Origin of the sequence: Kiloniella sp., assembly GCF_048270245.1 — a bacterium.
Taxonomy (GTDB): domain Bacteria; phylum Pseudomonadota; class Alphaproteobacteria; order Kiloniellales; family Kiloniellaceae; genus Kiloniella.
The window spans coordinates 345,636-402,415 of record NZ_JBLWTH010000004.1; the positions used below are offsets into that span (position 1 = coordinate 345,636).

Below are 56,780 nucleotides of genomic sequence, written 5' to 3' on the forward strand. Positions count from 1 at the left end.
AGACAATTCTGACATCTTTTGAAGGTCAAGGACTGCCCGGCTATTATCTGAAGCCAATCATTGCTGCTGTTATCGTCTTTGTTGTTGCCCTCATCGTTGCCCGGTTCCTCAATTCCGACTATGGACTAGCCATGCGTTCAACCGGTGCAAATCAGAAAATGGCCCGTGCCCAAGGAATTGATACCAACAAAACAACTTATATCGGTATGGCACTTTCAAATGCCCTTGTTGGTCTTGCCGGGGCTTTGTTTGCCCAAATGAACGGCTTTGCAGATATCACAATTGGTACTGGTACTATTGTGATCGGCCTTGCAGCCCTTATCGCAGGTGAAGCAATCTTTTCGACACGCGGCATGTTGATGGCCGTTCTTGCCTGTATCTTCGGATCAATTGTCTATCGCATCGCCATTGGTCTCGCCCTTAACGCGGATAGTATTGGGTTGGAACCTTCCGACCTCAACTTGGTTACCGCCTTATTGGTAACAATTGCCTTGATTTTACCCGGGGCTAAAAACCCCCTTAAAAAACTGATGAAGCGGGGGCACTAAAATGATCAATGTTCAAGATCTCCGCATCACTTTTGGCAAAGACACGCCAAACGAAAACAAAGCACTCCAAGGCGTAAATCTGTCCGTTGCCGAGGGCGAGTTTGTGACTGTCATCGGGTCAAACGGTGCTGGAAAATCCACATTTATGAACTGTTTGACCGGTGAGTTAATCGCCGACAGTGGTGCCATTACAATTGACGGAAAAGACGTCAGCCGATGGAAAGCAGCGCGACGGAGTAGTTTGGTCTCGCGGGTTTTCCAAGACCCTCTTGCGGGAACCTGTGAAGCTTTAACCATCGAAGAGAATCTTTCTCTTGCCCATTCAAGGGGGCAAAAACGCGGCTTTGGTCTGGCGATAAATAATACCAAGCGTGAACTTTTCAAAGAACGTTTGTCTCGCCTACGGTTAGGTTTGGAAGATCGTCTAGCAGACAAGATGGGACTTCTCAGCGGTGGTCAGCGACAAGCCGTCAGCCTAATCATGGCAGCATTGCAACCAACAAAATGCCTGCTTCTTGATGAGCACACGGCCGCACTTGACCCCAGAATGCAAGCTTTTGTGCTAGAACTCACTAATGATATTGTCAAAGAAACTGGCATCACGACCTTGATGATTACCCACTCTATGGGACAGGCTCTTCAGTTTGGGACAAGAACAGTAATGCTTCATGAAGGACAAGTTGTCTTGGATGTTTCTGGCGAAGAACGTAGTTCCATGACGATCCACGATCTCGTTGACATGTTTGGCAGGGTTAGAGGCGAGGAACTCGATAGTGACAGCTTGTTGCTTGGGTAACGTCTCGTCTCTAATTAAGTGACGGATAGTACACATCCAAGAGAAACAGGCGAGTAAAACTGGCTCATTAACACAGGAGAGTCTCGCGTAAGAACATGAAACATCTTCCCCTTACTTCTCTCCCCTTTTATAGCCTTGTAAGCGCTCTACTGACATGCCTTTTTTTATCATCCGCAACAGCAACCAACGCTGGTGAGCGTGAAGACTGCTTTCATCACAATAAGGTTTGTTATCTGACAGTTGAGGATAATAAACTTGCCCAGATTAGTGCCCAAAACAACTATGCTTTTCCTATGCGCATATCGCTACAAATGACGGGACACAATGTAATACCTGCAAAAAAAACAGAGAACGTGCGACTTGACCCAAATGAAATTAAAAGCATTCTCACAATAAAGGCAGAAAGCCATGGTGAGTGGCGTTACAGCTGGACATCACAGCTCCATCCCGACACAGGCAGCGCCAAACACGATGACACTGTGCTCTACCAGCTCCCTTTTCCAAAAGCCAAATCCTACCCCATCTCTCAGGGACCGAATGGAGCATTTTCTCACACTGGGCCAAATAGCTTTGCCATTGATTGGGCAATGCCTGTGGGATCAGAAATTTTGGCGGCACGCGAGGGGATTGTCATTTCACTCAGGGAAGATTCATCCCGTGGTGGCGCTTCGAATAAATATAAAAGCGAAGAAAATTATATCTGGATCCAACATCCCGATAGAACAATAGGTCAGTATCTGCACCTTAAGAAAGACGGTGTTGTTGTCCAAATAGGTGATAAGGTCAATAAAGGTCAGCTTATCGCCTATTCAGGAAACACAGGCTATTCCACGGCACCTCATCTGCATTTCCACGTTTCTACATCGCAGACACATGGCGCAGCCTTTCAAAGCCATCCCATTACCTTCATTACGGACGAGCCTTAGAACCCTATCCGTCAAAATGACCTGTCATACATCCCCGAGACGATTTAGTTCCAATTGTCATTAGCCGATTTATTCTTCAAGTAAAACCCGAATATTGCAGGTGTCATCAACCAAAATCCTGACGCAGGTATCAACAATATTCCCAACGCCGTCATACATACCAAAGAAATGAGGATAACCTCTTGAAAAGGCGGCATCACTGTTTTCTTCTCGTCACGATCAATCATATACCCAACAAGAAAAAGCGGAATTCCAAAGAAAAAGAACCAAACTGTGTTTCCTATCTCAGCGTTCGCAACGCCGGTATCAAAGAAACCCCTTGTGAAAATAAAGGCCACATGGGCTGGAAACATAATAAAGGTAAAAACAAGATGGGTTATGGATACGCCCATAATCCATCGACCAACCCATCGCAGCTCAATAATGTACGAAAATAATCTCACATAGCGTGACCTTTCCTCAAACAGATCTTTATGCCCCCTCATCGTCATCGGTATCTTTACACTCCGATCCATTTATTTCCGGTTTTTACTGTTGCGCCTAGTTTACTCAACAACAAAATCATTCCGCGATAGGTTCGGTCAAAGTACAAAAGGTTACGATTAATTTCTTTCATAAAAGGGGTAATTTTCCGGGTATCGGCCATCTTAATTTCTGGCCATTCCCAGTTGGTAAAGTCAAATTTTTCTTCCAGATATGGTTCAATCATCCATTTTTGAATAACATCTAGTTGAGGTTGCAAGATCGAACGAAATTCATCATTACTCATATCATCCTTACTGAGTTCCAGATCTTCATAGAAATGTCTTAGTCTTTCATAATCTGGCTCAACAGTATGATGATGAATAAGAAATTTGTAATAGTTAGATATGAACTTTGTGAATCCATTATCCATTTTTCGAACACAGCCAAAGTCCAGTAATCCCAACTGACCATTTTCCATAAAAAGAAAATTACCCGGATGTGGATCTGCGTGCACAAAACCTAGTTCAAAAAAACTGTCGAAGAAAAAATCAAATAAGAGCTGACCATACGCATTTTTCTCGTCTTGTGAAGGATTGGTTGCCAACCATTCATCCAAATGAAATCCTGTTAACAGTTCCGTTGTCAAAATACGTTCAGAACTATAATCATCATAAGTTTCCGGAACGACGATCTTCTCGTTCTTTATTCTTTTTTTAAACCACTTCAGGCTTTCGGCCTCTTGAAAATAATCAACTTCCCGATGCAACTGAATAGTGATTTCATCGAGAACAGTGTCGATAATGTTTTTATCTGGCATCAAATCAGTAGAGGCAGAAAAAACTGTCAGCAACCCACCGAGCATTTTCACATCGCTTTTAATCGATGCCGCAATTCCAGGGTACTGAACCTTAACGGCAACATCCTCTCCCGATCCAAGCTTTGCTTTGTGAACCTGTCCCAGACTTGCTGCAGCAAACGCCGACGAGTTAAAATCATCAAAAATTTTGCCTGGACTTTTACCAAATTGATCCCGAAATACCTTGTCAACCAAAGCCCGGTTTAAGGGCGTTGCTTTATAGCAAGCTTTTGATAACTCCCGTCGAATACCTTCGGGAAGAATATCCGCTTCCATGCTGAGAATTTGTGAGGCCTTTAACGCTGTTCCTTTAAGTTGGTTCAAAGCCTTGAAAAGCGTTTTCCCGATATCTTCTTCGTGTTTGATACGAGCATCTTCATCCTGTTCCGGAGAGGAATGTCCCACGGTAAATTTTTTCTTACCCACATGCCCCAGATGTCGTAAGCCAACCTTGGTTGCGGTTAATCCAATTGTTGCCGAACGATGCAGCTTTCTGGTTGCAATTGATCCCTTACCCCCCATGTTTCCAGCCTCCTTTGCCCGCGCCTTTATTGGCCATAGCGCCCAAGCCTTTCATTAGGCTCGAAAAACCCTGACCATTTTCTAGAAACCGCATCATCTGGCTTTTGATCATAAAGCTAACCAGATCAACACCCTTACCAAGCACGCCACTTTTTAATACTGTGGCAAAGAAATTTGTCGAAACCTCTACAAATTGAGTTGTCTGGGTGAATTCTTCACTTTCATCCTGTAGCCAATAGAGAACTATTCCCAATAAAGCATCAACCATCAGATGCGCTACGGCACTTTCAAAAGGAACATCCGGGATCTCACCATTTTCCACCGAATGTTCAAGAATTTGAATGATTTCTTTTTTCAGGGCTTTGCTTGCCGGGAACTCCCGCTGCATTAAAAAAGCCGGAGACTCTCGTAAAATCTCGATACTTTCGGCAACAAACTCACGATTTTCGATAAGGATATCTAGATAATTATAGATAAAAAATTGAAGTTTCTCTTCGAGAGTAAATTCAGGAAAATCGTCGGCTTCATCGACGAGCAGTATCACGCTATTCAAAGCAGACTCATGATAAGCCAGCAAAAATTTATCTTTGCTAGGGAAATACTTATAGATTGTTGAATCCCCCATTTTAGCTGCCTTGGAAATCTGCTTCATAGAAACATTGTGAAAGCCATGCTCGGAAAACAGATCCACCGCAACAGCAATCAACTTCGCTTTATTTGCTTCTTTTTGCTTGTTAGATATTTTCATATTGAGAATAACTTTCCATTAAACCCTTAATAAGTAAATTTAATGTATAGTATTTCTCAAAATCAACAACTAAATTAATGAAATCAACTCGCTTAAATTCCAGGCGTCAAATAATTATCTAAATGATATCAGATAGATAATTTAATACTGCCCAATTGACGCACCTCGAGACTCCTTGCCCCCAAACAAACAGAGCCTGTTCCCCATAGGATAAAATTGCTAAACTTACGATACAGGGCACAAAAAAAAAGCAACCACCCATAAAATAGGCAAAAACTGTGCACGCTTTTATAGAGATACAATTAGGAGGTTAAGTTTGGATTTTTTAATGATCCCAAGCCACGAAGAAATTTCCCACTGGATGGAACAGATCACCAGCTGGTTGGGACAAAATCTTTTGAGTTGGCCGGTCATTTTCCAACTTGGCTTCCTTCTTATCCTTCTTCCGCTTAGTCGCTACACGGGCAACAAATTACGCCCCATGGCGAGTGAGTGGAAGCAATTTGCCAAAACCCCACAAGCTTTAAGACTTATCCTGACCAACCTACTTCCCATGATCCCATGGGTGGTGTTCCTGTTAATGCTATGGGTCACGCTTGGCGCTTTGATCCAGCTTGAAATGCCTCTTCGAACAAGGTTTCTGATCAATACTGTTGCAAGCTTAACCTTGGCATGGGTCATCATCAACCTAACAACAAGTCTCATCAAAACACGTATCGTCGCACGGTTGGTCTCTCTTTTCATTTGGTCTGTCGCCGCCCTAAACATCTTAGGACTTCTCGGACTTGCAGAAGAGATACTAGATGCAGCCGCACTAGATGTTGGCGGATTAAGGATATCAGTCCTTATGGTGCTAAAAGGGGTTATTTCGCTCGCGGTATTACTTTGGGCCGCGATTGCCTTTAGCTCACTATTGGAACGTCGCGTAAAAGCCGTACCAGAATTAACACCTTCCGTTCAGGTCCTTCTTGGCAAATTATTAAAAGTCACCTTTATTGGTCTCGCCGTAATTGTTGGGCTTAAAACTGTCGGCATCGACCTCTCCGCTTTCGCACTTTTCGGTGGTGCGCTTGGTGTTGGCATCGGTTTTGGCCTTCAAAAGGTTATTTCCAACCTGGTATCCGGTATCATCTTGTTAATGGATAGATCCATTAAACCGGGCGATGTTATCGCCGTAAATGATACCTATGGCTGGGTTAAATCTTTCGGTGCTCGCTATGCCTCTGTTATTACCCGGGATGGTATTGAACACCTTATCCCAAATGAAGAGTTCATCACACAACGGGTTGAAAACTGGTCTTATACGAACAGCTGGGTCAGAGTACGTGTACCAATTGGTGTTTCCTATAACTCAGATCTTCACAAGGCCATTAATCTTTGTATAGAAGCCGCGAAAGAGAACAAACGCATTCTGGACAACCCCAAGGCAAACTGTCTTGTACGTAACTTTGGCGACAACTCTGTAAACCTAGAAGTACGGGTTTGGATTACCGATCCACAGAACGGAGTTGGCAATATAACGAGCGAATTGTTATTAGCTATCTGGGATAAATTCAAAGAAGAGAATGTCGAATTTCCCTTCCCCCAACGTGACCTTCATATCAAAGCACCAATCCAGATTGAAACCCTTTCAAATCAAACAGATTATGGGCAAGGTCAACCAGAAAACAAACCTTCTTGATTATAGAGAATCAACAACATTCAAAAAGTCCAACGGCTTATCAATAAGGTAGTGAACACCAGCGTCTTTTAATTCACTGACAGTTCCATAACCATAAGTAACACCAACCGATATCATCTTATTATTCAGCGCCCCCACAGCATCATGTTTCCTATCTCCAACCATGAGAGAACTTGACGGACGGCTTCCCGTTTTTGAAAGTGCGTACTCAAGTAAATCAGTTTTATTCGAACGCGTGCCATTCAATTCAGAGCCCAAAACCCGCTCGAAAAAGCTTTCAAGATTAAAGTGCTCAATTATTTTAGTGGCATAGATTTCCGGCTTACTTGTCGCGACAAAAAGGGGAAAACCTTTCTCTTTAAGGCTCTTAAGAAGAAGAACGATTTCTGGATAAATCTCATTCTCATAAAGACCTGTTTCTGCAAACCTCTCTCGATAGAGAGCAATAGCCTCCTCACTCAAAGATCTACCGCCAAGCAGCTGATCAAATGATTCTTTCAAAGGTGGCCCGATGCACCATTCCAGATCATCAGGCGACGGACTTTCCATACCAAGTTGTTCCAAAGCATATTGAATAGACTTCGTAATACCTTCTTTTGGATCGGTAAGGGTTCCATCCAAATCAAAGAAAATTGCCACCATTTTGACCTCTGGGCTGTAAAACAGGAACAAGAGCACTTTATTTACTCACTCGACAGTGGCAAGCTTGTAATCAAATAAGACTGACAGAGAAAGCCTGACGCCACCATGCCACAAACATTGGACCCTCGCCTCCATCCGCTGAGAAAAGATCTAGCTGCTGAATATCTGCGCGACAAAGTTGAGGCCTCCGCATACAGCAAAGGCTACGCGGCACAGGTATCAAGGGGTATCGTTCCCCTCAGACGGCATCCAGCAGATGAGGCTGGACAAGACACCGAGTTGCTTTTCGGCGAGAAAGTCACCGTCTATGAAGAAAAAAACGGCTGGGTGTGGGTGCAAAATGCCAAAGACAGCTATGTCGGCTACATACGGGCTGACACCCTGTCACGAGAAGTAAGACAAACAACACACAGGGTAAAAGCCCTTCGTACTTATGTATATCCCCAGCCTGCCATGAAAATCCCGCCGATAGACATGCTTTCAATGGAATCAACGGTTCTCCCCCTAAAAGAAGAAGGACGCTACACCCAAATTCAAGGCGGCGGATGGGTCTTTACCGATCATATTTGTTCACTTGAAACTAAAGCCCTAAGTCATGTAGATGTCGCATACCAATTTTTGGGTACCCCCTATTTTTGGGGCGGAAAATCTTCTGTTGGCATCGACTGCTCTGGTTTGGTTCAGGTATCGCTAAGCGCCAGTGGTATCAACACACACAGGGATACCTATGTCCAAGAAACAAATGCAGGTTTTCCAGTAAACTCCGAACAATGCGCTGAAGGTGACCTTATCTATTGGCCGGGGCATGTTGCTATTGCATTAGATAAAGAGAACGTTATTCATGCTACCGCGAATTCTATGGACGTTCTGATAGAGCCAATTTCCCACATCACAGAACGCGTAAAAATGGAAACGGGTGGGACAGGTATAACCGCTATTAAGCGAATATCGACAACATGATCTATATTAAGCGCGATGAAAGCCGCTTAATATATGACCTTGATATATGACAAGGTACAGTCTTTTGGCCTTCACTATAGGTTAGAAACTTAAATTGACTTGCAATTAACGACCTATGCGCCAAAGTGTAGGATGATTTTCAGGAATAAAAACAGAGCACCTGAAAGCTCAGGAGATATAATTGATGATTAATTCGTCAAACATACAAAAGGGCCTCGTCTCGTCCGCGGCTTCTGCGGCCAATACGCAAGGCAACATTCAGGATGGTCTCCCCGGGCAGGATAGCCACCCCGGAATGATAGACCCTTTTGGCCGTATGGTTGATTACCTGCGGATATCGGTCACCGACAGATGTGACTTTCGCTGTGTTTATTGCATGTCTGAAGACATGAACTTTTTACCAAAAAAAGAACTGTTGACGATTGAAGAGCTGGAAAGAGTTTCTGGTGCCTTCATCAACCTAGGCGTCAAAAAGCTTCGATTTACGGGTGGTGAGCCACTGGTTCGCAAAAACATTATGAAGCTGTTTAATGGCCTGACACCTTACCTGGAATCAGGACAGCTCAAGGAAATGACTCTGACAACAAACGGAAGTCAGTTGGAAAAGTACTCGCAACAGCTTGCAGATGCGGGAATGCGACGTATTAATGTTTCCCTCGACACACTCAATAAAGATAAGTTTGCCGCGATCACACGATGGGGAAAGCTTGATCAGGTCCTAGAAGGTTTACAGGCGGCCAAAAAAGCCGGGCTAAAAGTCAAGATTAATACCGTTGCTCTTCGCGGTGTAAATGATGACGAACTACACACCCTTGTATCTTGGTGCGGTGACGAAGGCTTTGATATTACCTTTATCGAAGTGATGCCGATGGGCGACATTGGTAACGAAAACCGTGTTGACCAGTATCTGCCCCTAACTGAAGTGCGATCCATTTTGGGGGAGCATTGGACCCTGAATGAGAGTGATCACAAAACAGGCGGCCCAGCGCGGTATGTTGAGGTCAAAGAGACTGGCGGAAAGATCGGTTTCATTACCCCCATGACCCATAATTTCTGCGAAAGCTGTAATCGAGTTAGAATGACCTGTACCGGAACCTTGTATCTCTGCCTCGGGCAAGATGATGCCATGGATTTGCGGGACCCCTTGCGCAGCAGTGATGAAAACGGGCCGCTAGAACAGGCAATATTTGAAGCCATTGCCCGAAAGCCCAAAGGTCATGATTTTATCATCGACCGGGAAGCCGACCCATCTGTTGCTCGACACATGAGTGTTACAGGCGGCTAAAGAGATAAAGGGAGGCTCCCGATCAAGCTCCCTTTATCCTTTCCACAGCCCTGTTAAGCTGATGGTATTTTTTCACCATCAGCGGGAAAAGATAATACCACCCCACACCAAGAAACTGTGCGACAAGCAGCATAACAATACCCGCTTGATATCCTTCGACAGCATAACCACCAGAGGCTTGCACAGGCCATAATTCGATTACCGCACCAACGGCCCATTGCCCGACAAAAGCAACTACAAACACAAAAGAGTTCAATGCCGTATTAACACGGCCAGCCAGATGACTTGGGAAAAACTGAGACAATCCCGGATAAATTAAATATCCCCCCGTTCCCAGAAAACCAAAAGCCATCCAAACAATGCTAACCATCAGGAAGGAATCTATTTCCAGTAGCAAAAGAGCCTGTGGGATCATACAAAGAAACATGCCATAAAACCCAATTGTTATCGGGCTGATCTTATGTCGACGCAACCAGTCGGTCACAATGCCACCAACAAGAAAACCAGTAAAAACGGCAACAGCAATCAACGTTAACCCCCACGCAACGACACCTCGATCAAATCCGGCGACATCACGTAACCAAGGGCCAGACCATAATGCCTGCAAAGAAAAGAAGGCCGCCTGAGACATCACAGTAAAAGGTGTGATTCGCCAGAAGAACGAACTTTTAAAAACAAGGCCATAATCCTTGATCTGCTTTGTAATACTTTCACTTGCGGGAACCTCACCTCGTCGAGGAATCACAAGGTAAATCAGCACGGAAATGACCAAAGACATCACCGCAAGGACAACAAAAACGCCACGCCAGCCCATAAGTTCGGAAAGAAACTCAACTGGCGCCGTTCCCGCAATGGCCCCCAAACCACCAGCAGCAAGGTGACAGCCGTTAATTAAAGCTAGACGTTCTTTGGGAACCCAGCTGACATAGGCTTTAAACGCCGCCATCATGCAAGCGGATACGCCAAAACCTATCAAAGCCCGGCCCAAAACAAGAAGCGGGAAAGTTTCTGCCCAGGAAAATAATAACGCACCCGCAGCTGTCAACAGCAGAAAAGCACTTTCCACTTTTCGCGGTCCATAGCGATCAAGCAAAACCCCCAAAGGGAGCTGTGTAAGAGCAAAGGCGATGAAGAAGGCGCTTGTCAATAACCCCAGATCAGCTGCTGACAAATTCAATTCAGCAACAAGATCAGGGGCAATAACAGCATTCACAACGCGTAATAAAAACGAAAGAAAATAACCAATCGCAAAGGGAAGAAAAATACGGGCAATCATAAATTAATTGTTACTCACCGAAATTATAAAAAAGCCAAGTTTCACTGAAGAATTACTTGGTGTGTAAAGTTCCGACCATTGGTAACCGTTATCTGGGTAAACCCCATCAAGGCTGCGAGATCAAAAAAGGTAAAGACATCTTCGACACCCAGCTCCTGAAAAACGGGTAAAGTTCGAACACCCGCAGTCATATTGGCAAAGATAGCACGTGCGCGATAAATCGTATCCAATCGGCCATCTTCCAACCCAACAATAATGAGCTTTTCCGCATCATTACCCTTTGCAAAAATTGCCGCTGTCGGGGCAAATTCCCGTTGCATGTTCTGCTGTGTAATAGAAGTGACAAAAGCGATGCGGGTTTTACGGTTCGCTGTTGCAATCTGCTTGGCCCTGGCTTTGTAAACTTCCCGGTAAACCGGATCTGGATAATAGTAACCCGCGTGTCTGTCTGCAGCCTGAACGGTCGCGCCTAAGACTGCGCAATAACCAACGATGGTCAGAATTGCGAAAAAGAATGAACGGATCAAAATAACTCCCCTTTGAAATATTTTATTTATCAATCAGTATCAGACATTTTGACAGCGCTGCAAGTGGCTGTCAGTCTATTGTTATTATTTATGAAATACACATCTGTAATGTTTGTGATGTTTTACGGAAAAGGTTGGCTGCCATGAGGCAAAAACGATGAGCCGAAAACGTGTTGCATTTGTTGCCTCTGAAACAGAAAGAGCAACGAATGCATTGGAATGCCTAGAAAACAAATACAAAGCTGTTTCACCTGACGAAGCGGATGTGATCGTCGCGCTTGGTGGAGACGGGTTCATGTTGGAAACATTACACCAATTTATAGGGCTGGACATTCCTATATACGGCATGAACAGGGGCACAATTGGTTTTCTTCTCAATAAGTATAACGAAGATCAGCTTGATCAACGTATTGAAAGAGCCGTGAAGGTTACATTGCATCCCTTGCGTATGTCCGTTGAGACAGTGAGCGGTCAAAAATTTGAAGCCCTGGCCATCAATGAGGTTTCTCTTCATCGAGATAGTCGACAAGCCGCAAGTATAGGCATAGACATCGATGGTATCGAACGCATGCAGGAATTGGTATGCGATGGCGTCATCCTATCAACGCCAGCGGGCAGCACAGCTTATAATCTGTCTGCTCATGGGCCTATCGTTCCTATCGGGGCGTCACTGCTTGCTATGACACCCATTAGCGCCTTTAGACCAAGACGTTGGAGAGGCGCCCTTCTTCCAGCTTCGGCAGAAGTTACGTTCAGAACCTTGGACACAGAAAAGCGCCCCATTTCTGCAACGGCTGACTTCACCGAAATTAAACACGTCAAACGAGTCAGTGTTCGTCAGGACAATAGCGTCGATATGAATCTTCTTTTTGACGAAGAGCACAATCTGGAAGAACGCATTATCCGCGAACAATTTCTTCCCTAAGCTGCCAGCCTCCCCTTTTTAGGCGTTTGGTCTGTCTTTGAATTCACACAAAGCCAAAAACTTCAAAAGCCCGTCAACGGCTGTCGGCGAGCAGTTAACGGACTTTATAAAGTTCCAAAAGGAAAGTGCGCTATCTTCTAGAAAGAAGAACCCGATAGCGCGGTCGGGGCAGGGTAATTTTTAGCTAACCCAGAAAGGCTTTGATGCTTCACGGAATGCAGCCTGAGCCGTAATTCCCATATCCTGTAACAGATGGGCATCGGCATCACGAAGGCTGGCACGTTCATTTAAACGTTCTTGCCATGTAACCAACTTCTGGATGACGCTTGCAATTGGGGCCTTCAAAAAAGATACATCCTGCTTGCTCTTTTGCAACAGACCAAAAGTATAGGTTTTGTGCATTGTTACATTTGCCATAACAGTTCTCCTTATCCGAAATAATATGCCTCAACGGGCAATTGTTCTCTGTGTTCTTTGATACAGCTAAAATATGACCGTTTGATTTCAATCTCAAACGATGATATTTCATATATCGGATTAGATTTTATAATGTGAATTCATGCTTAGACCTCTCCCACCTCTAAATGCCTTGCGCGCGTTCGAAGCAGCAGCCAGACAACTCTCCTTTACCAAAGCCGCACAAGAGCTTTTTGTGACGCAAGCAGCTGTCAGCCACCAGATCAAATCACTCGAAGACCATTTGGGGATTCAACTTTTCCGCCGAATGAACCGCCGCCTAATCCTTACGGATGAGGCGCAGATTCTGTTACCCGCTGTCAGTGAAGCTTTCGACATTATTAAATCAACTACGCAGAAACTTTATGATGGTGGGGATCGCGGAACCCTTAAAGTCTCTGTCATGCCATCCTTTGCAGCAAAATGGCTATTACCACGACTGCCAAAATTTCGCCGAAAGCACCCTGAAATCGACATTCTTGTTTCGGCAACCATTACAAAAAGTAATTTCTCTCGCGATGATGTGGATTTAGCAATCCGATTTGGCGCAGGGCAATATCCCGGTTGCCGCGTTGATAAAATGATGGAAGACGAGAGTCTTGTTGTTTGTAGCCCCCACCTTCTCAAAGGATCCCTACCTTTACGCACACCCCATGACCTGAAGTATCACACGCTACTTCATGACGATGTGGGCGAAGAACCTTTTGCCGTTAACTGGCGGCGATGGTTGCATATTGCCGGTGTTACAGATATCGACCCAGACAAGGGTCCCGGGTACAATGATTCCAGCTTAATCTTACAAGCAGCAATAGAAGGACAAGGTATCGCGTTGGGCCGCACATCCCTTACTTATGACGACCTAAAAGCAGGCCGATTGGTTTGCCCCTTTGGCCCCAGAACCCCCTCAACATACCAATACTACGTTGTCACACCGCAAAGCACGTCTGAGATCACCAAAATCAAGGCTTTCCGTGAATGGCTTCTTGAAGAAGCCACGGCTGATGACTTTGTTCCCAATGTACAGATCGACCTGGATAGAGCGAAAGAAAGAGGCGAAATTGGCACTGATCATGTCACCCCCAATAAAAATGAAAAAAGCTGATCGTACTTCTAATTTGTGTTTCAGAATCATATCTTTGCTCATTTGAGTGAAGTCATACTCCATTTCAGAAAAAATCAAAAAAAATTTTAAAACCTAAAAACGAATCATTGACACAAAGCCGCTTTCGGGCGAGAGATTTCCCCACAGAGTGTCCTAGACAACACGTGCGGACGTGGTGGAATTGGTAGACACGACGGACTTAAAAAATTGAGTGCCTTTGGGGAAACCCAGAGAGTAGAACTGCTCAAATTCGGGGAAAGCTTAGATCGCAAGATAATGCCAATCCCGAGCCAAGCCCAAGACTTGAAAAAGATTTGGGAAGGTGTAGAGACTAGACGGGCAGCACCTACGACAAGGATCAGTGAGTTAGGCCTTGTTATGGTGAAGGGATAGTCCAGACCACAAACGCGCGGTGTTTACACCAAAGGCGTGGCAGCGAAAGCTGTAGATGGTATGAAAATCCGTTGGCTTCGGCCGTGCGGGTTCAAGTCCCGCCGTCCGCACCACTCTTCTTTTTGAGAAGAGACCGTTGCTAGAACATAATTTTGCTCTCCTTTGAAATTTTGCTTTGTTTCGTTTTTCAAAGAGAGCTTTATTAAAAACAAATCTCCAGAACACCAGAATGCCCGAGCTTCAAGATGCATGACAACACCTTACCACTTTTCTTCTTTGGCTCGTTGATGGATCAAGATGTCCTTGAAATTGTTTTGGGCAAAAAGATTGATGTTCAAAACCTCAAGCAAGGCGTACTCCTCGGATATCAATGCGAAAAAGAAGCAAAAGAAAGCTATCCTGTACTCATCCCAAGCCCAGGAAAGCAGGCAACCGTGCTGATCGCAGAGTCTCTATCGACAACAGATATCGACCGTATTCTTTTTTATGAGACAGGCGAATATGACCTTGTTCGCTTCAATCTGTTAGTCGACAAAGAAGAAAGTACAGCCCTGGGCTTTGCAACAGGCGACGGCATCACATCATCGGGGGAGCGTTGGCATCTGAATGTCTGGCAAAAGAAAGACAAAGCAGCGTTTTTACCCCTAGCTGAACGCTTTATGGAAGCATACGGAACAATGACGCTACCTGAAGCTCTCATTTTTTGGGATCAACTCGTTGTGGAATTCGACCAAGACAAAATGGCCCCTAGCTCTTCGATAGCAAGCTAACAAAAAAGCTCTTCGCAATACGAAGAGCTTTTATAATCACGGTCCATCGTTAACGGTTAACTATGCAACACCCGCATGTCATCGCTATTAAGAAAACCGGACAACCGTTCTGCTATTTTTTCAGGTGAATTTCTAAATTTTAATCCAACTTGAAGCCCGTGACGCCACATTACTTCACCGCCAAAATGAACAGACCCCGGCAGAATAAGCGTAACTTCACTATTCAACGGAACAGTATCTGCGAGTTGTACTTTGACGCCAGTAACTGACACATCCACAACCTCACAGCTCGTAGATAGCTCAGGACCAAACTTTAAGCTCCCGCTCAACGCGGCCCCAATACGCGCCTTACCGCGACGCTCTTCTACACTTGCCTTTAATGCATCTTGCATTTCTATCGATCCCCCGTCGACTTCATTGCATTTCCATAAAATCCCATATAATTCAAAATGAACCAAGTATGGAAAAATTACAAGAGAATAAACAAGCCAAAGGCAAATAGCTCAATAATATTGATGCATTTAAAGTAATATTTAAGGTTAATATGCTTAAGTATAATTCTGGGCAAGACCCTTTTATTCTTCTTTATAACTGCCGAGAAAACCACTTATGCTCAATACTACAAAAAAGTCGCCATCACTTCGGCATGTCACGTATAGTTGTTAAGAACAACATCAACGTCTTTTTCACATTGCGTCAATAAATCTTCATTTGTTGATCGCATCACAATGCGCACCCCCGTACCTCCTCGCCCCATAAATGGATAGCTACCGACATCAACATCAGGGTATTTTTTCTGAATATCACCAAGGTCTTTGGCAATTTCCCCCTCCTTTGCATGAGACGTCAAAGTCCTTGAGATCATGGGTTTGCCCCCCGTCAGCCCCGGTGATAATTTTGAAAACATGGATTGCATGATCTTCGGAACACCAGCGAGAACAAAAACATTTTCAATCTGGTATCCCGGCGCAACAGAGATATCATTTTCAATGAGGCTGGCCCCTTGAGGTACATGTGCCATACGCAGGCGTGCTTCAGTTAACTGATCTTCGCCATAAAAAGCTAGCATAGCTTTATGTGCATCGGGATGTAGGATCAAAGGAACATCAAAAGCATCTGCAACACACTGCGAAGTTATGTCATCATGCGTAGGACCAATGCCGCCTGTCGTAAAAACATAATCAAAAGTACTTCGCACTTCATTTACCGTGTGCATTATACGCTCTGGAATATCAGGGACAATTCTGGCCTCTTCCATTCTGATCCCGATTTCGTTCAGCTTTTCACCAAGAAAAGCAAGATTAGAATCCTGAGTTCTTCCCGAAAGAATCTCATTCCCGATGATGACCAGACATGCCGTGTATATGCGTTCCATTGTATTGCTTAAGCTCTCTTCGTTATAATCAACAAGTTATTGGATCAAAGTTCCCCTCGGATTACATATTTTAAAACCTTCACAACTTCTTCGGGCGTTCTGGTCACAGCAAGCGCCGCAGCATCAACTTCTTTCAAAGCATGTTGGTGGTCCGGTCCGTGCATAGTGATCAACGGCTTTCCCAGTGCAGATGCGTATCCCGCATCAAAAGCTGCGTTCCATTGTTTATATTTCTCGCCAAAGCAAACAACAACGACATCGGATTTTTCTATGAGCGTACGGGTGCGAATTGCGTTTACTTTTGCACCTTTATGATCATGCCAGAATTTATCATCTTCTGCCCCAAGGATAGCGACACCGCAATCATCAGAAGATGCGTGATCAGTCACAGGCGCAGAGATTTCCACAGGCAAGTTTAACTCTTGTACCTGTTGCTCAATCTCTTCACGCCAATTTGTATGAATTTCACCTGATAAATATATCTTCCAGCTCATAACAGTTTTAATCCTTACAACAAATAAAAAGGGAAATAATTAAGAGATAAAATTGTACCCAGAAAACCAGCACAAAACCCTTTGTAGGCTACAAAGAATGCACCATAGGAACAACAACCTTCTCTGAATTACGATAAATTTAACATTGTCCAGTCACCTAAATCTCGACTATAAGCGGAATAACCGAAGGACTATCAATGAACTGGCAACCAGCTACAGCAATAAGGAAAATAGTAAAGCTTGTGCTTTTACTACAGTTCCTTGCTGTCTCATTGATTCCACAAGGGATGATGACCCGTTTTGCCGACGATACTCTTACCCTAGTTATCTGCACCCCCGAAGGCATCAAAGAAATATCTGTTCCTCCGGATGGCGAAGAAAAAGTAGAGAGTGGATCTAGCTGCGTATTTTCCCTACATGCTGATCAACATTTCGCCACACTCACGAAATTCGTAGAAGTCGCTGTTTTATCAAAAGCATCTACGAACAAAATCTCTGATAGCCATCTAACGGAACTCGCAAGGCACTTAGCCTATGGGTCACGGGCTCCCCCAAAATTCTCCTGAGTTAAAATCATCTGTTGGCTAGGGAAGATTACTGGCAAGGGATGTCCAACAAGACGCCCGCCACAAGTCTTTACTTATTATTAGCCCTACGCTCAGCACTAAAAACCATTATCTCGTACAATGAGAATACTCAGGAGTTTGTCATGTCAAATATGACAGCAGATACCCCATCCATGAACGATCATGAAACAGACGTTTCATCCACAACACTATCTCAAAAATTTTATCGAGCCGCTTGGCGTTGGCATTTTTATGCGGGCCTGTATGTTATCCCATTTCTTCTGGTACTTGCCGTAACTGGTTTGATCATGGTGTATTTCAATTCCATTGAAACCCGTTTCGGTGAAAAGCTTTATGTAACACCACGAGCGGAAATGGTGCTTCCCACAGAGCAGCAAAAAGCCGTAGCCCATGCCTATCCCGGCAGCGCTATCACACAATATATCCCGCCCTCGGCCGCTGATCGGACCAGTCTTTTCACTGTTAACGTTGACGGTGTGAAAAATCTTGTCTCAGTTGATCCTTACACCGCAAAAATTGTTGGATCGGTTGAGAAAGATTCCACATGGTTTTATTTCGCCAGTGACATTCATGGTAGCCTGCTTATTGGCGACCTAGGTGATCGCCTGCTCGAAATTGCGGCAGGCTTAACCATCTTGCTTATTACAACTGGGCTGTATCTCTGGTGGCCGCGAGACGGCAAAGGGTTAAAACGTGCTTTGATACCAAACCTCTCTGGAAGTGGTCGAAGCTTCTGGAAAGAACTTCACGTTTCTATTGGCTTCTATATTTCCGTGATTTTGGTCTTCTTTCTCATTTCAGGCTTATCCTGGACCGGTATCTGGGGCGGTAAATTTGTACAAGCCTGGAGTACCTTCCCCGCGGAAAAATGGGATAACGTTCCCCTCTCCGATGAAGTCCATGGCATGATGAATGACGGCGCAATCAAAGAAGTTCCCTGGGGGATTGAACTAACAAAAATGCCCCTGTCCGGTTCTGATACAGGTACTATTGGGATTCCGGAAGGTTATGCAATTAACCTGAATTCCATGGTCGTTCTCGCCCGCGGCATTGGTTTTGACAAACAGTTCCGTATCAACCTCCCCGGGTCATCAACAGGTGTTTACACAATTACCGCGGACTCTTGGGACGGAGACACAGAGACCCCAACCAATGACAGGACAGTGCATGTTGATCAATACACTGGTAAAGTTTTGGCCGAAGTCGGATACGAAGATTATTCTCTGATGGCGAAATCAATGGCCGTTGGGACTGCCTTACATCAAGGAGATATGGGCTGGTGGAATACAATTCTCAACGCCCTTACTTGCCTAGCTGTAATCTTTCTATGTATCAGCGGTATTATCATGTGGTGGATACGTCGCCCCAAAGGTGCTGGAAGGCTCGTTGCTCCTCCCCTTCCTCAAAACCTACCACTCTGGAAAGGTGCCGTGTTTATCATGCTCCTTCTCTCACTGGCTTTTCCTTTGGTGGGGCTTACGCTTCTCGGAGTACTCGCAATAGATCTCTTGGTTCTCTCCCAACTACCTTTCATGAAACGTGCTTTTAACTAAGCCAAAACAGCGAAGGGAGGCTCTCGAGCCTCCCTTTTCTTAATCTACCCAGACCTTACCAACGCTCAAGTTCTTAGGCAAACTTCCTTCTGGCCAAGAATTGTCTTTGCGCGCACCAAAGACAAAATGTTGCAAACACGCACCACAGAATGCATCCCAGCACGACAACTTCTGGCGAGACCTCCCTGTCAAACAGCCACCCAAAAAGAGCAGGAGATAGAGCAGAAGCGAGAACAGACACAGACATCGCCATTGCCCTTATCGCCCCAATATGTCTGGTTCCATAAACCTCGGCCCAAATTGCGCTTGTCACTGTAGATCCAAAGCCAACTGAAATTCCAATAAAACTCATGAACAAGGTTGCCGCGTAAAGATCTTGAGATACCCCTAGGAACAGCAATCCAATCAAGAAAACAGGGATATGAACAACCAATAACCTCAACGCACCAAAACGATCAACTAAGGCCCCCGCCATAACAGCACTAATAGTAATCATCGCGGCATAGACCGTGAAATTTCCGGCGAACCATGCCATAGACCACCCCTTACTGGTGACGATATGAATTTGATGAAAAAAGATACCTGTCACAATAAAGGCTAAAGTTCCCAGACCGGGCAACATTAAATAAAACCCTTTATCCCGCAGAACATCGCGACGAGACCACTGTTTATGATCATCACGACCAGCAGACGCCAAGGCCTGACTTTTAATCTGCTCATTCATGCGCGCATCTCGCTCACTGTGCCCGCGCAAGAGCAGAAAAACCAAGGGCATAAGGATGAGGCCTAAAAAGCCAGCATTCAAAATCCAAGCATCTCGCCAGTCCAACAAACTCAGCATCCAGATTGTTAGTAAAGGCAAGCTCGCCTCACCAAGAGAAAGACCTAACGATGCTATCGAAATAGCCCGCCCTCTATTGTCGTGAAAATAACGTGCCATCGCGGTTACAGATATGTGGCTCATAAGCCCCTGACCACACAATCGAACCAGAAAGAAAATAGGGAAGATCAAATATGGCAATCCAGAGGGTATAAAAGCCAAACCCAAAGTAGCTGTGCATAACCCCAAGATCACCAAATAGCTATACGCCCGCAAATCCATATGGTCGATCTGCTTGCCAAACCATATCACTGCGAACCCACTAATCAATGTCGCAAAAGAATAAAAAGCACCAAAATCGCCGTGGGACAAATTCAGATCGGTTCGAATTTCTTCACTGAACAAAGAAACATAGAATGTCTGACCAAAGCTGGATGCAAAAGCCACCACAAAGCCAAAGGCCAAGAACCGTGCATTGGTCAAAATAAAATTGAACATGGGTTACGCCCATAACAAAGGGATAATGATGATCAAAAGAGAAGATGTCAGGAAGAAGACAACAGTCTGAGAATAACCAGAATTAGCAGGTTAACAAGATTTCATCATTCAAGATGAAGCAAAACCAACACATATAATCACGCCGTCAAATAACCTTTAACGCTGATAGTACCCTTTTGTCTTCATGCAGCGGTTAAAGTGAATAGCCTGCCTTTTTTTAACGTCTTTCTTATCAATGCTCTGACGAAGATTTAAGATGGATGATGTTCCACCACCAAGACTATCCCCAAAACTGCCTCCGCGATCATCTTCAATTCGTGCATCGTGCGCGACAAGACCTTTCGCATAATAATGGCAGGAAGCGACATCATTTTCATAATCAACTTCTGTTTTCGGCGTTTCAGCAGAATACAGTTTGCCGTCCGGTGCCTTAATAATCGGTTGTCCTTGTGTCGGGGTTTCATCCGGAGCTTGTGCGGGTGTAGAGGATGGTTCTGCAGAACCATAAGGATAACTGTTCGTTACGGGTTGGTCACTGATACTCAGACCACCATCTGTTTCATTCACAGTCCCGGTAACATTCTGATTGATAACTTCGTTTGAATTTCCACTCGGCGAATTTCCACTGGGTGGAATTGCCAATGTCGAAGGTGCCGATGTATAGGTTTTCGTCTGCTTTTCGGGCGCCGCTTGTTCACTCTTACCACCAAATGCACACCCTGAAAGCAGAATAGCAAGAGCAGAAGCAGTAAGAACAAAACGGCAATTCATAAAAATTCTCCCGATAAATTGGTGGGCAATAAGATGGGTAAGTAAACACCTGCGTTTTAACAGGTTTGGCTCAGATAATAACAGCGAACAAAATGTTAACAACAACTTGTACTGGCTTCCAGATCTTTGGCAAGTGTTATAAATGGCACTTGAGGATCTTTTAAGAAAGTTCAACCTATCTTATAGATCATATGTGAGTTCTTTATTAATTCCCCTTGCAAAAAAAAGTGCTGAACGATTAAGGTCGTTTAAAAGAGGATCTTATGAAATTTGACGCCCCCCTAATCCCCGGAAAACTGATTAAAAGATATAAACGTTTTTTAGCTGACGTAGAGCTGACAGATCGCACAATAGTGACTGCCCACACAACAAATACGGGATCAATGCTCGGTCTTGTCGACGTTGGATCAAACATATGGCTTTCAGAATCAGACAATCCTAAACGAAAGCTGAAATATACTTGGGAGATCGGTGCGGCAGGAGAAACTGCCGTGGGCGTTAATACATCTGTTCCCAACAAACTTGTATTCCAAGAAATATCTGCTGGGAATATTCCGCGTCTCACGGGATACACAACAATAAAACGAGAAGTTAAATATGGTCACAATTCTCGTATAGATGTTTTTTTACAAGCAGAAGACAAAGCCGATTGCTATGTGGAAATCAAATCCGTGACCCTGAGCAGAGTGCCCGGTATCGCAGAATTTCCTGATGCTGTCTCCGCAAGAGGCACAAAACACCTGCAAGAGCTAGGGGACATGGTAGAATCAGGGCATAGAGCCGTCATGTTCTACCTTGTACAAAGAAGTGACTGCACTGTACTTGCACCCGCTAAGGATATTGACCCTGTTTATGCTGATGCTTTGAAAGTAGCAATGACACGTGGCGTTGAAGTTATCATCTATAGTTGTGATGTCACACCAGAGGGAATTCACTTGGATAAGGCGCTTGAGCTAGGTATATAAACATTAAATATCGTAACACTGAAGACAGTTCGTGAATAATCGACGTAACTGTAAGACACACTAGAAATGGAAGAAATAACGTGATCGAAAATCTGACACGTGAAGAACGACAATTTGTAACCTATACAGAAGAAGACTTTGCCGGAATGCGCAAAGCCGGGCGATTGGCCGCAGAAACCTTGGACTTCATCACACCGTACGTACAACCAGGTGTGTCCACAGGGAAGCTGAATGATCTCTGTCACGAGTTTATTATATCCCATAACGCGGTCCCCGCCCCACTGAATTACAAAGGCTTCCCAAAATCAATCTGCACATCCGTCAACCATGTTGTCTGTCACGGCATTCCCGGCGAAGACAAGGTTTTGCGTGATGGCGATAGCCTGAATATAGATGTAACGGTTATTTTGGACGAATGGCATGGCGATACCAGCCGCATGTTTTTTGCCGGAAAACCAAACGTCAAAAGCAAACGCCTGAGCGAAGTAACCTACGAATGCCTCTTGCGTGGGATTGAAGTAGTCAAGCCGGGCGCTACGCTTGGCGACATTGGGCATGCAATACAAACCTATGCCGAAGCAAACCGTTTTTCTGTGGTCGAAGATTTTTGTGGTCACGGCATTGGCCGCAGCTTCCACACACCACCCAGCATTTTACATTATGGGCAAGCCGGAAAAGGGGCCCGTTTGTTAGAGGGCATGATCTTCACCATTGAGCCCATGATCAATGGGGGCAAATACGCCGTCAAAGTCCTCAATGATGGCTGGACAGCCGTAACTAAGGACAAATCTCTTTCAATGCAGTACGAGCACACTCTGGGTGTGACCTCAGATGGCTGTGAAATTTTCACCCTATCCCCCAAAGGTTGGCATAAACCACCATACGATTAAACACCCTATAAATCTGGATAAACTCAGGCATTGGTTTGAAAACAGAAAAGCCACATTATCATGGTCATCGCGATAGGCTACGTCAACGCCTGCTGGAAAAGGGTGCTGAAAGCCTTGCTGACTATGAGGTGCTTGAGTTCCTTCTTTTTGGCGTTAATCCACGGGGCGACACCAAACCTCTGGCAAAGAAACTCATTGAAACTTTCGGGTCTTTAGCCGAAGTCTTTTCGGCGTCACCTGAAGAGCTCAAAAAAGTTACTGGTGTAGGTGATGCAGCCGCGTCACTGCTAAAGCTAATTCCCGAAGCGGCTCGCCGCTTAACAAAGGATGCCATTCTTGATCACCCTGTGATTGATACATGGGACCGCCTTATCGAATATTGTAAAATCGTTATGGCACGGGAAAAAATAGAACAGTTTCGATTGCTTTTTCTAGATCGGAAAAATCGTCTTATTACTGATGAAATTCAGCAAAAAGGTACAATTGATCACACCCCCGTCTATCCACGGGAAGTTGTTAAGCGTGCTTTGGAACTAAATGCCTCTGCCCTGATCATGGTCCACAATCACCCCAGCGGCGACCCCTCCCCATCACAAGCAGATATCGCGATGACAAAAGAAGTCAAAGAAATCTGTGGCAAGCTTGGGATCGAACTACATGATCATCTCATCATCAGCAAAACGGGAAACAGCAGCTTTCGCCATCTTGGGATTCTGTAAAACAGTGCTATCCTAATAAAAAAGGCCACCTTTCGGCAGCCTCTTTTACGATAGAATGGATCGTTTTATTGCGACTTAACCTGACGCAACCGATACCAAAAAGAAAATAGATAGAAGAAGAGAAAACAAGCGACATAAAATTCGCTCAACTCGTTCAAATCCATATCAAAATACATATGCTCATCTAGTCGGGTCCACTTCTGAAACAACTGCCTCAGAACACGACTAACAAGACAGTAGATTGTCACAGGCAACCCAACAACGGTTGGGAATAGCCAGTAAAGCGCGCTGCCCATTGCTGGTTTGGGCATATATCCAAACTTGATAATAAGCGGAATAACAATCGTTCCAATCGCCATGCCAACCATGATAATCGATTTTATTGTCGTATCATGACCATTGAGCGTATTGTGGAAATTGGTCTCGTTATGGTCATTAATGGCCGCCAAGCTTTCGGGCGTTTCCCACTGGAACCAATGCTGCCCCCAACTCGCTTCTTCGCCCGCAGCAATAAAGACTGCTATCGTACAAAGCATCAACCAATAACCGAGGTATTTTGACGGCAGGGCATCACGCATACGCCAAGCAAGGAAACCAAAAATAACCGCTGGCACCAACATAACAAAGGCTGCATTCTCAACGATACCGCGCCGTTCGCTCTCAATATAGTATTCGTACTCTGCCCAATCTGGAAAAATCGTACGACCAATAACCATGACCGCGACCATCAATAATGGCAGCCACTGCCAATAAAGCTTGGAAAAATCAGTTAGATTATCAGCATTTTTTACTGAATTTTGTGTCACATCCGCCTCAATGAATTTTTCATTAAATTTTATCGTCGAGGGCTATAACACAAGAAACGAGTTGTTGAAAGACAGAGACACAAAGACAAAAGGTTGTATGGAAAATGGAAAAATCACTTCTGTTTGTTAACAAAACGATCTTCACAGAAGGAAAGCACCCTATAAAATCACTATAACGGTTGACAGACGCTAACAACTTCGCTTGTTTCACCCTGAGATTGTTGGCAGTAAAAGCTAACCATACCTTTGTGCACTTTCCAAAAGGAACAAAAGCACCATGATCCCGCGTTATAGTCGCCCAGAAATGACTTCAATCTGGGAAGCAGAAAACAAGTTTCGTATCTGGTTTGAAATTGAAGCACATGCTTGCGACGCCCAAGCATCTTTGGGCGTTATCCCTAAAGAAGCAGCCGCCGTTATTTGGGAAAAAGGCCAAATACCTTACACGCCTGAACGCATCGCTCGCATTGATGAGATTGAAGCCGAAGTTAAACACGACGTTATCGCATTTCTGACAGAGCTCGCTGAGAACGTTGGTGAAGAATCCAGATTTGTGCACCAAGGCATGACATCCTCAGACGTGTTGGATACTTGCTTGTCTGTCCAGATGTCACAAGCTGCTGATATTTTGCTTGCTGATATGGACCGCTTGCTTGCCGCCTTGGAAAAACGTGCCAAAGAAACCAAGCACATGGCTTGTATTGGTCGTTCCCACGGCATCCATGCTGAACCTGTGACCATGGGGCTTAAGTTTGCGCGTTTCTATGCCGAAATGGATCGGAACAAAAAACGCCTGCAACAAGCCCGTGAAGAAATTGCAACCTGCGCGATTTCTGGTGCTGTTGGTACCTTCGCGAATATTGATCCTTCTGTTGAAGAACATGTTGCCGATAAAATGGGTTTGACGCCCGAGCCAATTTCGACACAAGTCATCCCCCGTGATCGTCATGCAAACTACTTTGCTGTTCTGGGGATCATCGCTTCTTCTGTTGAAAACGTAGCCACTGAAATTCGTCACTTACAAAGAACAGAAGTTCGCGAAGCACAGGAATATTTTGCGCCGGGTCAAAAAGGCTCTTCTGCAATGCCGCACAAACGCAACCCAATTTTGACAGAAAACCTGACCGGATTGGCGCGTATTGTTCGTTCCGCAGTTACCCCTGCCCTAGAAAACGTCGCCCTATGGCACGAGCGTGATATTTCACACTCTTCAGTTGAACGCATGATCGGCCCAGATGCGACTGTAACACTTGATTTTGCCCTAAATCGCTTAGCTGGTACAATTGAAAAACTTGTGGTCTATCCGCAAAACATGCTCGATCATATGAACAACTTTGGTGGCATCCACGATGCCCAACGCGTTTTGCTTTACCTCACACAGAACGACATCAGCCGTGAAGATGCTTATCGCATTGTTCAACGCAATGCCATGCGTGTTTGGAAAAGCTATGGCATCGACCCAGACAACCCGGATTCACCTGCCGAACTCGATGCTGTAGAAAAAGAAGCACAAGAACACGACAACCGTTTCTTCTTCTTTATGTCTAAAGACGAAGGCTTGATGAAAATTCTGAGTGTTGAAAAACTCAGCAAACTCCTTGATGAAGATTCCATCAGCTACCACACCAAAAACGTTGATCGTATTTTCGAGCGCATTTTCGGAAAGTGATACAGCCTCACGAACGGTATACAGTGTACAAGAGAGCCCCTGTGTTTGGGGCTCTCTTTATATTATATAAGCCCTTGAAACCCTCTATTCGTTTTTCACCAACTCTATAGCCTGCTGCATAAAATCTTGAATCTGTCTTTCAATACGATGTTCAGATTTGTGCACACCGTTGCGATTAAAATCATCGACGATCTTTACCTGCAACCGATCGCGCCCCGTGTCGTTGATATGCAACTGAACCAACTCTTCTGCGTATTTTTCGATATCGCTCCTGGAGAATTCCATTAATTCACCAGCCCAAAGCCCGACCAATCTATTCCGGCGTATTTTAGCTTTAAAGAGGATATCCTGCTCATGCTTAAACTTGTTTTCATGAGCTTCTTTCAATTCCTGTAATGCATCCATATTTACATTTCCCTGAAAGATACTGAAATACTAAAGATACTGAAATACTTCTGTATCGTTCAGTATAAACGCAACTTAATAACCAAAAGTTTATTCGCAAAGCCTCAAGCCACTTATCAAGCAATATGATTTAAAACCAAAAAAGGAGCCTTCTCTAGAAAGCTCCTTTTAACGTAATCATAAAGCCGCGGCTAATTGCGATGATTAGCTCATCATCTGTTTTTTGGCTTCTTCCATCAATTCAGCCATCTGACGCTCTAACTGATGAACTGATTTATCGACATTACGACTCTGGAAATCTTTGAGAACCTTTTGTTTAACGTCCTCTTCACCAGGTTCAATCAAGTCTGCTTTGACAACAGTCTTTGCATATTCTTCCGCAGCATCCCCGGTGAGACCCATCAAATCAGCAGCCCAAAGCCCAAGAAGCTTGTTACGACGTGCTTCTGTTTTGAACCGCAACTCTTCATCGTGCTGGTATTTGTCTTCAAATGCCTTTTCGCGGTCACTAATATTAGTCATAGAACAAAGACTCCTTGCCTGAACTTAATTGTCATTCTTGAATTTAAAACTTGTCGGTTATTCAGTACGAAATCAGTTTGCAAAATAACTGAAAGCCATTCATCGAACCATCTGTTATATATTTTGTCATAACCCTTCTCTTCTGCAAGGGAAACCCTTTAATTATATCAATATAATTACATTTTATAGCAGGATTCATGTGTACCGTTACCCTTCTCTCTCGCCCAGGTCATAAATGGCCGCTTTTATTTGCAGGCAATCGCGACGAAATGAATGATCGTCCTTGGCTTCCCCCAAAACGTCATTGGGATGACCGCCCAGAAACTATTGCAGGCTTGGATGAACTTGCTGGGGGCACTTGGTTGGGAGTAAATGATTACGGCCTTATATCATGCGTCCTAAATCGTCGAGGAAGTCTTGGCGCAAAAGAAGATAAACGGAGCAGAGGCGAGCTTGTTCTTGAAGCACTGGACCACGCCGAGTCTTACGATGCTGCCATGGCACTTACTGACTTAAACACCGCAGCTTATCGAAGTTTTAATCTGATCATTGCTGATTATAAAAAAGCTTTTTGGTTACGAAATGATACCGAAAATGGTCCCGGAGCCATAGAAGTGTTCCCCATCCCCAAGGGTATTTTTATGATCACGGCTGGCGATGGCAACGATGACAGCCCGCGTATCATTTCCCATAGACAGGATTTTGAGAATTCTATTCCTGATGTCGATGCAAATGACTGGTCAGGATGGAAGCAAATTCTAGCTCGGAAAAATAGTGACCCCAAAAACGCAATGACAGTAGAAACCCAAACAGGGTTTGAAACAAGTTCATCCTCTCTCATCGCCTTAGCCAACCCAGAGATCACGACAAAATCCGGGACTCCGGAAAAAACAAAATGGTGGTTTGCCAATGGCAAGCCCTGTGATGTTCCTTTTGAAGAAGTACAGATATAAAATTCATTTCATCAGTTCAAACTGATAAACACGAAAAATACAAATTCAACAACTTAAAAAAGCAAGATAAATCAATCAGAATAATCTGTAATATTAAGCAGTTAATACTACTGAAACAGAAAGAGCTTATTTCCAATAAATTCTATCTGGCAGAGAAAGCCAAAGTGGGATTGTCTTCTATAGCGTAGGCTGCTATATGGACCGCGAATGTATAGGGTTGGAAACAGAAATTCATCCTTTGTTATCTCTTTATGGGTAGAAACCCAAGGGACTGAGAAAATGCCAGGCAAGCCATTTTACAAAGGCAAACCATTGGCCTCTTTAACGGGCACATTACACTATTGCCTGTCATCCGCACCTATTGGCGCAGGGTCAGCTCTGTCATACCTGCCCATAAACAGTTTCCATAAAGCTTTGACGACTTTTTCTCTGAAAACTAGACCAGCAATGATACAAGCGTTTGTTCTGATCTTGTGTATGTCGTCACGCAAAACTGTGAACGAAATCTGGGCCTAAAGGCCCATTGTAGCGGGGGCCTTTAAAAGGTCCCCAAGTTGTTTAAACGAAAGTAGCTAATCAGTTAGTCGAAATACCTACCGACGACTGTTCGCAACTGAATAATGGAGAATACGGGTGAAAGCGCGCATCCATGTCACTCTGAAAAACGGAGTCCTAGACCCTCAGGGCAAAGCAATCGAACACACACTAAGCTCTTTGGGCTTTGATGGTGTTAACGAAGCACGTCAGGGAAAATTCATCGAACTCGATATCGCAGAAACCGATGAAGTTAAAGCACGCGAAACCGTTACAGCCATGTGCGAAAAGCTTTTGGCAAACACTGTGATCGAAAACTATTCCATCGATCTGGAACAGTAAGTTCGTGCTTTGCAGAAATCTATTTCTGCAATCACAACTAAAGATCTGTAATGGCTTACTGTAATTTCAAACTACGAGGAACTTGCCAATGAAAGCGGCGGTTATCGTTTTCCCAGGATCCAACTGTGACCGAGATATTCAGGTTGCGTTGCGTCAATCCATGGGATCAAAACCCCAGATGGTCTGGCATAAAGATGCCGACTTTGATGATGTTGATCTAATTTGCCTTCCCGGCGGGTTTTCCTATGGCGATTATCTTCGCTGTGGCGCCATGTCAGCGAAATCACCCGTTATGAAAGAAGTTGTTGCCCGTGCGAACAAAGGGGTTCCTGTTCTCGGTATCTGTAATGGCTTTCAGATTCTGACAGAATGCGGCCTGGTCCCAGGCGCGCTCATGCGTAACAGCAATCTAAAATTTGTCTGTCGGGATCTTCACCTAAAGGTTGAACGCAACGACACCGTCTTCACAAAGCACTATCAGGCAGGACAAAACATCCGTATCCCTGTTGCACATCACGATGGAAACTACTTCGTCGATGCAGAAGGCCTAAAAGCCTTAGAAGACAATGGACAAGTTGCCTTCCGTTATAGCGCAGAAGACGGCAGTATTAATGATGACAGCAACCCGAACGGCTCTCTCAATAATATTGCTGGTGTTTATAACGCCAAAGGCAATGTTCTTGGCATGATGCCGCACCCTGAGCGCCTTTGCGAAGACGTTCTCGGCGGCACAGATGGACGCCCCATGTTTGATAGCCTCGTTGCGGCACTTTCATAAGGTGATAGAAAAATGAGTGAAATTACCCCTGAAATCGTCGCTGAACACGGGATCAACAAAGAAGAGTACGCCCTTGTTCTCGAAATTATGGGTCGTGAACCCAATCTTCTGGAACTGGGTATTTTCTCAGTTATGTGGTCCGAGCACTGTTCCTACAAATCATCAAAAAAATGGCTTAAAACGCTTCCAACCGAGGGTCCCCAAGTCATTATGGGCCCAGGTGAAAACGCCGGTGTTATTGATATTGGCGACGGCAATGCCGCCATTTTCAAAATGGAAAGCCACAACCACCCAAGCTTTATCGAACCTTACCAAGGTGCTGCGACAGGTGTCGGTGGTATCCTGCGTGATGTTTTCACCATGGGTGCCCGCCCAATTGCCAACGTAAACGCGCTGCGTTTTGGTGAGCCTGATCATCCAAAAACACGCCATCTCGTTTCTGGTGTTGTTGCTGGCGTCGGGGGCTATGGTAACTGCGTTGGCGTACCAACAGTTGCTGGTGAAGTCGAATTTGATCCATCTTATAACGGCAACATCCTTGTAAATGCCATGACCGTTGGTCTGGCAAAAGCTGACCGTATCTTCACAGCCCAGGCGTCTGGCGTTGGGAACCCCGTTGTTTATGTCGGCTCTAAAACAGGTCGTGACGGCATCCACGGGGCGACAATGGCTTCGGCTGAATTTGATGATGCATCTGATGAAAAGCGACCTACAGTACAGGTTGGCGATCCTTTCACAGAAAAACTGTTGATTGAAGCCTGTCTGGAACTCATGCAAACGGATGCCATCGTTGCTATTCAAGATATGGGTGCTGCTGGACTGACATCTTCTTCTTTTGAGATGGCTTCTTCTGGAGACATGGGCGTTGAGCTTAATCTGGATCAAGTTCCACAGCGCGAAGAAGGCATGACTCCTTACGAAATGATGCTTTCCGAAAGTCAGGAACGCATGCTGATCATCCTCAAGCCGGGGAAAGAAGATCTCGCACGTTCTATCATGGAAAAATGGGACCTAGATTTTGCTGTCATTGGTACGCTGACCGATAGCAAACGTATGGTTCTGAAATTCCACGGAGATATCGTTGGAGATCTACCGATCAAACCATTGGCACATCATTCCCCGGAATATGACCGCCCATGGGTGCCAACACCTGATTCCAAAGATGTGCTGGCAAATGATATCAAAGACGCAACCGACACAACGGATGCTTTGAAAACCTTGATGAGCTCTCCGAACATGTCCAGCCGTCGCTGGGTGTGGGAACAATACGATCACATGGTAATGGGCGATACGATCCAACGCCCAGGAGGTGACGCTGGTGTTGTTCGTGTCCACGGGACTAATCGCGCTCTTGCTGTGACTTCTGACTGTACGCCACGTTATTGCAAAGCGAACCCGGTTCGCGGTGGCGCACAAGCCGTGGCAGAAACCTATCGCAACATTACCGCGGTTGGTGCGACGCCTTTGGCTATTACAGATAACATGAACTTTGGTAACCCGGAACGTCCCGAAATCATGGGGCAGTTTGTTGGGTGTATCGAGGGCATGCGTGACGCTTGTCTGGCTCTGGATTACCCCGTCGTATCCGGAAACGTGTCCCTTTACAACGAAACCAACGGCAAAGGCATTTTACCAACGCCCGTTATCGGTGGTGTCGGTTTACTTAAAGATTCTGATAAAACTGCCACTGTTACTTTTGGATCAGAAAACGAAAGCCTCGTTCTTATCGGGGACTCAATCGGGCATATAGGTATGTCCATATACCTTGATGTCATCGAAGGACGTCGTGAAGGGAATGCCCCGGTTGTTGATCTTGCTGCCGAACGTAAAAACGGTGACTTTGTCAGATCACAGATTGAAGGTGGCTTTGTAGAAAGCTGTCACGATCTATCTGACGGTGGCCTTGCCGCTGCAATTGCAGATATGGCTATAGCCTCAAACATGGGTGCCGAAGTCATAAAACCTGCCGACGTAGAAACACCAACGACAGCATGGCTATTCGGTGAAGATCAGGGCCGTTACCTGATTTCTATCGGTGATGCCGAAAGCTTGCTCGAAGCAGCCGAAGAAGTTGGTGTTTCAGCTGTTGTTGTTGGACGTACAGGCGGCAATGACTTGACGCTACCGGGTGGAAGCACCATATCCGTAGCAGAGCTTCGTGCATGTAACGAAGCATGGATGCCGAACTATATGGCTGGGTAGTCTAATCTATCCTTCGAAAAGAAATTTTGACGCAGGAGAGGATTAAACATACCTCTCCTGTAGATCTTTTCGAACAAGCTTTGTAGTGTGGTATCTGAAAAGGATTGAGAATCCAAAACAAGGTCTCAATCTGAACCGGAGAAATGAGAACAAGGACAGTATTTATGCCGATGAACCCTGCAGAGATCGAAGCACTGATTCGGGAAGCACTGCCCGAAGCAGATGTAACCATTGAAGATCTTCGTGGCGATGGTGATCACTATGCAGCTTACGTCGTTTCGCCTGCCTTTGAAGGAAAAACCCGCGTGCAACAGCACCAAATGGTTTATCAAGCCCTTCAAGGACGCATGGGCAATGAGTTACACGCGCTGGCTTTACAGACCTCTGCCCCGCAGAGTTAAGCACACCTATTAAATTAATACGATCAAGGAATAGACCCTATGGATAACGTTGTCGCTGAACGCATTCGTCAGGAAGTAAATGAAAACGACGTTGTACTTTTCATGAAAGGAACACCTGTATTTCCGCAATGTGGGTTTTCCGCAACTTCCGCTCAAATCCTCACTCATCTCGGCGTAAAATTTACTGGTATTGACGTTCTTCAAGACCCAAGCATTCGCCAAGGTATTAAAGATTTTAGTAACTGGCCGACTATTCCACAGCTTTACGTCAAAGGCGAGTTCGTTGGCGGTTGTGATATTCTTCGCGAAATGTTCCAGACCGGAGAGCTTCAACAGTTCTTCAAAGACAAAGGGTTAGAAACTCAAGAACAAGCTTCTTAACCTTCACTGACAATCGAAAGAGGCCGCTTTATGCGGCCTTTTTTTGTCTCTACTAAACCGTCATCGTTTATTATACGCACGACACAAGAGAACGAATAACATGATTAAAATAAAACACGTTATGCAGCCGTTCACGATTTTCTGTTTACTCTATTTATTTATCAATAATCCTGTATCAGCGAATTCAATAAGTCCTTATCCACAAGAAATCAAAGACGTTCTCACGAAATATAAAATCGACGAGAGCAAGATTACATCACAAAGAACGATTAGAGACTTTCGCAACAAACGCCGGATATTTGGGTACGACACCTATATTCGCTTTGAAGACTGTAAAGGTTATTTACAAATTGTTCAGCATCGTTTTGGGCGCGTGGACCGAATTTACACCAGAGGCGAATGTAAGTTTCCTGGCATCGAAAGCTTTTAAGTTTTAAATCTTTGGTCAAAAGCACAGAGGTTTAAAACAGTCGAGACAATACGAATTACGGAAATAAAAAAGGTTGCCAGCAAAGCTGACAACCTTTTTTGATAACCATTTGATGCCACCGAAAATCGTTGGCAGAATTTTCGTCCCGATTAGCGGGAGTAAAATTCGATGATCAGGTTTGGCTCCATCTGAACTGGATATGGAATATCAGCAAGTTCAGGAACGCGAACGAAAGTAGCTTTCATCGCTTTCAGATCGGAATTTACATATTCTGGAACTTCACGCTCAACAGATTCGACAGCTTCCAGAACCATTGGGATCTGACGGCTTTTCTCTTTAACTTCGATCACATCGCCTTCTTTAACAAGATAAGAAGGAATGTTCACTTTTTTGCCGTTTACAGTTACGTGACCGTGGTTCACGAACTGACGCGCAGCAAATACAGTTGGTACGAATTTCGCGCGGTAAACAACAGCGTCCAGACGGCTTTCAAGGATACCCACAAGGTTTTGACCTGTGTCACCTTTACGACGGTTAGCTTCTGCGAAGTAACGACGGAACTGTTTTTCACCGATGTTACCGTAGTAACCTTTGAGCTTCTGTTTGGCCATAAGCTGTGTACCAAAATCAGAAGTCTTACCTTTCCGGCGTTGGCCATGCTGACCAGGGCCGTAGTCACGACGGTTTAGAGGGCTTTTTGGGCGACCCCAAAGATTTACGCCAAGACGGCGATTAATCTTATATTTAGCAGCAATACGCTTGGACATTTCTGTATCCTATATATTAAGTTTGGTGTCCCGGTAGTTCCAATTAAGGACGGGGAACAGGCCTTGGGCCGCCCCACTTTCCCGGGAATGCAGGCGCGACTATACGGATACACTTCCAAAAGTCAAACCTATTTCCCGCTGTACAGATTGAAAAGCCTGCGTAAGATGCCTTTTACAACTTTCTTGCAGGTCAGCAGAAATACTCATTTTACGAGGTTAAGCCAATGGCAATCCACTTTTCCAAAGAGGAACTGGCCCAACGCCGTCAGAATACAATCAACGAAATGGTAAAAAGAAACTTAGACGGAATGCTAATTTTCCGTCAAGAATCAATGTTTTACCTAACCGGATACGATACTTTCGGTTACGTTTTCTTTCAGTGTCTTTACCTTGGTTCCGATGGAACAATGACTTTGCTGACCCGATCGGCAGATCTACGACAAGCCAAACATACCTCGATTATTGACGATGTGAGAATATGGGTTGATGGCCCCGATGCGACACCTGAATTAGAACTCCGGAAGATTCTGGATGAGCACGGCGGGAAAGATAAAACCTTTGGAGTCGAACTTGAGGCCTACGGACTAACAGCCCGAAACGGACGCCGCCTTTATGCTGCACTGGAATGTTTTTGTCGTCTTGAAGATGCCTCTGATCTCGTAAGCCAACTCAGGGTTATCAAAAGTCCTGCAGAGCTAGGATATGTACGTAAAGCTGCTGAACTTGCTGATAATGCACTCCGCGAAGCAAATAATCTTTGCGTGCCCGGGGCATTTGAAGGCGACATTCTCGCCGCGATGCAAGGTGCCGTTTTCAAAGGCGGCGGTGATTATTCAGGTAATGAGTTTATCATTGGATCAGGCCAAGATGCCCTTCTCTGTCGATATTTTACAGGCCGTCGCCACCTTGATTCTGAGGACCAAATTACACTGGAATGGGCCGGTGCTTATCGCCACTACCATGCGGCGATGATGCGTACCATTGTAATTGGTACACCGTCGGTCCGTCAGATTGAAATGCACAAGGTCGCAACGGAAGCTATGGCCGCATGTATAAACGCCCTAAAACCCGGCGCAGCCGTCGGCGACGTGTTTGATGCCTACGCACGGGTTGCGGATGATGCAGGTATGCAGGAACATCGACTTAACGCTACTGGCTACAGTCTCGGAACCACTTTTGCGCCGAACTGGATGGATTGGCCGATGTTCTATCATGGTAATCCTGTAGAAGTGCAAGAAAATATGGTCTTCTTCCTTCACATGATTCTGATGGATAGCGATAACAACACCGCCATGTGCCCCGGCCAGACAGTTGTCGTTACAAAAAATGGCTGTGAAAATTTATCCAAGATGCCGCTTGAACTGATTTCAAACGGATAGGATAAAAAGGGATGTGAGGATTGAAACTTAACAATTTCCCATCCTCCTTTCTTTCACAATAGAAAGAGCTATTTCTTAGGCTTTTGCACTCTTGGACCAAGCTGCAATGTCTTCACCACACCGTGCAGTGTATTGACTTCCTGGTCCGTTAAATGAGCCCGTTGAAAAATATTTCGTAAATTCCGCACCATGTTTGGACGTTTTTCTGGCGGCCAGAGGAACCCGGTTTCATCCAATGCAGCTTCAAGACGTTTGTAAAAATTCAACAACTCGTCTTTAGTCGCAAGCGGAGAACTGCCAAGCAAAAGCTCTTCATCTGGCACATCTACACCTTGCTGAAACCATTCATACGCGATCAACAAGACAGCTTGCGCCAAGTTCAACGAAGAAAATTTAGGATTCAACGGAACAGAAATAACAGTGTCAGCCAAAACAACATCATCATTATGCAGACCAGCTTTTTCTGGCCCGAAGAGAACACCGACCTTCTGCCCGGATTGATCAAAAGCACGCATTTCTTTGGCTGCATAATGTGGAACCGCAACAGGCTTTGTCATGTCCCGTGTTCGGGCCGTCGTTGCATAGACTTTATGCAAATCGGCAACGGCTTCTTCTGTCGTCTTGAAAACTTTCGCTTTTTCAAGCACCTCAATCGCGCCCGCGGCCGATGCTTCCGCCGCAGGGTTCGGCCAACCATCTCTGGGCTTTACAAGACGCAGTTCGGTAAGACCGTTATTCAACATAGCACGGGTGACCATGCCGATGTTTTCGCCAAGTTGGGGTTTTACCAGAATAATTACTGGGCCGCCTGTTTTTGAAGTGTGAGCCAAATTTTCTTGAGTGGAATCAGTACCGGCCACCACGTTCTCCGTTCTCGAAATCAAACCTTAGATAGAATACTTTTCGGGATTAAATGCTTTTGGCTTTTTCATGAAAGAGCTTCCATGTAATACCGTCATTAATGGCGTTATACGATGCATCGATAATATTGGGCGACACCCCAACAGTCGTCCACCGACGCCCCGTACTATCACCTGATTCAATCATCACACGGGTCACCGCACGGGTTCCATCCTGTGGCGTTAGAATGCGCACTTTATAATCAAGAAGAACCATATCTTCAAGTTCAGGATAAAATGGCAACAGAGCTTTGCGTAAAGCACAGTCCAAAGCGTTCACAGGACCATTACCGGTCGAAACTTCCATGATCTCCTTATGGCCAACGTCCAAACGAACAGTGGCTTCTGATTCCGTCACAAGATTATGAGTGGCATCCCAGCGTCGATCATCCATAACCCGAAAGCGCGAAAGAGAGAAATACTTTGGCACCTCACCAAATGCACGTCTTGCCAAAAGCTCAAAACTGGCCTCGGCACCATCGTAAGAGTAACCCTCGTATTCCCGGTCTTTCACCCTTTGCAGCAAGGTTGTCATCTTGCCATTATCCTGAACATCTAAATTGATATTCATATCACGGAACATGGCCAAGACGTTCGAGCGACCGGCCTGATCCGACACGACAATATGACGCCGATTACCAACATCCTCTGGATTTATGTGCTCGTAGGTTTTGGGGTCTTTTTCAACAGCAGAGACATGCAATCCCCCTTTGTGGGTAAAGGCAGATTGCCCGACATAAGCTGCATTATTGGATGAAGCGCGGTTCAAGCGTTCATCCAACATATGAGAAACAGAGGTCAAACGCTTGAGCTGCTCGTCACTAACACCAATGTCATAAGACGTTTTTAGCTTTAGGGATGGTATCAGCGAGACAAGATTTGCATTGCCACACCGCTCGCCCAATCCATTAAGCGTGCCTTGTATTTGACGCGCGCCAGCTTCAACCGCTGCCAGTGAGTTAGCGACTGCGTTTTCGGTATCATTATGACAGTGAATTCCAAGGTATGTACCTGGAATTTTATCTGTCACCTCACTCACGATTTGACGAATTTCTTGGGGTAACGTACCGCCATTGGTATCACAGAGAACTATCCAGCGCGCACCTGCATCATAAGCGGATAACAGACAGTCCATAGCAAACTGCGGATTGGCTTTATAACCATCAAAAAAATGTTCTGCATCGAACATCGCTTCGCTTTTACGTGCTTTCAGAAAGGCAATGGACTCACCAATCATGTCGATGTTTTCTGTTCTGGGAATATCCAGTGCAACATCAACATGGAAATCCCACGTCTTGCCAACAATGCAAACAGCATCCGCAGCTGAATTAACCAACGGCGCAAGTCCGGGATCGTTTTCAGCCGAGCGCCCGGGGCGACGTGTCATACCAAAGGCAACAAACTGAGCTGTTTTCAGGTCAGGGCGCTCATTAAAAAACTCGTTATCCGTCGGATTAGCTCCAGGCCACCCCCCCTCAACATAATCAACGCCAATCGTATCCAACCCCATAGCAATCGCAATTTTATCAGCAACAGAGAAATCGACCCCCTGTGTTTGCTGACCATCACGCAATGTGGAATCAAATAGAAATACACGGTTTTCGTTTGGGGTTCCTGACGACATTTTATTACAAGTTTCTTTGTGAAATTGATTTATACCTGCTTTTGAGCACACAGATACGAAAAGGTCAATGTTGCAGCCATGGTTCAAGATATTCTATCATGGAATCACATCTACAACTTCCCAAGACAACGAGGATAGAGTTACAATAAAAACGCGATAAAGCTGCCGCCAAACTCTCCTGTAAATCACTCCTTTATTTGTTCGTGATAGGACTAAGGAATTATTTCATGGAAAATCCTGTCATTAAGCAACCATTTCTAACTTCAGGCCATCAGGTTTTTTCCTGGATATGGTTCCTATTTTCACCAAAAGGGCGTATTTCAAGTTTCGACTATTGGTTTCTATATTTTATGCCACTTATAGCGCTCTGTATCGCCTTTATCAGTGTTTATATACACATTGGAGCCTATATCCCTGGAACCCTCAAAGATTTATTTCTCGGTATTTTTACCCTCGGCACCCTCATTCCTTCGATATTAATCCATGTCAAACGTTGGCATGATCGAGACAAAAGCGGTTGGTGGACACTTATCATTTTTGTTCCGATCATTGGTGCTTTTTGTATTTTCATCGAGTGCAGTTTCTTAAGGGGTACAACAGGGCCAAATCGTTTTGGGCCTTCACGGTTTCCGGAAGAACAGAATATCAACGACGTTTTTGAATAAAGCTTTTCATTGATCATAAAGCCCGTAGGATAAAACAAATCCTATGACCTTTATTAATAGATACTGAATATGCCACAGCTTCTTCCTGATCTCTCTTTACTGATCCCCTTCATTCTTGCGGGGATTGCCTTGAACTTAACGCCCGGTGTTGATATGGCATATGTTCTGACCAAAACAACACATCAAGGCAAGAAAGCCGGGCTGCTGGCTGCTTTAGGTATTAGTTTGGGATCGATGGTACATGCCACGGCTTCCGCATTGGGAATATCAGCACTACTTGCTACGTCTGAAACCGCTTTTCTGACCCTCAAAATTGCTGGGGCGATTTATCTTTTTTATATAGCCTATAAAATTCTAACGACACCACCCCAAAGCCTGACAGAAAACGGGGAACAGCTATACTCATCCAAATATAAAAATGGCCGTATTATCATGGAAGGCGCCATGACCAATCTTTTAAACCCAAAAATTGGCCTTTTTATGCTTGCCTTTCTTCCTCAATTTATAGATGCAGCACCGCAGGACGTGGTATGGCAAACACTCGCTTTAGGGCTTCTGTTTAACATCAACGGCTACATAGTTTTTGTTGTTCTCATCACATTAACTTCTTTAGCCGCAGCAAAGATTAAAGCAAGCAAACGTATAAAGACATTATTACGCTGGATCACAGCGACTATTCTAGGTGGGATGGCAATACGAATAGCCTTTACCAATAACTAGCCTTACTCATAGAGAAACAGGGCTGAGAACCCCAGCCCTGTTTAATTTTTACCACCGACTCAAAACAAGATAAGTTTCTTTGGTGACATCGCCAAACTAAAAGTTTATGTAAGATGCTTGCGAAAGTGCGCAAGTGTTCGTTCCCAAGACAAATTAGCCATCGTTTCATCATAACGCGGCGTACTGTCGTTATGAAAGCCATGGTTGGCACCCTCGTAGATATAAGCCTCAAATTCTTTACCATTGGCTTTAAGTGCGGCTTCATAATCAGGCCAGCCCGCATTCACCCGTTCGTCTAGCTCTCCGTAGTGCAGCAATAATGGTGCTTGAATTTTTGGCACATCTTCAGCGCCCGCTTGTCGGCCATAGTATGGGACAGATGCTTTCAGTTCAGGATAAGCGACCGCTGCCGCATTGGCGACGCCACCGCCGTAACAGAACCCGGTTATACCGACGTTTCCTGTAGAACCTTCGTGGGCCATCATAAATTCAATAGCTGCGAAAAAGTCGTTCATTAGTTTTTCGGAATTAACCGTGCGTTGCAGCTCGCGCCCCTCAGCATCATTGCCGGGATAGCCACCAACCGACGTAAGACCATCAGGTGCAATTGCCATAAATCCAGCCTTTGCAAGTCGCCGGGCAACATCTTCAATGTATGGGTTAAGACCACGGTTTTCATGCACAACGACAACGGCAGGTAGCTTGCCTTCAACACCTGAAGGACGCACCAGATAGCCCCGGACTTCACCATGCCCGTTGGGTGATGGGTACATGATGTATTCCGGTATGATGTCTGGATCGTTAAAAGAGACCTGTTCCGCCAAGGCATAGTTCGGTGACATCAAACCCAGAATAGTGGTTGCTGTCATACCAGCAACAGTAAACTTTGCTGCCCTCGTAAGAAACTGTCGTTTCGTGATCATACCGTGCGCATAAAAATCGTAAAGTTCCAACAACCTTGGGTCAAAATCTTTAGCTGTTAGTCGGGTCATTATTAGTGCCTCCCTTGTAGATTACGCCTCAATTCAATACGGACCAGCCTTGAACTATTGCAATACACTATGATTAACTATCGCCGATACAAAAGAGCCGTTTACCACTCCAAAGCACCATCTACCAACATCCGCCTTGCGATATAGCTCTTTTAGGCCCCACGCAGATATACTTTAAACCTTGCTTATAATAACATGCTTGAAGCCTTAAATGTTATCGTGTGGATTTTCAATAAGCAACGTCTTGGCTGTGATCAAACCGCCATATCACGCAACTGTGTCCATTGTTTATCGTACCCTCGAGGTTCTCTCCGTGAAAAAAATCAAACAAAGTGTTATTATTCAGACTTGGATATTTCATAGTTTGAAAGAAGCCACATGACAGATAGCCTAATCACTCGTCGTACCGTCATTACATCAGTTAGCGCAGCTTTGATAATCGGCGCATCTCACCCTCTTTTACCAGCTCACGCACAAGGACTTTTGCCGACACCAACAATGCGTGGCGGATCCAACAACTACCTTCCCGGTGCAGCCATCGTAGACAAAATCGGTGGGGGTGGCTTTTGGATGACAGGAACTGTACGCCGCGCCGGAGATGGAAAGCCTCTTGCTGGTCAACGTATTCAAATATGGGCACATACGACCGAAGGGCACGAACGCGATCCCAAGAGCCATGGCGCTACGTTGACAAATACTGACGGCGCTTTCCGACTTGAAATGCCACAGATTGTTCCCGCTTTCGGCCAACCTCACGGTCACCTTGCCTATGATGGTGATGAATTTAAAACCGTCTTCCTTCGGCCTGTCATGCAAAGCGTCAACGATACGAGCCTTAATGTAGAATTCGTACTTCAGCCATCCTAATCAAAGTGAAGCTTAAAAAGAAGACCCGTTTTTATGTAGGCCTTGTTTATACGGGCTTAATTTGGTCAACCCTTGCCATAGTCATCATTGTTCCCGTTGTTGCCGCACTGTGGAGTCCCCTGCTCGCGTGGCGTGATCCAGTATATATTGTTGCCGGATTAGCTGGTATTATTGCGATTGTACTCTTATTCGTTCAACCTCTACTCGCAGGTGGATATTTACCTAATCTAAATCGATTACAAAGTCGCCGAATTCATCGTGTTATCGGTGGAATACTGGTCATGATGGTCGTTATTCATATCATCGGCTTATGGACCACAAGCCCGCCAGATGTAATCGACGCACTCCTTTTTGCCTCACCGACGGCATTTTCCTTTTGGGGCGTCATTGCGATGTGGGCCTTATTTGCTTCTGCCCTTACAGCTTTATTGCGCCGCCGCCTGCGCATTAATCCACGCATGTGGCGGTTCATTCATACGGGCTTCGCGGTCGTGATTGTTCCGAGCAGCGTTATACATGCGTTTCTAATCATCGGCACAATGGAAGTAATATCAAAACGCTTATTATGTGGGTTCATTATCACGATTACTGCGAAAGTGATCATTGATTGGTGGCGGTTACCTAAACGATAGATCACAGCACGACGACATTAACAGGTCATAATTTCACGCAATTCGTAGCGCCCAAATCGAAGGCCAGAAAGTTATTATTCCAAACCTTACTCAATAAAATGAAAACTGAAAGTATCTCAAAATGAAAAGGGGCTAAGTTAAAACCTAGCCCCTAATCTAAATTCTTGGATAATCAAACTTTATTTACGACGCCAAGTCGTGCCCGTTGGGCTATCGAGCAACTCGATACCTTGAGCGGCGAGATCATCCCTTATTTTATCAGCACGGGCAAAATCTTTTGATTTCTTGGCTTCGATACGTTCTGCAATCAAAGCCTCAATATCCTGTTCATCATCACCCTCGCCTTTGAACCAGACTTCGGGGTCAGATTGAAGAATACCAAGCAAATACCCACCAGCCAGAAGCTGCCCCTTTAAGCGACCAAGAGCTTTTCTATGACTTTTACGGTCCGTCCCGGTTTTGTTTAACTCAGTTGTAATCTCATGAAGGACAGATAATGCCAACGGCGTATTCAGGTCATCTTGTAACGCTTCAAGGAAAGCATCAGAAGCTTCTTCTGCTGAGGCTTCAATCTTTTCAACAGCCTGCAAAGCCCCGTAGAAACGATCAAGTTGAACTTTAAACTCAGCAACCTTTTCACGGGTGATATCCAATGGCTGACGGTAATGACCAGATAGCAAGGTCAAACGCAGAGCCTCACCATTGAGGCCTTCATCCAGAAGCTGGCGTACCGTAAAGAAGTTGCCAAGAGACTTGGACATCTTCTCGCCATTCACCACCACATAACCATTATGCATCCAGTAGTTCACATAAGGCTTTTCATTGCAGCATTTTGACTGTGCAATCTCATTCTCGTGATGTGGGAAGGTCAAATCTAAACCACCCCCGTGCACATCAAAGGTCTCCCCTAAATGAACCCGTGACATAGCAGAGCATTCGATATGCCAGCCCGGTCGGCCTTTACCCCAAGGGCTTTCCCACCCCGGTTGCTCATCATTGCTCGGCTTCCAAAGCACAAAATCAGCCGGATCTTTTTTATAGGGTGCAACCTCGACACGGGCTCCCGCAATCATATCTTCTCGGTTACGACCGGATAACGCCCCATAATCCGCCATGGACTTTACTGAAAACAGAACATGCCCTTCTGCTTCATAAGCATGTCCTTTTTCAATCAGCTTTGCGCTCATATCAATCATTTCCTGAATGTGATCTGTCGCACGCGGCTCTATGTCTGGCGGAAGCGCACCGAGTGCGGCCATATCATCATGATAAGCCTGCGTTGTACGCTTGGTAATGCTTTCAATTGGTTCACCCGACTTTAGGGAAGCTTCGATAATCTTGTCTTCAACATCTGTGATGTTACGGACATAGGTTACATGTTCTGCACCGTATACATAACGCAGAAGACGGGCAAAGGTATCAAAAACAACAACAGGGCGGGCATTTCCAACGTGTGCCAGATCATAAACGGTCGGTCCACAGACATACATGCGCACATTTTTAGGATCGATTGGCTCGAAATCCTGCTTTTCACGCGCAAGAGTATTGTGGACTTTAATCGTCATTGTCGTTTCCCGAAATCTAGGGGTTGAGTAAAGTGATTGTATTAAAGAAAGAGGTTCATTTTAAACCTCTTTCTTGGATATACGCCAATAATTTAAATTTAGAACAAACATAGCAACAACTAAGCTTGTAGCTTTATTAAGCAGTTTGGCCTTTGAGACGTGCTTCAGCACGTTCCCGACCAATAACAGGCAAAAGCTGAGCCAATTCTGGGCCGTGTTGCTGACCAGTCAGAGCTTTACGAAGCGGCATGAAAAGCTGTTTACCCTTACGACCAGTTTCGTCTTTCAAAACAGTAGTCAAAGCTTTCCATGTCCCCTGATCCCAATCTCCTTCTGGTAGCTTTGCTGCTGCCAGAGCTAGGAATTCAGCATCTTCGTCTGCAATATCCGGCGTTACCGCGCCCCGACAGATATCAAACCAGGATTGCGTATCGGACAATTTTTCCAGATTTGGACGCACAACTTCCCAAAGTTCTTCATCAAAACCATCCTGTAAGCGGGATTTGATCGATGCAAAATCTGCATCGTGTAAAACTTTAGCATTCAAATGGTCAAGTTCAACAGGATCAAAACGCGGTGTCGCACGACCAAAGCGTGCAATATCAAACAGCTCGGTCAAAGCCTCTGGTGTCTGTCGTACTTCAATCGGGTCTGGTGTCCCAAGACGCGCCAAGTAGCTATTCAAGGCCATTGGCTCCAGCCCCTCTTCTTCACGAAGAGACCCAAGACTTAAACTACCAAGGCGTTTTGACAGACCAGAACCGTCAGCACCAACCATCAGCGAGATATGTGCAAATTCAGGAACCTTACCACCAAGAGCTTCGAACAACTGAACCTGTACCGCTGTGTTGGACACATGGTCTTCACCACGCAACACATGTGTCACGTCCAGTTCAATATCATCAACACAGGATGTCAGCGTATACAAGGGACGGCCGTCTTCTCTGATAAGCACAGGATCAGTTAGGTGTTGACCTTCAAAATGCACGTCACCGCGCACAAGATCAGTCCAGTCGATGTCCTTGTGCTCTAGCTTGAAACGCCAATGAGCCTGACGCCCTTCAGCTTCGTACTTGGCAATATCTTCAGGCGTCAACTTCAGAGCTTCACGATCATAGATCGGTGGGCGACCTGCCTGTAAGGCAATTTTCCGCTTTAGACCAAGTTCATCAGAGGTTTCATAACAAGGGTAAAGACGACCATCTGCTTTCAGCTTTTCAGCTGCCAGTTCATACCGATCCATACGGTGCGACTGAACTGCAAATTCATCCCACTCTAGGCCGAGCCATTTCAGATCTGTTTGAATAGACTGCGCATATTCTTCCGTCGACCGTTCAGTGTCTGTGTCATCCAGACGAAGCAAGAAGCTTCCACCTGCTTTTTTGGCCATAAGCCAGTTTAATACCGCAATACGGGCGTTTCCGGCATGTAAGCGACCCGTTGGGCTAGGAGCAAAGCGTACTTTCATGAACTCGTCTTTATCTCTAATTATCTGTTTGTAAGACCACGAAATGCATTCGTGATCGGATAGCGTCTATCACGGGCAAGGTCGCGAATTGTTACGCGAACACCCGGCGCGGATTGACGCCGTTTATATTCTGCAAGGTCTAACATACGCCAGACCCGACGAACAGTGCTCTCGTCATATCCCCGCGCAAGAATATCCACAAGGGGTAATTCCTCTTCGATAAGGCATTCCAGAATACCATCCAGAACATCATACTCCGGCAAACTATCCTGATCCGTTTGATCTGGTTTTAATTCGGCAGAAGGTGGTTTGGTGATAATTCTATCCGGCATCACCGCACCATCTGGCCCAAGAACATCAGCTGGTTTGTTATCATTTCGCCAGCGAGAAAGGGCAAATACCTTGGTTTTATATACATCTTTCAAGGCGTTATAACCGCCACACATATCACCATAAAGCGTTGCGTAGCCAACCGACATTTCAGATTTATTACCCGTAGACAGCACCATATAGCCCAACTTGTTGGAAATAGCCATCAGTGTTAAGCCACGCGATCTCGCCTGAATATTTTCTTCTGTTGTATCTGCTTCGGTACCTACCATGACTGGAGCCAACATTTCTTCGAATGCCTTCATGGCCGGACCAATTGAAATAGAATCGTATTTCACACCTAACAGTTCAGTGGCAAGCTTTGCGTCCTCTAAGCTTTCTTGGGATGTATAGGGCGAGGGCATCATCACACAACACACGCGTTCTGGACCAATCGCATCCACTGCAATTGCGGCAGAAAGCGCGGAATCAATTCCCCCTGACATGCCAATGACAATACCGGGGAAACGGTTTTTCCGGATATAATCACGGACACCAATCACCAAGGCACGATAAATGGCTGCAAGTTCTTCTTCGGGTGCGACGGTCTGTGCTGGCTGACACTCCCATTCACCATCCGTATTCTTCAGCCACTCTGTCACCATCAAGTACTCATCGAACATTGGGGCCTGCGCCTGGAGACTGCAATCAGCGTTAAGAACAAAAGAGCCACCGTCAAATACGATGTCATCTTGACCGCCAACCATATTCAGATAGGCCAGTGGCAATTCACATTCCTTGATACGTTCAATGGCCAAAAGCTGACGTATATCTGTTTTCCCCGCATTAAACTGTGATCCATTGACCCCGATCAACATTTCCGCGCCGGCTTCAGCAAGCGTTTCGCAAACATCGGCATCCCACATATCTTCGCAGATAAAGACACCTATGCGGACGCCACGGAAAGAAAACGGCCCTGTCAAAGCACCTTGTTTGAAAACACGTTTTTCATCAAAAACACTATAATCACAGAGAAAATGCTTCCCCTTCCATCCGACAAGGTTGCCGCCATCCAGCAGAACAGCAGCATTGTAGATTTCTGACCCAGTTGTCGTGAAGGCTTTTTTGAAGGGGTTTTCCTGTAGCTTTACATCGGGCATCGGCGCCCCGACAAGTATTCCCGGGCCACCATCAGAAGTATCAGCCATAAGGCTCCGCAGTTCGGCCTGTGCTTCCAGCAAGAGTTCTGGCTTGAGGACCAGATCTTCTGGCGGATAGCCCACCAAGCTTAATTCCGGCGTAACCAGTAAGTCCGCCCCGGCATCAGCAGCTTTCTTACGGGCAGCACGAATAAGATCAGCGTTCCCACGGATATCGCCAACTGTCGGGTTCATTTGCGCAAAGGCTATAATCAGTTTTTTGCTCATGTCAGCTTATTACCTCTATACAGGTACGGCGGCAAGGATAAGAGGCAGTACTTACCCTAGAAATCTACATATACTCATATTGAGTATATGTAGATTTCCTTCTACAAAAAAACAAGTGTAATTTAATATGGAGAAAATAATGTACGCACGGTCAATCATTAGAACTTGCAGGATGGTCCGAGAAGCACAAAATTGATGGCAAGAAATTCGCCCATGAATTCCTATCTTTTATAAATCAGGGAAATACAGAATGGATCTAGGTATCGCAGGCCGCAAAGCCATTATCTGCGCATCTTCCAAAGGGCTTGGGAAAGCCTGTGCCATGGAACTCGCAAACGAAGGTGTTGAAGTCGTCATTAACGGAAGAACACCAGAGTCGCTGGAAACAACAGCTGAAGAAATTCGCAAAGCGACAGGAACAGTAGTAACAGCTGTTGCCTGTGATGTCACAACTGCCGAAGGGCGTGCTCTCTTACTTGCCGCATGTCCTGATCCTGATATTTTGGTGAACAATGCCGGTGGCCCACCACCAGGTAACTTCCGCGATTGGGAAGGTGATGAGTGGCACAAAGCTCTGGAAGCCAATATGATCACTCCTATTTTGCTTACCAAAGCAGTTATAGACGGGATGATCGAGCGAAAATTCGGACGCGTCGTGAACATCACTTCTGGCGCCGTAAAAGCACCAATTTCAATACTTGGGCTATCCAACGGTGCACGATCTGGCCTAACCGGTTTTGTGGCGGGTCTTGCCCGGGAAGTCGCCGCAAATAATGTCACAGTTAACAATTTACTACCTGGACCGTTTGAAACAGATCGTCTAACCGCAACACTGGAAGGTGCTGCGAAAAAAAATGGCACAAGTCTCGAGGAAGAATGGGCCAGACGTCAGTCATCGAACCCAAGCAAGCGCTTTGGTAAACCTGATGAATTCGGCGCTGCATGTGCATTCCTGTGCAGCACACGTGCAGGCTTTATTACCGGACAGAACTGGCTTCTCGATGGCGGTTCTTATCCCGGAACTTTCTAGTCCGACCCAATACACCGTCATATAAAGTCATAAAAAAGCTCGCAGAAATCTTCTGCGAGCTTTTATGCTTTTGAAGATATTTACAAGCCACAACTAATCTCAGCAATAGCTTTCGGCAGTAGCCTGAATACGCTTTACCATGGCATGCAGACCATTGGCACGGTTTGGGCTAAGATGCTGAGAGAATTCAAGTCGAGCAAGAATATCATCAATATCAATCGCCTTGATTTCCTGGGCAGTCTTATTTGAAAAGATCATCAGAAGAACAGCAACAAGCCCGCGGACAATATGGGCATCACTATCGGCAATAAAGCTCAAACGCGGCGGCGTGCTTTCATCCACATTACACACAAGCCACACTTGACTGGTACACCCTTGAACACGGGACGATTCTGTCTTGAGAGCATCGTCCATAGCCGGAAGCTTTCGCCCCATCTCGATGATATAACGATATCGTTCTTCCCAATCATCTAGGAATTCAAAGCTATCGATAAGATCTTCAATAGATGTATCTGTTAATACGTCTGTGACTGTTTCAGTCATTGTTACTTATTTACTTTCTAATCAGGAACTCTCGTCCCACCTTCACACGGGGAACGTTGTCATATTCTACAATATCAGCCGTCGCATAGGTTTCAGACCAACGATTAGGCAGGTAACTTCCTGTACCAACGACATTAAGCGGTGCTTCCGCCTCGGCCATTAAGCGACACTTTGCCGGACTAAAACCGGATGAAGCAACAATTTTGACTTTGGAAAAACCTTCTTTATCCAAGGCTTCGCGCATCGTCCAAATCGCTGCGGCAGATACACCAGGCCCTACTAAATAACGAAGTTCTTCTTCGTTACGATAGCCACGGATTGCCCGCGGCACATTACGTTCTAACACCGCATAAGAACTCGGTGGATCAAGTGTCTCAACAAATCGGCTTCCCGCCGTATCCAAACGCACAGACAACAGACCTTCAGCTGCACGCTTTGGAAAGCGGCGACATACCGTCAGTGCATCTGTGATCTCACGGGCAAAATAGTCGACCAGCACAGTCATGGGATCACCCGGAAAGGTCTCATCAAACATTTCCGCAGCTTTCAGTGTCGACCCTGCATAGCCAATCAAAGCATGCGGCATCGTACCCATGCCGCTATCTTGTCCAAAGAAGTGCGCTGTTGCATCCGTCGCATTACCAATGAAACCAATTGCCCCGTTTTTACGCTTGGCCCGATCCGCCCCGACAGAAGCAGCATAGGCCATAATTTCGGCCATATCGGTTCCGGCGCAATGACGGGCATCCATCGCCAGAAAAGCAACGGAATGGAGATCGGAACACATCGTAAAGGCATTGTATGCAGCCACACAGGCAGGCCCAAGACGCTGTAGCAGCAAGGTCTCAAGATCAACCAGATGTACCAGAGATCCGGTCAGGTACATTATAGGTTCACCCGCACCGACCCAGCGTCCTTCGGCGTAACGAAGATCTATTTCAAGATCAAAGTTACGTTTTTCTGCCATCTCTTCCAGCCACTTGATAACAAGACCCGGCGCGGACACGACAGGACGCCGCATAAAGATGGCATAGGTCACCTTTTGATCACCAAACTTTTCAACAACCTTTTTACTTCGATTGAAATAATGGTCTGTCCAAGCCGTGATGTCTTTATCTTCAACAGGCCAGAGGGAGGATCGCTCCTCCCTCTGGTGTTTGTTCTGTTGACGTTTTTCGTGTGTACTGTCAGGCATAAAGCTTACCCGTTAATCGTCAGAACCTTAAGACGCCTGTGCAACAGGTGAAGAGGAACGGTTTTCACGCTCGTCTTTCAACTGTTCCGCAATCAAGAAGGCCAATTCCAAGGATTGACTGGCATTCAAACGCGGATCACAGTAGGTGTGATAACGTGCGGAAAGATCTTCATCTTTAATCGCCTGCGCCCCACCAATACACTCCGTCACATCTTTACCGGTCATTTCAAAGTGAACACCACCTGCATAGGTGCCTTCAGCTTTATGAACAGCAAAGAAGTTACGAACCTCTGCCAGAACACGATCAAACGGACGTGTTTTGTATCCGCTAGAAGACTTGATGGTATTGCCGTGCATAGGATCACATGACCAAACCACTTTCTTGCCTTCGCGCTCAACGGCACGGATCAGCGCGGGTAAGTGTTCTTCAACTTTGTCATGGCCCATTCGAACGATCAGGGTCAAACGACCCGCATCATTGTTCGGGTTCAAGCGATCAATAAGTTTCAGCAGATCATCCGGATTGGATGTTGGACCGCACTTCATACCGATCGGGTTATGGATACCACGCATAAATTCGACATGTGCTTCATCAAGATGTCTTGTACGATCACCTATCCACAGCATATGTGCGGAACAGTCGTACCAATCACCAGTCAGACTATCTACGCGGGTCAGGGATTCTTCATAATTAAGAAGAAGGGCTTCATGGCTGGTGTAGAAATCAGTTTCGCTCAACTGCGGAACCTTGTCTTCGGTCAAACCACAGGCTTCCATAAAACCAATGGCTTCATCAATACGCTGGGCCAATGCTTCATAGCGATCTGACTGTGCTGAATTACGAACGAAGTCATGATTCCAGTCATGAACCTTACGAAGATTGGCATAACCACCCTGTGCAAAAGCCCGTAACAGGTTCAACGTCGACGCTGATTGATGGTAAGCCTTCACCAAACGTTCCGGATCAGGAATGCGTTCTTCAGGGGTAAAACCGATACCGTTAATGATATCACCACGATAGCTTGGAAGTTCCACACCATCGATAGTTTCGGTGCCAGCTGAACGCGGCTTGGCGAATTGTCCCGCCATACGGCCAACTTTGACAACAGGACAAGCTGCCCCAAAGGTCAAAGCCACAGCCATTTGTAGCATTACTTTAAAAGTATCGCGGATATTATCGGGATGGAACTCGGCAAATGCCTCTGCACAATCGCCGCCCTGTAACAGGAAGGCGCGGCCTTCGGCCACTTCACCAAGTTGCTTACGTAGTCTGCGTGCCTCGCCTGCAAAAACCAGTGGCGGTTGGCCCGCCAAGGTTTTTTCCACGGAATCTACAACAGCAGAATCCGGGTATTCGGGCACTTGCCGAATATCCTTGGCGCGCCAGGAATTAGGTGTCCATTTCGCGCTCATTTACAATACCTCTAAATTACACAATATAATTTCACGTTTGACAGTTTTAATCGTCTTTTCTGTCCTTTACCAGCACAAAGCCTTACTTATCTTATATATTCATCAAAAATACATATCTCAAGCATATCCGCAGTACGGAAGATACTCTTGATATAGGCATCTAGAATTCAGATTTCACCAGAATTTCATTTGCGGCAAAGCCTATTCATGATTAATTGATAAGGATTCGCATTTATAGCTACGGTCATTTGCAACAGTACAGGCATTTGAAACAGTCATGCCGGCAGGCTATAAACGCGGAAGAAGTATTTGCCGGATTATAAATCACACCGCGACGACAACTACCTGGGCCATTACACTCAGCTCGAGATATTATACTCAGATAGTAAGCGGACAGAAGCTAAAGGTCATTAAATGCGCAAGAAACAGATCAGCAGACTATTACGCGTAATCATTCCGCTGGCGATCCTCCTCTATTTTATTCCCCTCTTGACCATTGCCTTTATCATCATGGGACTTCTGGACGTCGGGCGTCACCACCAGGTTACGGCAGATCTGGCAAAGAAATACTTTACCGGGAACGGCATGCTGACCTGGGCCTTGTCGCCGATTAATCTGTTCCTTGATCTGATTTCTGATCGGAACAGATATGTATACAAACTGAATGATTTTCCCGAAGGACATCGCAACGAGATCGCCAGTGTCCTGAAAGAATTTGACGATAATAAAGAAAAAATCATCAGCGACATTCGCGCCCAGCTAGGCGGTGAGAGTCGTGGGATGCTATTCTACAAATGGTATGGCAAAAACACCAATGACGCAGTTCCTGCCTTTAACAAGGAATTTACTTATATCAAGACCATCGGCGTATCCGTTTTTAATAAAAAGAAGTCCACGTCCCTGCACTTTGGCCCCTTACGCCTGACGCTACGTGTTCTTTATAACCTGACACCAATTAAAAGTGATAATATCTATATTGAGGTCGATGGCAAAAAACACTACTGGCATGACGATCCGCTTTTTATTTTTGATGACACGATCCAACATCAATCCATCAATGAAGAAGATCACGAACGCTATTGTGTCTTCGTTGACGTTCTACGTCCATCAGCCTTCACAGGATTACAAAACGTCTTTATGCAAATCATGCAGACTGTGTTCATTAAATTTAATGGCATCTTCTACAAAAACTGGACTTTCCTTAAATAATTTAAAGTTTGAAAGCCATATTCTATGCACAAACAAAGGGCTGCACGAATTTCGTGCAGCCCTTTGTAATTAAAAACAATAAATGTAAGTTCGTTATTTTTTCACAGGCTCACGCATTGTGACAAACTCTTCCGCAGCTGTCGGATGTATTCCCACTGTTGCGTCAAACATATCTTTGGTCGCACCCGCTTTAATGGCAACAGCAAAGCCCTGAACGATTTCAGGTGAATCAGTACCGACCATATGAAGCCCAACAACTTTCTTGCCGTGTTTTTCAACAATCAGCTTCATCAAAGCCCTTTCATCACGCCCAGATAAGGTGTGCTTCATGGGTCGGAAAGAAGATTGGTATACGTCAACATCATTATAACGATCCAACGCCTGTTCTTCACTTAAGCCAACCGTACAAACCGGGGGGTGACTGAAGACAGCCGTTGCAACATTATGATGATCCATCGCGCGGGGTTTGCCTTTAAAGGCAGTATCAACAAAGGCCATTGCTTCCTGAATAGCAACCGGTGTCAGATTGATCCGATCGGTCACATCTCCAACGGCATAGATATTCTTCGCCGTTGTCTGCGAGAATTCATCGACCTTGATTGCATCTTTGCTGTTCAGTTCAACGCCAGCCTTTTCAAGGCCAAGTCCTTCGACATTCGGCTTACGCCCTGTCGCCGCGAAAACAGCGTCTACTTCGACCTTGCGACCATCAGAATAGGTAACTTCCAGCCCATTATCCGTTTTCTCGATATTTTCAATCGTCAGATTAAGCTCAAGCGCGATACCCTTTTTAGCCATTTCAGCGCCTAGGAATTCGCGAACATCACGGTCAAATCCACGCAAGAGTGCATCACCGCGATAAACTTGTGTTACGTCGGCGCCAAGACCGTTGAAAATCCCTGCAAACTCGACCGCAATATAACCACCACCATAGACGATCACGCGCTTGGGCAGCTCATCCAGATGAAAAGCTTCGTTAGAGCTAATCGCATGCTCCCAGCCTTTTCCTTCGGGGAAGACAACATGACCGCCAGGGGCCAACAAGATCTTATTGGCTGTAAAGGTCTGATCGCCAACACGTACAGTATGCCTGTCTTCAAGAACAGCACGCCCGTCATACCTTGTTACATTTGCATTTTTTAAAATGCCTTTATAAATATCTTCTAGGCGATCAATCTCTTTATCTTTATTGGCAATGAGTGTTTTCCAATCAAAAGAGCTATCACCAACGGACCAACCAAACCCGGCAGCATCTTCAAATTCTTCATGGAAATGGCTTGCATAGGAAAAGAGTTTTTTGGGGACACATCCGCGAATAACGCAGGTTCCGCCATAGCGGTATTCTTCTGCCAAAGCGACTTTAGCGCCCGTAGCCGCGGCCATTCGTGCACCACGAACACCACCGGACCCCCCACCGATTACAAACAGATCGTAATCATATTGAACATCATCATCGTGATAGGTCGGCATACAACAGGCTCCTGAAAGATAAAGCTATATTTTTGATATTAAATACTTAGGACAGACTAAGTGGAAATAAAAGTATCGAATTTAAAGATCGGATTATTATAATAGTCATTATAGGCACTGTAATCTCCCTCTTGGCTCTGATAAATCACTGTTTTTATTATACAGTTCGAAGTTCACAAGATCGTGACAAGGTAATATTTTTGAAGACACTATAAGTTTAAAGAAACACATTCTCTTCGGAAGAGTTAACCAGTACATGAGCCCTTACAAATACATCATCATTCTGATCACTCTCATCAATTTCCCAGCACTTGCATACAGCGAAGAAAGAAAACTTTCCGGTGAGGAGATCAGACAGTATCTCACAGACAAAAAGGTTGTTCATCGCCAGGATGTAAATAATGGTTTCTGGCAAACCTTCAATGCTTCAGGAATAACCCATTATCAGGCACAGGGTAGAAAAGCAGAACAGGGAAAATGGAGCGTGCAAGCTGATCAGTATTGCTCGCAATGGGGACCTTTTGACTGGACTTGTTATGATATGACGGTCCAAGGCAATCTCATAACCTGGATATCCAAAGAAGGAACGCTTTATAAAGGGCGGATAATTGATCAATAGAGAGACGATTATGTTAGGCAGTTCCTTCCTCCTTCCGCCTTCTCTCTATAACTATACGATCTATAGCTTTACGATGACCTTACCCTGATTAGCTCCGGTCAGAAGGCTTTCCAGCCCCTTAGGCGCAGAAGACAGCCCTTCAAATATCTCTTCGCTAAAATTTAATTTCCCTGTTTTGTAGAGGGGCAAGAGACCTGAAACAGCTTCGGAGAGACGATGCATATGATCAAAAATCAGAAAACCTTGCATTCTGGCACGTTTCACCAGCATGGTTCGCGACACCCGCGGGCCAGTTACTTGGTTCGGAGAAATGCCGATCACACCGCAAACAGTCATACGTGCCCCAATGTTGAACAGGCCCATAACAGCATCCGTAATAGGGCCGCTGACATTATCGAAATAGACATCGACACCATCAGGGCAAACCTTGGCAAGATCACCAGCCAAATCTGTCGCTGTTTTATAATTCAATACAGCATCATACCCAAATTCCTTGAGGCAACGCGCTGCTTTTTCATCACTACCCGTAATACCAATGGTTCGACAGCCCCTTGCTTTGGCAATCTGTCCAACCATAGATCCCACAGCGCCCGCCGCCGTCGAAACCACAACAGTCTCTCCCCTTTTGGGATCGCCAATTTCGGTTAATCCAAACCAGGCTGTTGCGCCCGTCATCCCCAGTACATGAAGGTTGATCGAAAGAGGGCCATCCTCAGAATTAACCTTGCGCTCAATATCCGTACCATCGCTTACCGCAAACTCTTGCCACCCAAACAGTCCGTAGACAAATTCTCCAACAGCATAATCAGGATGCTTGCTTTCGACCACTTCACCAACAGCAAAGCTTCGCATCACTGCGCAGATCTCGACAGCGGGAATATAGTTCGGCATATCCGTCACCCACCCGCGCATGGCGGGATCAACAGAGAGATAGTGGTTTTTGATTAGAAGTTGACCATCAGACAAAGGCGAAACTTGCCCTTCTTCCAACCGGAAAATGTCAGCCGAAATTGCTGGGCTTGGGCGTGTTGCCAACACAAGCTTATTATTCTTCATTAGATTGCCTTTGCTGCTCGATCATCGGATATTTTATTTGAACAACGCCTCTGTGGGCACACACCTGATAGATTTATCAACACCACTATAAATTTAGAGCACAGATATTAAACAAAAAAATGGCCTGCCACTGCAAATAACAGTAACAGACCATGAATAAAAATATAGGATTTATCTTATTTAATTAAGGCGTTCAAACACAAAGCGATAACTAACCGGTACCACAGTCGCAACCGAACTCAGATCCGCCAGGTCACGTAAAACCTCAACACCAGCTTCTAAATTGAAATCCTCGGCATCAAGCATCACAATAAAATCAGGCTGAACCATAATCCGTGTCGAGCTAAGGCGTGTCACAACAATAGAGCTTGTAATTTCACTGTTTGCACCCGCAATTGACACGTTGGTATCGACATCTTCCAAAACCATCATTTCCCCGGGTTTCAGAGCGGTTAAAGACGTAATATCCACATCCATCGTAAGTGTTGCTTGTGGCCACGAAGCTATTTTAAAGACATGTTCTTTTAAGCGTTCATCTCGAATATCAATGCCAGTCTGTACAGAACTCAGCTCAACTTGAATTTGTGCCTTACCTGCAGCGTTCACACTTCCCTTTAGATTAGAAAAATAATGGCTCTCTCCAACAGATGTTTTCTTGATAGAGCCAAAGCTTAATCGCGAACTGTCATTATCAAGTTGCCAATCATTAGCCATCGCTTTCAAAGGCAAGAACACAAGAGCCAAAGCAAATAGAAAATTGACTGTATTTTTTAACATTATAAAAACCTTAAATTTGTTTATCCCAATTATAAAACACGAAAGAGCAAACTTTATTCATTGGTAAAAGGATTTTTTTAAATTAGCCCTCTAACCCCATGTTAATATATTTAATTTCAAGATATTCCTGAATCCCGTATTGTCCTCCTTCACGACCAATTCCAGATTCCTTAATCCCGCCAAAAGGTGTTGCTTCGGAAGATAGTGTTCCTGAATTAGCTCCGATCATACCGAACTCCAAAGCTTCGGACACACGCCACACCCGACCAACATCACGGGAAAAGAAATAAGCCGCCAAGCCATAGCGTGTCGCATTCGCCAATTTAATGGCCTCGTCTTCTTTCTCAAAACAATAGAGCGGCGCAATCGGACCAAAGATCTCTTTGTGAAAAACCTGCATATTTTCAGTAACGCCCGTCAACACCGTTGGGGCATAAAATTGATCACCAAGGGACAACGACATTCCCCCGACTAGAGCTTCCGCCCCTTTGGACAAGGCATCACGGACCAGACCATCAACCTTATCAATCGCGCGGTCATCAATTAGCGGACCTAACTCTACGCCTTTCTCTTGACCAGCGCCGACTTTTATCTCCTTTACAGACTTTGCCAATTTCTCGGCAAAAGTATCATAGACACCTTTTTGGACCATGATCCGATTGGCACAAACACAGGTTTGACCTGCATTGCGAAACTTACTTGCCAGCAAGTGCTTTACCGCAAGATCAAGATTGGCATCGTCGAAAACAATAAAGGGGGCATTCCCGCCAAGTTCCATAGAAACCTGTTTTACCGTCAAAGCGCACTTTTCCATCAGAACCTTACCGACAACAGTTGATCCGGTAAAAGAAAGCTTACGAACCGCATGATGGGACGTCATTTCATCCCCAATTTCTCCAGCCTTGCCCGTCACAATATTAAAGACACCATCCGGTAATCCGGCTCTCTGGGCTAGGACAGCCAAAGCAAGAGCCGAATAGGGTGTCTGAGGTGCTGGCTTCACAACAACAGTACAACCTGCAGCCAAGGCAGGGGAACACTTACGCGCAATCATTTGCGCCGGAAAATTCCAGGGTGTTATTGCAGCAACAACGCCGATTGCCTGTCGGATTGTCAAAAGCTGTTGATCTTGTCGTCCAGCAGGAATTGTTTCGCCGTACACCCGCTTCGCTTCTTCTGCG

Annotated in this window: 60 protein-coding genes and 1 tRNA gene (2 of these 61 cut by a window edge); 32 read left to right on the forward strand and 29 right to left on the reverse strand. The window is 45.4% G+C overall.

The window, feature by feature from the left end:
• The 3 genes from ACN0W5_RS11855 to ACN0W5_RS11865 all read left to right on the forward strand — a co-directional run.
• Positions 1–548, forward strand: partial view of an ABC transporter permease gene (locus ACN0W5_RS11855; protein WP_417454306.1) — the 3' portion only. The gene continues 349 nt to the left of window position 1, outside the view; the window shows 548 of its 897 coding nt (coding positions 350–897); the start codon falls outside the window, past its left edge; the stop codon is at positions 546–548.
• A gap of 1 nt (position 549) precedes the next feature.
• Positions 550–1,344, forward strand: coding sequence for an ABC transporter ATP-binding protein (locus tag ACN0W5_RS11860; RefSeq protein ID WP_417454307.1), 795 nt, complete (start codon positions 550–552; stop codon positions 1,342–1,344).
• Between the two features lie 95 nt (positions 1,345–1,439).
• On the forward strand, positions 1,440–2,270 hold the full coding sequence (locus ACN0W5_RS11865; protein ID WP_417454308.1) for a M23 family metallopeptidase: 831 nt from the start codon (positions 1,440–1,442) through the stop codon (positions 2,268–2,270).
• Between the two features lie 44 nt (positions 2,271–2,314).
• Here ACN0W5_RS11865 and ACN0W5_RS11870 read toward each other — a convergent pair whose 3' ends face one another.
• The 3 genes from ACN0W5_RS11870 to ACN0W5_RS11880 are packed head-to-tail and all read right to left on the reverse strand — an operon-like array spanning position 2,315 to position 4,861.
• Positions 2,315–2,713, reverse strand: coding sequence for a DUF6463 family protein (locus tag ACN0W5_RS11870; protein ID WP_417454309.1), 399 nt, complete (start codon positions 2,711–2,713; stop codon positions 2,315–2,317).
• Between the two features lie 56 nt (positions 2,714–2,769).
• A complete protein-coding gene (locus ACN0W5_RS11875; RefSeq protein ID WP_417454310.1) occupies positions 2,770–4,113 on the reverse strand; it encodes an ABC1 kinase family protein in 1,344 nt (447 codons plus the stop codon).
• Complete coding sequence (locus tag ACN0W5_RS11880) at positions 4,103–4,861, reverse strand: TetR family transcriptional regulator (protein ID WP_417430287.1); 759 nt, start codon at positions 4,859–4,861, stop codon at positions 4,103–4,105. Before ACN0W5_RS11880 ends, ACN0W5_RS11875 begins: the two co-directional genes overlap by 11 nt.
• A gap of 328 nt (positions 4,862–5,189) precedes the next feature.
• Here ACN0W5_RS11880 and ACN0W5_RS11885 point away from each other — a divergent pair, with 328 nt between their 5' ends.
• Positions 5,190–6,542 carry a mechanosensitive ion channel family protein gene (locus ACN0W5_RS11885; RefSeq protein WP_417454311.1) on the forward strand — a complete coding sequence of 451 codons (1,353 nt, stop codon included), beginning with the start codon at positions 5,190–5,192 and terminating at the stop codon, positions 6,540–6,542.
• Here the strand turns inward: ACN0W5_RS11885 and ACN0W5_RS11890 are convergent, their stop codons facing one another.
• Entirely contained in the window at positions 6,543–7,184 is a 642-nt protein-coding gene (locus ACN0W5_RS11890; RefSeq protein ID WP_417454312.1) for an HAD family hydrolase, read from the reverse strand.
• 105 nt (positions 7,185–7,289) lie between these two features.
• Here ACN0W5_RS11890 and ACN0W5_RS11895 point away from each other — a divergent pair, with 105 nt between their 5' ends.
• Complete coding sequence (locus tag ACN0W5_RS11895; RefSeq protein WP_417454313.1) at positions 7,290–8,144, forward strand: C40 family peptidase; 855 nt, start codon at positions 7,290–7,292, stop codon at positions 8,142–8,144.
• Positions 8,145–8,439: 295 nt separating this feature from the next.
• Entirely contained in the window at positions 8,440–9,429 is a 990-nt protein-coding gene (gene moaA / locus ACN0W5_RS11900) for a GTP 3',8-cyclase MoaA (RefSeq protein ID WP_417454385.1), read from the forward strand.
• Between the two features lie 22 nt (positions 9,430–9,451).
• Here moaA and ACN0W5_RS11905 read toward each other — a convergent pair whose 3' ends face one another.
• Both ACN0W5_RS11905 and ACN0W5_RS11910 read right to left on the reverse strand, forming a co-directional pair.
• On the reverse strand, positions 9,452–10,705 hold the full coding sequence (locus ACN0W5_RS11905; RefSeq protein WP_417454314.1) for an MFS transporter: 1,254 nt from the start codon (positions 10,703–10,705) through the stop codon (positions 9,452–9,454).
• Positions 10,706–10,746: 41 nt separating this feature from the next.
• Positions 10,747–11,232 (reverse strand): molybdopterin-guanine dinucleotide biosynthesis protein A, encoded by a 486-nt coding sequence (locus ACN0W5_RS11910; RefSeq protein ID WP_417454315.1) that lies wholly within the window; start codon positions 11,230–11,232, stop codon positions 10,747–10,749.
• Between the two features lie 157 nt (positions 11,233–11,389).
• Between ACN0W5_RS11910 and ACN0W5_RS11915 the strand changes: the two genes are divergently transcribed.
• Positions 11,390–12,157, forward strand: coding sequence for an NAD kinase (locus ACN0W5_RS11915; RefSeq protein ID WP_299377646.1), 768 nt, complete (start codon positions 11,390–11,392; stop codon positions 12,155–12,157).
• A 180-nt stretch (positions 12,158–12,337) separates the two neighbouring features.
• On the opposite strand, the gene ACN0W5_RS11920 is transcribed toward ACN0W5_RS11915, so the two are convergent.
• A complete protein-coding gene (locus tag ACN0W5_RS11920) occupies positions 12,338–12,574 on the reverse strand; it encodes a DUF1127 domain-containing protein (protein ID WP_417454316.1) in 237 nt (78 codons plus the stop codon).
• Between the two features lie 142 nt (positions 12,575–12,716).
• Here ACN0W5_RS11920 and ACN0W5_RS11925 point away from each other — a divergent pair, with 142 nt between their 5' ends.
• The 3 genes from ACN0W5_RS11925 (at position 12,717) to ACN0W5_RS11935 (ending at position 14,878) form a co-directional block, all read left to right on the forward strand.
• Positions 12,717–13,715, forward strand: coding sequence for a transcriptional regulator GcvA (locus ACN0W5_RS11925; protein WP_417454317.1), 999 nt, complete (start codon positions 12,717–12,719; stop codon positions 13,713–13,715).
• A gap of 435 nt (positions 13,716–14,150) precedes the next feature.
• Positions 14,151–14,221: transfer RNA gene (locus ACN0W5_RS11930), tRNA-OTHER, on the forward strand.
• Positions 14,222–14,353: 132 nt separating this feature from the next.
• On the forward strand, positions 14,354–14,878 hold the full coding sequence (locus tag ACN0W5_RS11935; protein WP_417454318.1) for a gamma-glutamylcyclotransferase family protein: 525 nt from the start codon (positions 14,354–14,356) through the stop codon (positions 14,876–14,878).
• A gap of 56 nt (positions 14,879–14,934) precedes the next feature.
• Here ACN0W5_RS11935 and ACN0W5_RS11940 read toward each other — a convergent pair whose 3' ends face one another.
• From ACN0W5_RS11940 to ACN0W5_RS11950, 3 genes are all read right to left on the reverse strand, one after another.
• Positions 14,935–15,270 (reverse strand): PilZ domain-containing protein, encoded by a 336-nt coding sequence (locus tag ACN0W5_RS11940; RefSeq protein WP_299377654.1) that lies wholly within the window; start codon positions 15,268–15,270, stop codon positions 14,935–14,937.
• 257 nt (positions 15,271–15,527) lie between these two features.
• Positions 15,528–16,253 carry a competence/damage-inducible protein A gene (locus tag ACN0W5_RS11945; RefSeq protein ID WP_417454319.1) on the reverse strand — a complete coding sequence of 242 codons (726 nt, stop codon included), beginning with the start codon at positions 16,251–16,253 and terminating at the stop codon, positions 15,528–15,530.
• Between the two features lie 44 nt (positions 16,254–16,297).
• A complete protein-coding gene (locus tag ACN0W5_RS11950; protein WP_417454320.1) occupies positions 16,298–16,747 on the reverse strand; it encodes a YtoQ family protein in 450 nt (149 codons plus the stop codon).
• Between the two features lie 197 nt (positions 16,748–16,944).
• On the opposite strand from ACN0W5_RS11950, the gene ACN0W5_RS11955 reads away from it, so the two are divergent.
• On the forward strand, positions 16,945–17,313 hold the full coding sequence (locus ACN0W5_RS11955; RefSeq protein WP_417454321.1) for a DUF2946 family protein: 369 nt from the start codon (positions 16,945–16,947) through the stop codon (positions 17,311–17,313).
• A 143-nt stretch (positions 17,314–17,456) separates the two neighbouring features.
• Positions 17,457–18,887, forward strand: coding sequence for a PepSY-associated TM helix domain-containing protein (locus tag ACN0W5_RS11960; protein WP_417454322.1), 1,431 nt, complete (start codon positions 17,457–17,459; stop codon positions 18,885–18,887).
• 73 nt (positions 18,888–18,960) lie between these two features.
• On the opposite strand, the gene ACN0W5_RS11965 is transcribed toward ACN0W5_RS11960, so the two are convergent.
• Both ACN0W5_RS11965 and ACN0W5_RS11970 read right to left on the reverse strand, forming a co-directional pair.
• Positions 18,961–20,205, reverse strand: coding sequence for an MFS transporter (locus tag ACN0W5_RS11965; protein ID WP_417454323.1), 1,245 nt, complete (start codon positions 20,203–20,205; stop codon positions 18,961–18,963).
• A gap of 156 nt (positions 20,206–20,361) precedes the next feature.
• Positions 20,362–20,976 (reverse strand): hypothetical protein, encoded by a 615-nt coding sequence (locus ACN0W5_RS11970; RefSeq protein WP_417454324.1) that lies wholly within the window; start codon positions 20,974–20,976, stop codon positions 20,362–20,364.
• Between the two features lie 263 nt (positions 20,977–21,239).
• On the opposite strand from ACN0W5_RS11970, the gene sfsA reads away from it, so the two are divergent.
• The 3 genes from sfsA (at position 21,240) to radC (ending at position 23,550) form a co-directional block, all read left to right on the forward strand.
• Complete coding sequence (sfsA, locus tag ACN0W5_RS11975) at positions 21,240–21,941, forward strand: DNA/RNA nuclease SfsA (RefSeq protein WP_417454325.1); 702 nt, start codon at positions 21,240–21,242, stop codon at positions 21,939–21,941.
• A gap of 83 nt (positions 21,942–22,024) precedes the next feature.
• Positions 22,025–22,831, forward strand: coding sequence for a type I methionyl aminopeptidase (gene map, locus ACN0W5_RS11980; RefSeq protein WP_417454386.1), 807 nt, complete (start codon positions 22,025–22,027; stop codon positions 22,829–22,831).
• A 35-nt stretch (positions 22,832–22,866) separates the two neighbouring features.
• Positions 22,867–23,550: a RadC family protein gene (gene radC / locus ACN0W5_RS11985; protein ID WP_417454326.1), complete on the forward strand. Its 684-nt coding sequence runs from the start codon at positions 22,867–22,869 to the stop codon at positions 23,548–23,550.
• Positions 23,551–23,615: 65 nt separating this feature from the next.
• Here radC and ACN0W5_RS11990 read toward each other — a convergent pair whose 3' ends face one another.
• Positions 23,616–24,356: a hypothetical protein gene (locus tag ACN0W5_RS11990; protein ID WP_417454327.1), complete on the reverse strand. Its 741-nt coding sequence runs from the start codon at positions 24,354–24,356 to the stop codon at positions 23,616–23,618.
• 277 nt (positions 24,357–24,633) lie between these two features.
• Between ACN0W5_RS11990 and purB the strand changes: the two genes are divergently transcribed.
• Positions 24,634–26,025, forward strand: coding sequence for an adenylosuccinate lyase (gene purB, locus ACN0W5_RS11995; RefSeq protein WP_417454328.1), 1,392 nt, complete (start codon positions 24,634–24,636; stop codon positions 26,023–26,025).
• Positions 26,026–26,109: 84 nt separating this feature from the next.
• On the opposite strand, the gene ACN0W5_RS12000 is transcribed toward purB, so the two are convergent.
• The gene (locus ACN0W5_RS12000; RefSeq protein WP_417454329.1) at positions 26,110–26,430 is read right to left on the reverse strand and encodes an ATPase inhibitor subunit zeta; all 321 of its coding nucleotides are present in this window, start codon (positions 26,428–26,430) and stop codon (positions 26,110–26,112) included.
• Positions 26,431–26,634: 204 nt separating this feature from the next.
• A complete protein-coding gene (locus ACN0W5_RS12005; protein WP_299377399.1) occupies positions 26,635–26,952 on the reverse strand; it encodes a DUF1476 domain-containing protein in 318 nt (105 codons plus the stop codon).
• A 197-nt stretch (positions 26,953–27,149) separates the two neighbouring features.
• Here ACN0W5_RS12005 and ACN0W5_RS12010 point away from each other — a divergent pair, with 197 nt between their 5' ends.
• The 8 genes from ACN0W5_RS12010 (at position 27,150) to ACN0W5_RS12045 (ending at position 32,973) form a co-directional block, all read left to right on the forward strand.
• Complete coding sequence (locus ACN0W5_RS12010) at positions 27,150–27,905, forward strand: NRDE family protein (protein WP_417454330.1); 756 nt, start codon at positions 27,150–27,152, stop codon at positions 27,903–27,905.
• 279 nt (positions 27,906–28,184) lie between these two features.
• Positions 28,185–28,421 (forward strand): hypothetical protein, encoded by a 237-nt coding sequence (locus tag ACN0W5_RS12015; protein WP_417454331.1) that lies wholly within the window; start codon positions 28,185–28,187, stop codon positions 28,419–28,421.
• A 117-nt stretch (positions 28,422–28,538) separates the two neighbouring features.
• Positions 28,539–28,781 (forward strand): phosphoribosylformylglycinamidine synthase subunit PurS, encoded by a 243-nt coding sequence (gene purS / locus ACN0W5_RS12020; protein ID WP_417454332.1) that lies wholly within the window; start codon positions 28,539–28,541, stop codon positions 28,779–28,781.
• Between the two features lie 88 nt (positions 28,782–28,869).
• Positions 28,870–29,559 carry a phosphoribosylformylglycinamidine synthase subunit PurQ gene (gene purQ, locus ACN0W5_RS12025; RefSeq protein WP_417454333.1) on the forward strand — a complete coding sequence of 230 codons (690 nt, stop codon included), beginning with the start codon at positions 28,870–28,872 and terminating at the stop codon, positions 29,557–29,559.
• A gap of 12 nt (positions 29,560–29,571) precedes the next feature.
• Positions 29,572–31,761 (forward strand): phosphoribosylformylglycinamidine synthase subunit PurL, encoded by a 2,190-nt coding sequence (gene purL / locus ACN0W5_RS12030; protein WP_417454334.1) that lies wholly within the window; start codon positions 29,572–29,574, stop codon positions 31,759–31,761.
• A gap of 164 nt (positions 31,762–31,925) precedes the next feature.
• On the forward strand, positions 31,926–32,162 hold the full coding sequence (locus ACN0W5_RS12035) for a BolA family protein (RefSeq protein WP_085901405.1): 237 nt from the start codon (positions 31,926–31,928) through the stop codon (positions 32,160–32,162).
• Positions 32,163–32,201: 39 nt separating this feature from the next.
• A complete protein-coding gene (gene grxD / locus ACN0W5_RS12040; protein ID WP_085904255.1) occupies positions 32,202–32,543 on the forward strand; it encodes a Grx4 family monothiol glutaredoxin in 342 nt (113 codons plus the stop codon).
• A 100-nt stretch (positions 32,544–32,643) separates the two neighbouring features.
• Positions 32,644–32,973 carry a hypothetical protein gene (locus tag ACN0W5_RS12045; RefSeq protein WP_417454335.1) on the forward strand — a complete coding sequence of 110 codons (330 nt, stop codon included), beginning with the start codon at positions 32,644–32,646 and terminating at the stop codon, positions 32,971–32,973.
• A 149-nt stretch (positions 32,974–33,122) separates the two neighbouring features.
• Here ACN0W5_RS12045 and rpsD read toward each other — a convergent pair whose 3' ends face one another.
• Entirely contained in the window at positions 33,123–33,740 is a 618-nt protein-coding gene (gene rpsD / locus ACN0W5_RS12050; protein WP_047765689.1) for a 30S ribosomal protein S4, read from the reverse strand.
• A gap of 224 nt (positions 33,741–33,964) precedes the next feature.
• Here rpsD and ACN0W5_RS12055 point away from each other — a divergent pair, with 224 nt between their 5' ends.
• Positions 33,965–35,119, forward strand: coding sequence for a M24 family metallopeptidase (locus ACN0W5_RS12055; RefSeq protein ID WP_417454336.1), 1,155 nt, complete (start codon positions 33,965–33,967; stop codon positions 35,117–35,119).
• Between the two features lie 68 nt (positions 35,120–35,187).
• Here ACN0W5_RS12055 and ACN0W5_RS12060 read toward each other — a convergent pair whose 3' ends face one another.
• Both ACN0W5_RS12060 and cimA read right to left on the reverse strand, forming a co-directional pair.
• On the reverse strand, positions 35,188–35,979 hold the full coding sequence (locus tag ACN0W5_RS12060) for an RNA methyltransferase (protein ID WP_417454337.1): 792 nt from the start codon (positions 35,977–35,979) through the stop codon (positions 35,188–35,190).
• Positions 35,980–36,028: 49 nt separating this feature from the next.
• The gene (gene cimA, locus ACN0W5_RS12065) at positions 36,029–37,642 is read right to left on the reverse strand and encodes a citramalate synthase (RefSeq protein WP_417454338.1); all 1,614 of its coding nucleotides are present in this window, start codon (positions 37,640–37,642) and stop codon (positions 36,029–36,031) included.
• A gap of 227 nt (positions 37,643–37,869) precedes the next feature.
• Here cimA and ACN0W5_RS12070 point away from each other — a divergent pair, with 227 nt between their 5' ends.
• Entirely contained in the window at positions 37,870–38,307 is a 438-nt protein-coding gene (locus tag ACN0W5_RS12070) for a DUF805 domain-containing protein (protein ID WP_417454339.1), read from the forward strand.
• Between the two features lie 69 nt (positions 38,308–38,376).
• Positions 38,377–39,027 (forward strand): LysE family translocator, encoded by a 651-nt coding sequence (locus tag ACN0W5_RS12075; protein ID WP_417454340.1) that lies wholly within the window; start codon positions 38,377–38,379, stop codon positions 39,025–39,027.
• Between the two features lie 104 nt (positions 39,028–39,131).
• Here ACN0W5_RS12075 and yghX read toward each other — a convergent pair whose 3' ends face one another.
• Entirely contained in the window at positions 39,132–40,019 is an 888-nt protein-coding gene (gene yghX / locus ACN0W5_RS12080; RefSeq protein ID WP_417454341.1) for a YghX family hydrolase, read from the reverse strand.
• A gap of 378 nt (positions 40,020–40,397) precedes the next feature.
• Here yghX and ACN0W5_RS12085 point away from each other — a divergent pair, with 378 nt between their 5' ends.
• Together ACN0W5_RS12085 and ACN0W5_RS12090 are read left to right on the forward strand one after the other, a co-directional pair.
• Positions 40,398–40,886: a hypothetical protein gene (locus ACN0W5_RS12085; protein WP_417454342.1), complete on the forward strand. Its 489-nt coding sequence runs from the start codon at positions 40,398–40,400 to the stop codon at positions 40,884–40,886.
• Between the two features lie 5 nt (positions 40,887–40,891).
• Positions 40,892–41,518, forward strand: coding sequence for a ferric reductase-like transmembrane domain-containing protein (locus ACN0W5_RS12090; RefSeq protein WP_417454343.1), 627 nt, complete (start codon positions 40,892–40,894; stop codon positions 41,516–41,518).
• Between the two features lie 179 nt (positions 41,519–41,697).
• Here ACN0W5_RS12090 and cysS read toward each other — a convergent pair whose 3' ends face one another.
• The 3 genes from cysS to ACN0W5_RS12105 all read right to left on the reverse strand — a co-directional run bounded on the left by cysS (position 41,698) and on the right by ACN0W5_RS12105 (position 46,287).
• Positions 41,698–43,083, reverse strand: coding sequence for a cysteine--tRNA ligase (gene cysS, locus ACN0W5_RS12095; protein ID WP_417454344.1), 1,386 nt, complete (start codon positions 43,081–43,083; stop codon positions 41,698–41,700).
• 136 nt (positions 43,084–43,219) lie between these two features.
• Entirely contained in the window at positions 43,220–44,551 is a 1,332-nt protein-coding gene (gene gltX, locus ACN0W5_RS12100; protein ID WP_417454345.1) for a glutamate--tRNA ligase, read from the reverse strand.
• A gap of 20 nt (positions 44,552–44,571) precedes the next feature.
• Positions 44,572–46,287 (reverse strand): NAD+ synthase, encoded by a 1,716-nt coding sequence (locus ACN0W5_RS12105; protein WP_417454346.1) that lies wholly within the window; start codon positions 46,285–46,287, stop codon positions 44,572–44,574.
• Positions 46,288–46,537: 250 nt separating this feature from the next.
• Between ACN0W5_RS12105 and ACN0W5_RS12110 the strand changes: the two genes are divergently transcribed.
• Positions 46,538–47,317: an SDR family oxidoreductase gene (locus tag ACN0W5_RS12110; protein ID WP_417454347.1), complete on the forward strand. Its 780-nt coding sequence runs from the start codon at positions 46,538–46,540 to the stop codon at positions 47,315–47,317.
• 99 nt (positions 47,318–47,416) lie between these two features.
• On the opposite strand, the gene ACN0W5_RS12115 is transcribed toward ACN0W5_RS12110, so the two are convergent.
• From ACN0W5_RS12115 to ACN0W5_RS12125, 3 genes are read right to left on the reverse strand one after another with little or no spacing between them, the layout of a single operon-like run.
• Positions 47,417–47,860, reverse strand: a complete 444-nt coding sequence (locus ACN0W5_RS12115) for a SufE family protein (protein ID WP_417454348.1) — start codon at positions 47,858–47,860, stop codon at positions 47,417–47,419.
• Between the two features lie 10 nt (positions 47,861–47,870).
• Complete coding sequence (locus ACN0W5_RS12120) at positions 47,871–49,055, reverse strand: nicotinate phosphoribosyltransferase (RefSeq protein WP_417430367.1); 1,185 nt, start codon at positions 49,053–49,055, stop codon at positions 47,871–47,873.
• Between the two features lie 27 nt (positions 49,056–49,082).
• A complete protein-coding gene (locus ACN0W5_RS12125) occupies positions 49,083–50,468 on the reverse strand; it encodes a class II 3-deoxy-7-phosphoheptulonate synthase (protein ID WP_417454349.1) in 1,386 nt (461 codons plus the stop codon).
• A 414-nt stretch (positions 50,469–50,882) separates the two neighbouring features.
• On the opposite strand from ACN0W5_RS12125, the gene ACN0W5_RS12130 reads away from it, so the two are divergent.
• The gene (locus ACN0W5_RS12130) at positions 50,883–51,677 is read left to right on the forward strand and encodes an aspartyl/asparaginyl beta-hydroxylase domain-containing protein (RefSeq protein WP_417454350.1); all 795 of its coding nucleotides are present in this window, start codon (positions 50,883–50,885) and stop codon (positions 51,675–51,677) included.
• 93 nt (positions 51,678–51,770) lie between these two features.
• Here ACN0W5_RS12130 and gor read toward each other — a convergent pair whose 3' ends face one another.
• Positions 51,771–53,147, reverse strand: a complete 1,377-nt coding sequence (gene gor, locus ACN0W5_RS12135) for a glutathione-disulfide reductase (RefSeq protein ID WP_417454351.1) — start codon at positions 53,145–53,147, stop codon at positions 51,771–51,773.
• A gap of 256 nt (positions 53,148–53,403) precedes the next feature.
• Between gor and ACN0W5_RS12140 the strand changes: the two genes are divergently transcribed.
• Positions 53,404–53,766 carry a hypothetical protein gene (locus tag ACN0W5_RS12140; RefSeq protein ID WP_417454352.1) on the forward strand — a complete coding sequence of 121 codons (363 nt, stop codon included), beginning with the start codon at positions 53,404–53,406 and terminating at the stop codon, positions 53,764–53,766.
• 60 nt (positions 53,767–53,826) lie between these two features.
• Here ACN0W5_RS12140 and ACN0W5_RS12145 read toward each other — a convergent pair whose 3' ends face one another.
• From ACN0W5_RS12145 to ACN0W5_RS12155, 3 genes are all read right to left on the reverse strand, one after another.
• The gene (locus ACN0W5_RS12145) at positions 53,827–54,822 is read right to left on the reverse strand and encodes an NADP-dependent oxidoreductase (RefSeq protein ID WP_417454353.1); all 996 of its coding nucleotides are present in this window, start codon (positions 54,820–54,822) and stop codon (positions 53,827–53,829) included.
• 180 nt (positions 54,823–55,002) lie between these two features.
• Positions 55,003–55,599 (reverse strand): YceI family protein, encoded by a 597-nt coding sequence (locus ACN0W5_RS12150; RefSeq protein WP_417454354.1) that lies wholly within the window; start codon positions 55,597–55,599, stop codon positions 55,003–55,005.
• Positions 55,600–55,681: 82 nt separating this feature from the next.
• Positions 55,682–56,780 carry the 3' portion of an NAD-dependent succinate-semialdehyde dehydrogenase gene (locus tag ACN0W5_RS12155; RefSeq protein ID WP_417454355.1) on the reverse strand. Its footprint extends 362 nt past the window's final position, so the window shows 1,099 of its 1,461 coding nt (coding positions 363–1,461); the start codon falls outside the window, past its right edge; the stop codon is at positions 55,682–55,684.

Bases quoted from the DNA above. Each gene is read 5' to 3' on its own strand.
- ACN0W5_RS11860 (WP_417454307.1), top strand. From the start codon at position 550: ATGATCAATGTTCAAGATCTCCGCATCACTTTTGGCAAAGACACGCCA.
- ACN0W5_RS11865 (WP_417454308.1), top strand. From the start codon at position 1,440: ATGAAACATCTTCCCCTTACTTCTCTCCCCTTTTATAGCCTTGTAAGC.
- ACN0W5_RS11875 (WP_417454310.1), bottom strand. From the start codon at position 4,113: ATGGGGGGTAAGGGATCAATTGCAACCAGAAAGCTGCATCGTTCGGCA.
- ACN0W5_RS11880 (WP_417430287.1), bottom strand. From the start codon at position 4,861: ATGAAAATATCTAACAAGCAAAAAGAAGCAAATAAAGCGAAGTTGATT.
- ACN0W5_RS11885 (WP_417454311.1), top strand. From the start codon at position 5,190: ATGATCCCAAGCCACGAAGAAATTTCCCACTGGATGGAACAGATCACC.
- ACN0W5_RS11890 (WP_417454312.1), bottom strand. From the start codon at position 7,184: ATGGTGGCAATTTTCTTTGATTTGGATGGAACCCTTACCGATCCAAAA.
- ACN0W5_RS11895 (WP_417454313.1), top strand. From the start codon at position 7,290: ATGCCACAAACATTGGACCCTCGCCTCCATCCGCTGAGAAAAGATCTA.
- moaA (WP_417454385.1), top strand. From the start codon at position 8,440: ATGATAGACCCTTTTGGCCGTATGGTTGATTACCTGCGGATATCGGTC.
- ACN0W5_RS11905 (WP_417454314.1), bottom strand. From the start codon at position 10,705: ATGATTGCCCGTATTTTTCTTCCCTTTGCGATTGGTTATTTTCTTTCG.
- ACN0W5_RS11915 (WP_299377646.1), top strand. From the start codon at position 11,390: ATGAGCCGAAAACGTGTTGCATTTGTTGCCTCTGAAACAGAAAGAGCA.
- ACN0W5_RS11920 (WP_417454316.1), bottom strand. From the start codon at position 12,574: ATGGCAAATGTAACAATGCACAAAACCTATACTTTTGGTCTGTTGCAA.
- ACN0W5_RS11925 (WP_417454317.1), top strand. From the start codon at position 12,717: ATGCTTAGACCTCTCCCACCTCTAAATGCCTTGCGCGCGTTCGAAGCA.
- ACN0W5_RS11935 (WP_417454318.1), top strand. From the start codon at position 14,354: ATGCATGACAACACCTTACCACTTTTCTTCTTTGGCTCGTTGATGGAT.
- ACN0W5_RS11940 (WP_299377654.1), bottom strand. From the start codon at position 15,270: ATGCAAGATGCATTAAAGGCAAGTGTAGAAGAGCGTCGCGGTAAGGCG.
- ACN0W5_RS11945 (WP_417454319.1), bottom strand. From the start codon at position 16,253: ATGGAACGCATATACACGGCATGTCTGGTCATCATCGGGAATGAGATT.
- ACN0W5_RS11950 (WP_417454320.1), bottom strand. From the start codon at position 16,747: ATGAGCTGGAAGATATATTTATCAGGTGAAATTCATACAAATTGGCGT.
- ACN0W5_RS11955 (WP_417454321.1), top strand. From the start codon at position 16,945: ATGAACTGGCAACCAGCTACAGCAATAAGGAAAATAGTAAAGCTTGTG.
- ACN0W5_RS11960 (WP_417454322.1), top strand. From the start codon at position 17,457: ATGTCAAATATGACAGCAGATACCCCATCCATGAACGATCATGAAACA.
- ACN0W5_RS11965 (WP_417454323.1), bottom strand. From the start codon at position 20,205: ATGTTCAATTTTATTTTGACCAATGCACGGTTCTTGGCCTTTGGCTTT.
- ACN0W5_RS11970 (WP_417454324.1), bottom strand. From the start codon at position 20,976: ATGAATTGCCGTTTTGTTCTTACTGCTTCTGCTCTTGCTATTCTGCTT.
- sfsA (WP_417454325.1), top strand. From the start codon at position 21,240: ATGAAATTTGACGCCCCCCTAATCCCCGGAAAACTGATTAAAAGATAT.
- purB (WP_417454328.1), top strand. From the start codon at position 24,634: ATGATCCCGCGTTATAGTCGCCCAGAAATGACTTCAATCTGGGAAGCA.
- ACN0W5_RS12000 (WP_417454329.1), bottom strand. From the start codon at position 26,430: ATGGATGCATTACAGGAATTGAAAGAAGCTCATGAAAACAAGTTTAAG.
- ACN0W5_RS12005 (WP_299377399.1), bottom strand. From the start codon at position 26,952: ATGACTAATATTAGTGACCGCGAAAAGGCATTTGAAGACAAATACCAG.
- ACN0W5_RS12010 (WP_417454330.1), top strand. From the start codon at position 27,150: ATGTGTACCGTTACCCTTCTCTCTCGCCCAGGTCATAAATGGCCGCTT.
- ACN0W5_RS12015 (WP_417454331.1), top strand. From the start codon at position 28,185: ATGCCAGGCAAGCCATTTTACAAAGGCAAACCATTGGCCTCTTTAACG.
- purQ (WP_417454333.1), top strand. From the start codon at position 28,870: ATGAAAGCGGCGGTTATCGTTTTCCCAGGATCCAACTGTGACCGAGAT.
- purL (WP_417454334.1), top strand. From the start codon at position 29,572: ATGAGTGAAATTACCCCTGAAATCGTCGCTGAACACGGGATCAACAAA.
- ACN0W5_RS12035 (WP_085901405.1), top strand. From the start codon at position 31,926: ATGCCGATGAACCCTGCAGAGATCGAAGCACTGATTCGGGAAGCACTG.
- grxD (WP_085904255.1), top strand. From the start codon at position 32,202: ATGGATAACGTTGTCGCTGAACGCATTCGTCAGGAAGTAAATGAAAAC.
- ACN0W5_RS12045 (WP_417454335.1), top strand. From the start codon at position 32,644: ATGATTAAAATAAAACACGTTATGCAGCCGTTCACGATTTTCTGTTTA.
- rpsD (WP_047765689.1), bottom strand. From the start codon at position 33,740: ATGTCCAAGCGTATTGCTGCTAAATATAAGATTAATCGCCGTCTTGGC.
- ACN0W5_RS12055 (WP_417454336.1), top strand. From the start codon at position 33,965: ATGGCAATCCACTTTTCCAAAGAGGAACTGGCCCAACGCCGTCAGAAT.
- cimA (WP_417454338.1), bottom strand. From the start codon at position 37,642: ATGTCGTCAGGAACCCCAAACGAAAACCGTGTATTTCTATTTGATTCC.
- ACN0W5_RS12070 (WP_417454339.1), top strand. From the start codon at position 37,870: ATGGAAAATCCTGTCATTAAGCAACCATTTCTAACTTCAGGCCATCAG.
- ACN0W5_RS12075 (WP_417454340.1), top strand. From the start codon at position 38,377: ATGCCACAGCTTCTTCCTGATCTCTCTTTACTGATCCCCTTCATTCTT.
- yghX (WP_417454341.1), bottom strand. From the start codon at position 40,019: ATGACCCGACTAACAGCTAAAGATTTTGACCCAAGGTTGTTGGAACTT.
- ACN0W5_RS12085 (WP_417454342.1), top strand. From the start codon at position 40,398: ATGACAGATAGCCTAATCACTCGTCGTACCGTCATTACATCAGTTAGC.
- cysS (WP_417454344.1), bottom strand. From the start codon at position 43,083: ATGACGATTAAAGTCCACAATACTCTTGCGCGTGAAAAGCAGGATTTC.
- gltX (WP_417454345.1), bottom strand. From the start codon at position 44,551: ATGAAAGTACGCTTTGCTCCTAGCCCAACGGGTCGCTTACATGCCGGA.
- ACN0W5_RS12105 (WP_417454346.1), bottom strand. From the start codon at position 46,287: ATGAGCAAAAAACTGATTATAGCCTTTGCGCAAATGAACCCGACAGTT.
- ACN0W5_RS12110 (WP_417454347.1), top strand. From the start codon at position 46,538: ATGGATCTAGGTATCGCAGGCCGCAAAGCCATTATCTGCGCATCTTCC.
- ACN0W5_RS12115 (WP_417454348.1), bottom strand. From the start codon at position 47,860: ATGACTGAAACAGTCACAGACGTATTAACAGATACATCTATTGAAGAT.
- ACN0W5_RS12120 (WP_417430367.1), bottom strand. From the start codon at position 49,055: ATGCCTGACAGTACACACGAAAAACGTCAACAGAACAAACACCAGAGG.
- ACN0W5_RS12125 (WP_417454349.1), bottom strand. From the start codon at position 50,468: ATGAGCGCGAAATGGACACCTAATTCCTGGCGCGCCAAGGATATTCGG.
- ACN0W5_RS12130 (WP_417454350.1), top strand. From the start codon at position 50,883: ATGCGCAAGAAACAGATCAGCAGACTATTACGCGTAATCATTCCGCTG.
- gor (WP_417454351.1), bottom strand. From the start codon at position 53,147: ATGCCGACCTATCACGATGATGATGTTCAATATGATTACGATCTGTTT.
- ACN0W5_RS12140 (WP_417454352.1), top strand. From the start codon at position 53,404: ATGAGCCCTTACAAATACATCATCATTCTGATCACTCTCATCAATTTC.
- ACN0W5_RS12145 (WP_417454353.1), bottom strand. From the start codon at position 54,822: ATGAAGAATAATAAGCTTGTGTTGGCAACACGCCCAAGCCCAGCAATT.
- ACN0W5_RS12150 (WP_417454354.1), bottom strand. From the start codon at position 55,599: ATGTTAAAAAATACAGTCAATTTTCTATTTGCTTTGGCTCTTGTGTTC.